The sequence below is a fragment of the Paeniglutamicibacter sp. ORCA_105 genome (genome assembly GCF_045798545.1).
Classification (GTDB): Bacteria; Actinomycetota; Actinomycetes; order Actinomycetales; family Micrococcaceae; genus Paeniglutamicibacter; species Paeniglutamicibacter sulfureus.
In genome coordinates, this window is the sequence record NZ_JBIXLM010000004.1 from 55,894 (window position 1) to 110,434 (window position 54,541).

Genomic DNA, 54,541 nt, shown 5'->3' on the forward strand with positions numbered 1-54,541 from the left:
CGGCCACGCAATGGAAGACCGTGGGCACCGCGGCCCTTGCCTCGGCCTTCTCGGTGGAGAACTGGGTGCTGGCCGCCGATGCCGTGGACTACCTTGCCGCCGATGCAGAGCCCACCGCGCTGCAACATTTCTGGTCCCTGGGGGTGGAGGAGCAGTTCTATCTCGTCTGGCCGTTGCTGGTGCTGCTGGCCGTATGGGTGGCCCGGTCCCTGCGTGGCATCGGGGCCCGGGAACGCGTCGGCCGCCGGGAAACCAGCGGCGGCCTTCCCCGCACCGCTCTCCTGCTGGTCTTCGGCATCGTCATCATCGCCTCGCTGGCCTACTCGATGGTGCTGGTGGGTTCGGGAAATCCTGCCGCCTACTTCATCACCCCCGCCCGCGTCTGGGAAATGGCCGCCGGCGGCCTGTTGGCGCTGCTGCTCGCCCCGCCCGAACCCGGGCTGGTGGCACGCGGCGCTCGATGGCTCGATGTCCCCGGCGTGCGGACGGCGCTGGCCTGGGGCGGCTTTGCAGCCATCGCGGCGGCAGCCTTCGGTTTCGATGCCGGCACACCCTTCCCTGGGCTGTCGGCAGCGCTGCCGGTCGCCGGAACCCTGGCGGTGATCCTGGCCGGCCAGACCAGTGGAGTCCTGGCCCCGCAAAAACTCCTGGAACTGCCCGCGGTGCAATGGGTGGGCAACGTGTCCTACTCGCTGTACCTCTGGCACTGGCCGGCGCTCACCTTCTTCCTGTTCTTCGCAGAGGACGAGCCGGGACCCGCCCAGAGCATCGGGTTGCTGGTCCTTTCGCTGCTGCTTGCAGGTGCCAGCCACCGCTGGATCGAAACCCCGGTGCGGACCCTGGCCCCGCTCGCCGCCTCGAACTGGCGTGCCCTGGGTGCCGGTGCGGCCGCACTGGTCCTGGTCGCCGCACTCGCGGTGGCCCCCGGGACGCTGGCCGAGCGCGAGATCGCCGCACAGGAACGCGCGGTCGCCACCCTGTTGGCTGCCCCTCCGGCAGGGTTTGGCGCGGCGTCGGTCCCGGCCGGTGCCCCCGCCTACCTGGAGGGCCAAAAACAGATCGTCCCGGTCCCCGCCGACGCAGAGCACGACCTGCCCGACCTGGGAGAGTGCGTGCAAAAACCGAAGTCACCCGTCACCGTCGAATGCGCCAAGGGCGCCAAGGACGGATCCCTGACCGTGGCCCTGGTGGGCGACTCGCATGCCACGCATTGGTACCGGGCGATGGAAGAGACCGCCAAGGAGCAGGGCTGGACACTGCTGACCTACCTGAAGAACTCCTGCCCGTTCAACGCCACCAAGCGCACCGCCGAGGCCGACGGCAGCATTTCCTGCCACCAGGCAAACGAGGACACGCTGGAGCGCATCCTGGAACGCGGGGACGTGGACGCGGTGGTGACCAGTCATTGGGCCGGGGCCACCTTCGAAAAGGGGGCCGCAGGGGGTTTCGCCGAGTATTGGGGCAAGCTCGAGGACGCCGGCATCCGGGTCTACCCGATCATCGACACCCCGCGACCCGGAACGAAGTCCTATGCACGGGACTGCGTGGCGCAGAACCCGGACGAACTTGCCACCTGCGGCGCCCCGGTGTCCGAGGCCTTTGAGGCCAATGACTACACGCTCGCCGCGGCCGAGCTGGAGCCACGCGCGGGGGTGCTGGATTTCTCCGACCAGTTCTGCGCTGACGGATTCTGCCCCGCCGTCATCGGGAACGTGTTGGTATACCGGGACAAGCACCATGTTTCTGACACCTATGTGCGGACGCTGGCCCCGGTCTTCGGCGAACGGCTTGAGGCGTTGCTTCGCGCCGACGGGCTTATCGACCCCGCGCGGTGACCCGGGTGATGCACCGCACCCGGCGTAGTCGGGTGCGGCAGTGATTTTCCGCTAGAATGGTTGAGGCTGTTTCTGCCGCGCCCGGCAATCGGGTTGTGGCGACAGCAAATGCAAAGAACCTCCTGTTGCGGAAATGCCGTGACCGTTTAGCCCAAAGGAGGTGGGTTCACATGCGTGCTTATGAATTGATGGTGCTGATCGACCCCGAGGTCGACGAGCGAACCGTTGAACCAACCCTCGGTAAGTTCCTCGATGTTGTCCGTAACGATGGTGGAACCATCGAGAACGTTGACATCTGGGGCCGTCGCCGCCTGGCCTACGACATTCAGAAGAAGAATGAGGCCATTTACGCGGTAGTTAACTTCACCGCCACCCCCGCTACTTCCGCAGAGCTTGATCGCCAGCTGGGCCTCAATGAGACCATCATGCGCACCAAGATCACCCGCCCGGAAGAGGCAAAGGTCGTTGCAGAGTAATTCTGCTCTTCGATCTTCGTAGAACAACACTTTAGGAGGCTCCAATGGCAGGCGAGACAGTCATTACGGTTATTGGTAATTTGACCGCTGACCCGGAACTGCGTTTCACCCCGTCAGGATCGGCAGTGGCGAACTTCACCATTGCTTCGACCCCGCGAACCTTCGACCGCCAGACCAATGAATGGAAGGACGGCGACACGCTGTTCCTCCGTGCGTCGGTGTGGCGTGAGGCTGCCGAAAACGTCGCCGAGACGTTGACCAAGGGCATGCGCGTCATCGCCCAGGGCCGCCTCAAGTCGCGTTCCTACGAAACCAAGGAAGGCGAAAAGCGTAACGTCACCGAGCTTGAGGTCGATGAAATCGGCCCGTCGCTGCGTTACGCTTCCGCAAAGGTCACCCGCACCCAGCGCTCCGGCGCCGGCGGTGGTGGTGGCTTTGGTGGCCAGCAGAACGCAGGCGCAAATGCCGGCGGCTTCAGCGGTGGCAATCAAGGCGGCGGCGGTGGATTCGGTGGCGGCAACGCTGGCGGAAACTCCGGCGGCGGCTGGAATGCACCGGCGAACGATCCATGGGGTGCTCCTGCCGGAGGAAACAACGGCGGATGGGGCAACCCGGGTTCCGACGAACCACCCTTCTAAACAAAATTATTCACCATCCCGCAGAAAATTCTGCGGGCTCCACCTGATAAAGGAGCTCCACGATGGCTAAGGCTGAACTCCGTAAGCCCAAACCAAAGTCCAACCCCTTGAAGGCCGCTGACATCACTGTCATCGACTACAAGGACGTAGCATTGCTGCGCAAGTTCATTTCCGATCGCGGAAAGATCCGTGCCCGTCGCGTTACCGGTGTTTCCGTACAGGAACAGCGCAAGATCGCACAGGCCATCAAGAACGCGCGTGAAGTGGCCTTGCTGCCTTACTCCGGCGCTGGCCGCGGCTAAGGAAGGTATACCAACATGGCAAAGCTCATTCTGACCCACGAAGTTACCGGCCTCGGTGCCGCAGGCGACATCGTTGAGGTGAAGGACGGTTACGCACGTAACTACCTTCTCCCGCGCGCCTTTGGCATCACCTGGACCAAGGGCGGTGAGAAGCAGGTTGAGTCGATCAAGGCCGCCCGTGCTGCTCGCGCCGTTGCTTCCCTGGAAGACGCCAAGGCACTTGCCGCTTCGCTTTCCGCCAAGCCGGTCAAGCTGACTGTCAAGGCCGGCGCTACCGGTCGCCTCTTCGGCACCGTGAAGACCGACGACATCGCCAAGGCTGTTGCAGCCGCCGGCGTTGGCGCGATCGACAAGCGCAACATCGAGATCAACGACCACATCAAGTCGACGGGTAACTACACCGCGACTGTGCGTCTGCACACCGATGTCTCCGCAACCGTTTCACTGCAGGTTGTTGCCGCAAAGAAGTAATTCCTTGTGCACCCGCCGTCTTGTGTGACGGCAAACCACTATGGACCCCGCCCTCGGCGGGGTCCACAGTGGTTTAAGGCCTTCGGTGGTGCAGCGGGGTCTGGCGTCGCGCGTTGCCGTCGAGTAGCTTGGCCAAATGGGGCAGTGCCCTCCGGGATCGACTGCCACTTCGAATCCCGGGAACGGGCAGCCAAACGAGTGAGAAGGCGCGGTCATGAAGCTGACATTAACGGAGTTTGTGAGTCTCGACGGGGTGTCGCAAGGCCCCGGGTCTCCTGAGGAAGACACCACCGATGGATTCACCCAGGGCGGATGGTTCGTCCCGCACATGGACGAGGCCTTCATCGAACAGGCCGCGCAATGGCTCGGCGAAGCGGACGGGCTGCTGCTTGGCCGCCGCACCTATGAGGCATTCGCCAGGGACTGGCCGCAAATCACCGACCCGGACGACCCCTTCACGGAGCTCATGAACTCCCTGCCCAAGTACGTGGCCTCGCAAACGCTTCGCGAGGGAACCTGGGATCCAACAACCATCCTCTCCGGTGACGTGGCGGCCCGGGTTGCCGACCTCAAGGCGCGCCCCGGCAGGGAGCTGCAGATCCATGGGAGCGCCAGGCTTGCCGCTTCATTGCTCGGCGAGGGGTTGATTGACGAGCTGCGACTGGTGGTGGCGCCCGTGGTCCTCGGCCATGGAAGGCGACTCTTCCCGGAGGGAGGCGCACCCGCCGGACTTCGGCTCTCCAACGCCACGAGCACCCCGGGCGGGCTTGCCATCCTGGTCTACGAACGCACCGGCGATGCCTTCTATGCGACTTATACGGGAGTTTCGGACGTCTCGTAGGCGGAAGAGGTGCCGGCCACGGCGTTTGTGACGCGGACGCCAACCACAATTCCGGGCCATGTCATCGTCTTCTTCGGCCAAACAGCTGTCGTCCACGCGTTCGGGAACGAATGCGGGCGTGTCGGGCAACTTTGGCACCTACGAGGCAAATGATCGCACAATCTTCGATTCTTACGCTTCGTGACTTCGTATGTCGAAACAAACTTTGACGAGACGTAATTATCTCTTCTAACGTTAGTGAAGAATCAAGAGTGTCAACGTAAGGCCCTGGCCCGTTGGCCGGCAACCCTCTCACGGTAGTGGGGTGCTCCAGGTGATGATTCGGCCTACCGGAACCCCGGAGGCAAGTACCGCACACCTCGTTGGTTGGCGCGTGTGTTGCACGCACCGCGATGGTGGGCCGAAGCCGAAGGATTGAGCACCATGACACTCACCTCTGACCTCACCCCCGATACCCTGCGCAACGTCTTTGCCCAGCATCCATCCGGCATTGCCGCACTCTGCGCCATCGTTGACGGGCAACCGCAGGGAATCATTGCCTCGTCCTTTACGGTTGGCGTCTCCATGGATCCGCCTCTGGTGATGTTCGCTGTCCAGAACACCTCGAAGACCTGGCCGCTGGTGCGCACCAGCGGGCGAATCGGGGTTTCAGTGCTCAGCGAAAAGAACGAGGGCGTGTGCCGGCAGATCGCCTCAAAGTCGGGGGACAGGTTCGCCGGGCTACGTCTTGATTCGACCGATGAGGGTGCACTGTTCCTGCATGACGCCACCCTGTGGCTCGATTGCTCCGTCGAGCAAGAGGTTCCTGCAGGCGACCACCATGTGGTGCTGCTACGCGTGCACGGCCACCAGACGCACGACAACGCCCACTCGCCGCTGGTGTTCCACGGTTCGGCATTCCGTCGCCTGGATGCCGAACAGCTGGTCTCCTAGGGAACCTGAAATGCGAGGGCTCAGCCTCCGTGGTACCGAATCCATGATTCGACGCCACGGGGACTGAGCCCTTTGCCTTTGCCAACACGTTTTCCTAAGACGGGTGGTGCACCACGCCAGTCATGTACCGGTAGCCGTCACGGGCAAGCCGGGTGAGTACGTCCAAGTCGACGTCGGCAAGCTTGTTCACATAGAGGCACGATGCCCCGCGTCTGCACTTGCCCAATTTCTCCAATAGAGGGCCGGCGGTCGGTGCAATGGTCAGCCCGTAGAGGGCAAGGTTCGCCGACCTCGGGGAGAAACCGATGGCGCTGGCATCCCCTTCGCGCCCCGATTCGTACTTGTAGTGGTAGCTTCCGAACCCAACGATTGTTGGGCCCCACATAACCGCGGGCTCTCCGCTGACCTCTTCCATCATCCGGAGCAAGACCTCGGCATCCGCGCGCCTGGTCGGATGTGACACTGCCGATATGAATTGAGCCGGGTCAACGGCTGTCGGGGCGGTCTTGTTGGCGCTCATGCGGCCCAGTATGTCAGTCGTTGGTGATCTCCATCAATCCCCGCTATCCCCAGATCCGCGGGAAGTTCCGGCGTGTCTGTGGATAGCTTGTGGGTAACTATGAAATGGTGGCCAATCCAAGCCCGGAATCCCGGGGTTTTTGTGTGTATAACCGACTTTTCCGCGTGTGGAGGATGTGGATAAATACTTTGTATCCACAGGGGTTAATCTGCATAATGCCTAGTCAAAGTATTGTTGTGGATAGAAAATTGATGTAATCCACAATGTTCTCCCCAGACTGTGCACACAACACGCCGCAAGGTTCACAGGTTATCCACACGGCCTGTGGATAACCGTGTTGGGTTTGTGGGAAAACAGGTCTATGGTGACAGTGTTCCCCACCTATTTCCACAGGTTCGCGGTGCCCTACGGCACGTGTGAGTTTGAACCTAACGAATCGTCCGTGCTCCTTGAGACACTGAATAGGTAATGATGCGGAAAACTTGGGAACCCGCGCAGCTTGAAGGGAAAAACCCGTGTCGCTAGCCAGCACCGAAACCAGCTCCGATTCACATGGATCGGACTATGGACGCACCCCGCCGCAGGACCTCGTAGCCGAGCAAAGCGTACTGGGCGGCATGATGCTGTCCAAGGATGCCATCGCGGACTGCGTGGAGGTGCTGCGGGGACTGGACTTCTATCGCCCGGCGCACGAGGCCATCTACGAGGCCATCATCGACCTCTACGGCCGCGGTGAGCCGGCCGACGCCGTTACGGTCTCGGACCTTTTGACCAAGCGCGGCGAGATCACCCGGATTGGCGGTCCGGCCTACCTGCACACGCTCATCCAGTCAGTGCCCACCGCTGCCAACGCCGGCTTCTATGCCGAGATCGTTCGCGAACGTGCGGTCCTGCGCCGCCTGGTTGATGCCGGTACCAAGATCGTGCAGCTCGGATACTCGCAGGACGGCGAAGTCGACGCCATCGTGAACGAGGCCCAGGCCGAGGTCTACAAGGTCGCCGAACGCCGGACTGCCGAAGACTATGTCCCGCTACGCGACATCATCGAGGGCACCGTCGATGAAATCGAATCCGCCGGCAGCCGAGGCGAGGGCGTAATCGGTGTACCCACCGGAATCTTCGAACTCGACGAGTTGACCCAGGGACTGCACGGCGGCCAGATGATCGTTATTGCTGCACGTCCCGCGGTGGGCAAGTCGACCTTCGCACTGGATTTTGCCAGGTCAGCGTCCATTAAGAACAACATGACCTCCGTTTTCTTCTCCCTGGAAATGGGACGCAACGAAATCGCCATGCGCCTGCTGTCGGCCGAGGCGAGCATCGCGCTGCAGAACCTGCGTAAGGGTACGATCCAGGACGAAGAATGGTCGAAGATCGCCACCACGATGGGCAGGCTCAACGACGCTCCGCTGTTCATCGACGATTCGCCGAACATGTCGCTGATGGAGATCCGCGCCAAATGCCGCCGGCTCAAGCAGAAGCACGACCTCAAGCTCGTGGTGCTGGACTACCTGCAGTTGATGAGCTCGGGCAAAAAGGTCGAGTCGCGACAGCAGGAAGTCTCCGAATTCTCGCGTGCGCTGAAGCTGTTGGCCAAGGAGCTCGACGTTCCAGTCATCGCGCTGTCGCAGCTGAACCGTGGTTCGGAGCAGCGTACCGACAAGAAGCCGATGATCTCCGACCTCCGCGAGTCCGGTTCCATCGAGCAGGATGCCGATATGGTCATCCTCTTGCACCGTGAGGACATTTACGACAAGGAGTCGGCGCGTGCCGGCGAGGCGGACGTGATCGTGGCCAAGCACCGTAACGGACCGACCAAGACCATCGTTGTCGCGTTCCAGGGCCACTACTCGCGCTTCAACAACATGGCACAGGACGGAATGGGCTAGTTCCCACCGCATGGCGCCCGGCGGGCGGTTGCCCTCCCCTGTTTCGGGGCGGAGCAACCGCCCGCTTTCGTTTGGCGTTCCCGAGGCGATCCGCCTAGGGCATGTGCTTGGGTTCAGCGCTTGTCAGTCGATCATGGGTTGCGCGGAATCGCTGCGTGAATAGTCATTATGCGGTAGCGTGGCGCCATGTTGATGTCCTTGCAAGCGTTGATGTGGGGCACCGTCGCCGGGTCTGCGCTGCTGCTTGGTTCGGCCGCGGCCTGGTGGTTGGACATTCCGCGGAAGATCGTCTCGAGCGTCATGGCGTTCGGCGCGGGAGTCCTGATTTCCGCCCTCGCCTTCGAACTGGTGGTCGAGGCCGAGGAAGTCGGCGGACTGTGGGCCACGGTGATGGGTTTCCTGGCCGGAGCCACCATCTATGTGGGCGCAAACTCCCTGCTGGTGCGGTTCGGAGCCGAACACCGACGCCGGGGCAAGGTCGCCACGAGGGCCGGAAGCCGCGGTGGCGGAGCGCCCAACGGGGGAGCTGCGATAGCCCTCGGAGCGTTGCTTGACGGCATCCCCGAGTCCATCGTGCTGGGCGTGGGATTGCTTTCCGGCGCCGCCGTCAACCCGACCATGCTGGCGGCGATCTTCATTTCCAACGTGCCCGAAGGGCTGGCGAGCACGGCCGACATGAAGCGTGCGGGCAAGGGGCCGAAAGAGATCTTTGCGATCTGGGGGAGTATTGCGCTGCTTTCAGGACTGGCCGCGATGATCGGCTACCTAGCCCTCGACAATGCCCCGGGCGAGGCCATCGCGGTGGTCACCGCCATCGCAGCGGGCGGCATTCTGGCGATGCTAGCCGACACCATGATCCCCGAGGCCTTCGAGGAACAGCACATGCTCACGGGATTCATTGCAGCGCTTGGCTTCCTCACGGCGCTGATCCTGCATTACGGCGCCTAGGCGCGGGCTTCGGCAAACTCCTTGAAGGCGGTCATCGTCCTCAGGTTTTGCTTCCTGAACATGGGGGCAAAGAGCAATGCCACGATCCGCATGAAACCGGTGAACTCAAAGACATTGTGGGCAATCCAGCGTGTGGCGGTTCCATCGAGATCATGGAATTCGTTCCGGCAGACGTTGTGCACGCCCTTAGCGTCGTAGACGCCGTCGAATGCCTCGGGCAGGTCGCGCCGCGTCACGGTCTCGACCATCTCCATGGTTCCCCTGCCCTGCTTGTAGACCAGCCGGGACGTGGACCCGGGCTGGCCCGGCGTGCCGGTGAGGGCCTCGAAGGAAACAAGCCCCTCCTGCCAGACCTTGAGGTTCTCGAGGTCGTCAAAGAGCTCGATGAAGCGTGGTCGGGGGACATTGACGGTGAGCTCCTGGGTGAATTCCATTCCTGAAGCATATCCATGCATATCAACTGTTAGACCGCCTGAGTGGCGAGGTTCCTGGTTCCTGGCCTGCCCGCCAGTCCCGCGACCTGCGGGAGGGCATTGCTACGCTGGAGAGATGACCAGCCATCCCTTGCCCAGGATCTCCGCTCCCGCGGCCCGCGCCCTGGAAGGGGCGGGAATCACGACTCTCGAGCAGGCCGCGGCCTACGGCGCCGGTGCGCTCTTGGACCTGCACGGCTTCGGGCCCAAGGGCATCGTGATCCTGCGCGCTGCGCTCACCGAGCTTGGACTCGAACTGGCGGACTGATCCGCCGGCCGTCGCTCATGCCTTCGGCAAGATCGCCAGGTGCTCGGGTGTGGGCTTCACCAGTTCGGCGTCGAACTCGTGGTGCTTGGTCAGGTAGACCTTGATGTACGGGCAAACCGGGACGATCTTGTGGCCCTGGTCCACGGTGCCGGAAAGCGCGGCTGAAGCGAGCTTTCCGGCAAGTCCTTGTCCTGCGTAGGACTCGTCGACCACCGTGTGGAAGAAGACCCGCTCAACACCGCCGGCGGTTTCCAGCTCGCGGTAGTGCGCCGCCCCAATCGCCGTTTCCCCGTCCAGCAGGGCGTAGCGACTGCGTTCGGGCCTGTGCTCGACACGGAATTCGCTCATTTCTTGTTCCTGTCCCTTGGGTGTCATTGGTTTCCAAAAAGTCGGCCGAAGAAGCCCCTGGGCTCGCTGTCGGGGGCATCGATGAACATGGCGCCGAAACCGTCGTAGGTCCCTCCGTGCTTGGCGGTGATGGCGTGCACGTTGCGCAAGGCATGCTCCGCGCTTTCCACGTCGATGGCCTGGTCGCGGTAGACACGCAGCAGGTAACGGGAATTGGCATCCTGGCCCTCGGTCCGATCGACTTGCCATCCGGCGCGTTCAAAGTGGGCGGCGGCCTCGTTCATCTCGCGCAACGCGCGGAAGGAAACGAAGTGCTCCAACTCGCGCTTGGCATCAAGCTGGTCGCCCAGCGCCGCGCGTTCGGCCAGGGCCCGGCGCAGCTTGGCCAGTTCCTCTTGCAGTGACACGATCCCCACCGGTTCCTTCATCTTGTTGGCGTCTTGCTCAGTCGCGGGGCCGCAACCGCACCGATGGCAGCACCGGTGCAGGCAGGGCGGCAGGTTCGCCGGCGGGGAATTCGCCGAAGCGCTTGGTGGAAGCGTCGCCGGATTCTGCACCGATCTCCGCCTGCCACTGCCGGCGGTATTCGACGACTTCATCGTGGGTGCGGCCCACGAAGTTCCACCACATGAGGATCTGCTCGTTCAGCGGTTCCCCGCCAATGAGCAGGGCGCGCACCGGCTTCTCTCCCGCGGTGAGGGTGAGCTCTTGGCTCCCTGGCGGCAGGTAGGCCAGGTGGTCCACGGGCAGCTCGTCGGCCCCGACGGAGAGGGCGCCCGAGTCCAGCAGCACCCCGTGCTCGTGGTGTGCCTTCAATGCCAGCCGGATGCTGGTGCCGGGCTCCAGGCGGATCTCTGCCCCCAGCAATTCGGTATGGGTGGCAACGGGGGATTCGGAGTGTTGGTCGGCTCCGCTGTCGTTGGCCACGGACAGCTCGCCCAGGAAGACGCTGACATACCATCCGTCGCCGACCAGCGGTTCGGGGCGGTAGTGGGCGAAGGTCGGCGGCATGTGCCGCGCGGAATCGGGCAATGCGACCCACAGCTGGGCACCGTGCAGCGTCGTGGTTTCGGGGGTGGAGAACTCGGAGTGGCTGATCCCGCGGCCAGCGGTCATCAGGTTCACCTCGCCGGGGCGCACCATGGCATGGAAGCCCGCCGAATCGCGATGCTCGATTTCCCCGGTAAACAACCAGGAGACGGTTTGCAGCCCGGTGTGCGGGTGGCGAGGGACCTTCATCCCGCCGGATTCACCGACCGGATCCGGCCCGTAGTGGTCAAGGAAGCACCAGGCGCCGATGAGGCTGCGCTGCTTTTGCGGCAGCGTGCGGCGCACATCCATGGCGCGCGGCCCGCCGAGCGGGACATTGCGCGGGAGAAGCAACTCGATTCCGGCGTGCGCCTCATCCGATCCGCAAACCAGCTCGTCAGGGGCAGCCTCGAGGTTACTCATGTCTTCAGCGTAGTGCCGGGGGCGCTTTTCGGCATCCCCGCGACGCGCCCTGCTCCGTGGCATGCGGCGCCCTGTCGCGGCGGGGCAGGGGGAAAGGCCATGCGTGCCGTTCCCCGGCCGGGCCCCGGTGAAGCGCAATCAGCCGCCGGCCACCGATTGCATGATCAGCACGCTCTGCCCCTCCCGCACCGGCGAGCCCAGGCCCTCAAGGGTGCGGATATTGTCCGGACCGACGAAGACATTCACGAAGCGGCGCACTTCGCCGCGTTCGTCGCGCACCCGCCGGCCGAAGAGCGGGTATTTCTCGCCGAGCGCATCCAGGATCCCACCCACCGTGCCGTCCTCGGGCAGCGGGACCTGCAGGCTGCGTTGGCCCTCAAGCGTGGAAGCCAGCACCGAAGGTACCTCGACGGTAATGTCCGTCATTTCCCCGCACCGTTGACCTGGGCGGCCCGGACGCTGAGCACATCGGGCAGGCGTTGGGCCACCGTGACAAAGTGCGCGCCCTCGTCGTTGCTGGCGAACACCTCCCCGCCGCGGGTTCCGAAATACACGCCAACGGACCCGGGGTGCTCGTCCACCGCAGCCGCGTCGCGCAGCACCGCATTCCAGTCGGCATCCGGCAGGCCGTCGTGCTGCTCGCCCCAGTGTGCCCCGGCGTCGGTGGAGCGGTAAACGGAGAGCCGCCCGCCCACGGGGTTGCGTTCCTCGGCCCCCTTCAGGGGGATGGTCCAGACGGTGCCGCCGGTGCGCGGATGGGACAGGAAGACAAAGCCGAATTCCGCCGGTAGGCCATCGGCGATGCTGTTCCATTCATCGCCGGAATCGTCACTCCGGTAAACACCGCCGTGGTTTTGGGCGTAGAGCCGGTTCGGGTCTTCGGCATCTGCGGTGATGTGGTGGACGCATTGGCCGAACTCCGGGAAGGGTTCCGGGAAGAAGTCGGCCTTGATGCCGTGGTTCCGGGGTTCCCAGGAGTCGCCGCCATCGGTGCTGCGATACACCCCGCCGGTGCTCATGGCAGCGTGGACGACGTTTTCGTCCACGGCGTTGGGAACGATGCTGTGCACTGCCGCCCCGCCGAAGCCGGCACCCCATTCGCTGCGGTGCGGGTGGTCCCAGAGCCCCCTGTTCAGTTCAAAGTTTTCCCCAGAGTCCGTGGACTTGAAGACCGAGATCGGTTCGCAACCCGCCCACACAACCCCGGGGCGTTCTGCGGTGTCGGGGCGAAGGTGCCAGATCCGCGCCAGCGCCGTGTCGGTGTCCGCGGGGAACTTGATGGCACCCTGCTCCGGTTCGGACCAGGTTGACCCCGTGTCGTCGCTGTAGACGACGGTGGGCCCCCAGTGCCAGTCGTTGACCCCGGCCAAGATACGGGTCTTGCCTTCCCGGGTGTCGATGGCCACGGAGGGAACCTCGAGGTTGGCGAAGTGGGGTCCGGTGAGCGTCCAGGTTTCTCTGTCAGTGCTTTCAGCGAGCCAGAGGCCCTTCTTGGTCCCGATGGCAAGGATGGTTCGTGCGTCGTTGTCCATGACATTTAGTGCAACACCGCGGCGGCCCGGTTTCAAGGGTTGTAGTGACCCATAAAAGACCTAGTTGTGGATCGCTGTGTTGCCTCACAAGGAAACCTCCGTTTCCGGGGACCATTTTCGCGTTTTCCTTGTTCGTTCCACGGTATCGGAGCCGTGCGGCAGAAGATGACATGCCAATGTGGAAAGCTTGGGCAATGATCCCGCAGAGCCCGGACACTGCCCGACGGAGGTTTGCCGCCGCAGCCATGGTCGGCGTTGCCGTCTACGTCCTTGTCGACGTGGTGCTCCAGTTTCTGCCCCCTCACTACAGCGTGGTCAGTGACGCCGAAAGCAACCTGGCGGTTGGTCCGTTCGGGTGGATCATGAATCTGAATTTCCTCGGCCGGGCCGTCACCACCATGTGCGCCATTGCAGCCATGAACCGGGTCGGCCGGGTTTCGGGGCTTCGGCGCACCGGGACTCTTTTCTTGGGTATCGGGGGCTTGTGTTCGGCGGTCCTGGCCTTTTTCCCGACCGATGTTGGCCACGGGTCCGGCCTGGGTGCGGCGACGATTACCGGCACCGTGCATCTCTACGTTGCCGGCACGGGTTTCCTGGCGGCACTGGTCGGAATTCTGGTGCTGACGAGGTGGATGCGTTCGGGCCCTGGGTTTAAAGGTGCTTACCCGACCATCGTCTTCTTTGCGGCACTGGCTACGGCCGGATTCGCGTCGCTGGGTTTGATGGCCGTCAGTGGGCAAAATCTGCTTGGGCTTGCTGAGCGGGTCTGCCTGGCCGGAGTCCTCGGATGGGTGCTGGTGGCATGCAGGGCCATCGGGAGGTTGCCGCGCCGGATCTGCCCGGAAGTCCTGGTTCAGCGGTAATCCCCTCCGGGCAGTCCATAATTCCGGGACCATCGAGGGAGGAAAAGCGTTCGTCGCTTCCTATGCCCCGCGCGGGCCGTACATGATCAGCCCGACCCCGGCCAGGGCAACGATGGCGCCGGCGATGTCCCAGCGGTCCGGACGAAACCCGTCGAGGAAGACCGCCCACAACAGCGAACCGGCAATGAAGACGCCGCCGTATGCGGCCAGGATGCGGCCGAAGTTGGCATCTGGCTGGAGTGTGGCCACGATGCCGTATAGCCCCAGGGCCACGGCTCCGGCTCCGACCCACAGCCATCCGCGGTGTTCGCGGATGCCCTGCCAGACCAACCAGGCACCACCGATTTCAAGCAGGGCGGCCACCCCGAAGAGCAGGATTGATTTCATGACGGTCATGCCGACAATCCTTTCATCAACCGGCGCTGCGTGTTTGCCCCCACAGAAGTCGGGAATTATTCGGTTCGTGGCTCGAAGCGGGGTAATCTCGTGCGCATGGATATGGGCGAACTGATTCTTGAACGCGAATTTTCGGCACCCCGCACCGCGGTGTGGGCGGCATTTACCGAACCGGAAATCCTCGCCGAATGGTTCGGCCCGGAGGGCTGGGGCGTGCACGTGGATACCGTGACAATCGAACCGCGGGTCGGAGGCGTGCAGAAATTCGTGATGCACCTGCTCGAGGATCACACCAAGACCTCTCCGGTGAATGCGACGTTCACCGAGGTCCGGGAGCATGAACTGCTCGTCGGGGAGGACGGACCGCATGAAATGACCCTGAACCTGGTCATCGAAATGCGTGTGGAGTTTGCGGATTGCCCGGCGGGCACCGCGCTGCGGATCGTTCAGGGTCCACTTCCGGCCGAGGTCCTGGAACCGGCACGTGCCGGATGGGAGTCCTCGTTCACCAAGCTCGACCGCTTGTTCTCCGCGCACCTTTAGGCTGCGGCGGCTCGCCTATCCGCGGCCGATGAACGGCATCCCGGCGGCGGTGATGGTGACTTGGTTGATGGACACCTCGGCCGGGGCGGCGGCAATGAACTCGATGGTGGCCGCGGCCTGTTCTATGTCGAAGGTCGGTTCGACCTTCCGGCTCCCGTCGGCCTGCAGCGCACCCGATGTTGCGCCCACATCCTTCATCATTTCAGAGGCGGCGTTGCCGATGTCGACTTGTGAACAAGCAATGCCGTAGGACCGGCCGTCCAGCTCGATGGACTTGGTTAGTCCCGTGATTGCGTGCTTGGTTACGGCGTAGGCGACGGAGGCGGGGCGCGGTACCTGAGCACTAATCGAACCGTTGTTGATGATGCGCCCGCCGCCGGATTCCTGCATGTGCCTGAATGCGGCGCCGGCGCAGTAGATGGCTCCGCCGAGGTTGACCGCGCAGACGTCCTGCCATTGCTGAGCAGTGAGCTCGCCGATGGTTGCGGCGGGACCGAAGACCCCTGCGTTGTTGAAGAGCACGTCGATTTTCCCGAAGCGAGCCATGCCGACGGCGAAGAGGCGATCCACGGCCGATGGGGCGGTGACGTCAGTGGGGACCACGAGTGCATTGGGGTGCCCGGCTGCGCTCTGCTCCAGCTGCGCCTCGCGTCGTCCAGCCAGGACCACGTTCCATCCCGCGTCGAGCATCCGTCGGGTGACAGCCCTCCCTATTCCGGAACCGGCCCCTGTGACCAGCATGGTTCGCGACGCTGCTGCGGCCTGATTTTGGCGTGGATTCAAGCGGAATCATCCTTTTGAAGTCAGACTGGAATTCGTGCCGGCGTGCCGGTTCAAGGAGGCCTCGTTTGCGACATCCAGGTTCCAGCCTACCGAGGCCTTTGCCCGCGAGGAGGGTTCCTGGCAAGCACTGGTTCCCTGCGCGACATCCTGCGGCTAGGCGCGAGCGGTGCGGATTCGCGACCAGAGCCCTGTGAGTGGCTTGGGGTTCCGCGGGCCGCGGCTCATATCGGGATCGAGCCCGCCAATGGGGTGGAACATTCCGGTGCTGAGTGCCGAGGAGGTTTCCAGAACTACGCGCGGATTTTTCTCGCTGGATGCTCCGGCGATGGGCTGGGTGGTGTTCATGCGGTCCTCCTCGAAACAGTAAAGATTCCAAGATATGAAATCTAAATATTGGTTAGTGAAATTAAGTATGTACGCGGATCGGGGGAATGGCAAGGGTTTGATGTAATTTACTTCCCACCCAAGCCCGCCGCGTCCCGTAGGCGGAAAAGATTCGCTAGAACCCTTGACGGGAGGGGTGTGATCCGAGTTACATGGTGTGAAAGCAGAGTTCCACCATCCAGAAACATCGAGTCGAAGCCGGTTCCAAGCCGGTGGTAAGGGTGTTCAGCCCTGGATGGTGCAGGCAACCAAGCAGGATTGAAAGAGCTGATCACCCGATGGATATTTCCCGTTTCAACGCACTCGACCCGAATGACGCCGCCGCCTTGCTGCGGCCATGTGTCGATATCGACCGCTGGGTTGAGACGATTCTCGGCACCCGCCCTTTCGCTTCCGTTGACGAGCTCCTGGCCTGTGCCCAAGCGGCCGCCGCGCCCTTCACCGAAGCGGAAATCGACGCCGCACTCGCCCACCATCCCCGTATCGGGGAGCGTGCGGCCGGTTCCTCGGCCGAGGCCGCGCTCAGCCGCAGCGAACAATCGGGCCTTAACCTCGACGAACAGTTGACCGCCGCGCTCGTGTCCGGGAACCGCGCGTACGAAGAGCGGTTCTCCCGCGTCTTTCTCATCCGTGCCTCCGGCCGAAGCAGCGCAGAAATCCTCGCTGAACTGCGCCGCAGACTGGACAACGACCCCGAGGTCGAACTGGCGGAAGTCGGAGAACAGCTGCGGGCCATCGCTCTCCTGCGCCTGGCCGCGGCCTTCGATCGTGCCCCTGCGCGCTAAGCGGGCGCCCACATGCGCCAGGTTTTCCTTTCCCCTCAACGAATCCATAGGAGTCCTCGATGAGCGCCACCCAGGCTGCGCGAAGCCACATCACCACCCACGTGCTCGACACCGGGACCGGGAGGCCTGCCTCCGGTGTCAAGGCCACGCTGGAAGCCAAGACGGCATCCGGATGGCAAGAAATCGGATCAGGAGTCACCGATGCCGACGGACGCATCGAGTCGCTCGGTCCGACAAAGGTTGAAGCCGGTCACCACCGAATCGCTTTCGGCACCGGTGACTACTTCGGAAAGACGGGTACGGAAACCTTCTTTCCCGCGGTAAACATTGATTTCGTCGTCGACGACACCTCAGCTCACTACCACGTACCTCTTCTTCTCAGCCCGTTTGCATATTCCACGTACCGAGGGAGCTAGAAAACATGAACACCTTTGCATCCGCAAGCCGGACCGGCACCAAGATCGTGCTTGGCGCCAACCAATACGGCAAGGCAGAAGTCCGGCTGGTGAAGATCACCCGGGACACCGACCGTCACGAGATCGAGGACCTGAACGTGACCTCGCAGCTTCACGGCGACTTCCTCGCAGCGCACATCGACGGCGACAACCGGCACGTTGTCCCCACCGATACACAGAAAAACACGGTCTACGGTTTTGCCCGGGACGGCGTTGGCTCGCCGGAGGCGTTCCTGCTGCGGCTCGGTGCGCACTTCACCACGGAATTCGACTGGGTCACCGGCGGTCGCTGGGCCGCCGAGCAATACTTCTGGGACCGCATCCAGGACCACGACCACGCATTCTCCCGGAACAAGTCCGAAGTGCGCACCGCGGTTCTGGAAATCAAGGACGGCGAGGCCTCGGTGCTCGCCGGGATCAAGGACCTGACCGTTCTCAAGTCCACCGCCAGCGAATTCCGCAACTTCCCCGTTGACCGCTACACCACGCTGCAGGAAACCGGCGACCGGATCCTGGCCACCGACGTCAGCAGCCGCTGGCGCTACAACTCGACCGCGGTTGCCAACGGGGGACTGGACTTCAACGCCGTCTACGCCTCGGTGCGGGAACTGCTGCTGTCGGGCTTCGCCGCCAAGCATTCCTTCGCGTTGCAGCAGACCATGTTCGACATGGGCGAGGCAGTCCTGGAGGCGCATCCGGAAATCGAGGAAATCAGGTTCTCGCTGCCCAACAAGCACCACTTCCTGGTTGACCTGTCTCCGTTTGGCCAAGACAACCCCAATGAGGTCTTCTTCGCCGCGGATCGCCCGTACGGCCTGATCGAGGCAGCCATCACCCGCGAGGGTGCCTCCGCAGCCCATCCGATCTGGGAAAACACACCCGGATTCTGCTAGCCGATGAGGTCTCGGGGGTGCGCGCGGTGCAACGCGTGCACCCCCGATGCGTCGCAACCCATCAAGGAGTCAGATATGAAGGCCGCGCAAGCCAAACGTACTACACACCGTCCAGAGGACGAGCGGTTGCCGCTGGGCAAAACCATTGCCTACGGGCTCCAGCACGTACTGACCATGTACGGCGGCATCATCGCCCCGCCGTTGATCATTGGCGGTGCCGCCGGGCTCACCCCGGAACAAATCGGCGTGCTGGTTGCCAGCTGCCTCTTTGTCGGCGGCCTGGCCACGATCCTGCAAACAGTCGGCGTTCCGTTCTTCGGCGCCCAGCTTCCCCTGGTCCAGGGCACCTCCTTCGCCTCGGTGTCCACCATGGTGGCCATCGTCAACGGCGACGGCGGCATCCAGTCGGTCTTCGGCGCGGTCCTCGCGGCCTCCGTGATCGGCTTCCTGGTGGCCCCGTTCTTCGCGAAGATCGTGCGGTTCTTCCCGCCGGTCGTCACCGGCGTGGTCATCACGATGATCGGGCTCTCGCTCATCCCGGTGGCGGCCAACTGGGCCATGGGCGGAAACGCCAAGGCCGACGACTATGGTTCGCTGGCCAATATCGGCCTGGCCGGCATGACGATGGCCATCGTGCTGCTGCTCTCCAAGGTCGGCAAGGCGGCGATCTCGCGCCTGTCGATCCTGCTGGCGATGGTCATCGGCACCGTCATTGCGGTGTTCCTCGGTGTGGCGGACTTCTCGGCCGTGGGTCGCGGCACCATCTTCGCCTTCCCGCAGCCCTTCGCCTTCGGGTGGCCGGTGTTCGAGGTCGGTGCCATCGTCTCGATGACGATCGTCGTCATCGTGATCCTCACAGAAACCACCGCCGACATCCTCGCGGTGGGGGAGATCGCCAAGACCCGCGTCGATTCGCGGCGCATCGCCGACGGCCTGCGCGCCGACATGGCCTCCAGCATCCTGGCCCCGGTCTTCAACACCTTCACCCAGAGCGCGTTCGCGCAAAACGTCGGCCTGGTGGCCATCACCGGGGTGAAATCCCGCTTCGTGGTCACGGCCGGCGGAGGCATCCTGGTTGTCCTGGGCCTGCTTCCGGTGCTCGGCCGCGTGGTCGCCGCGATCCCCACCCCGGTCCTGGGCGGGGCAGGCATCGTGCTCTTCGGCACCGTTGCGGCCTCGGGGATCCGCACCCTGGCGAGCGTGAAATACGACAACAACCTGAACATGATCATCGTGGCCACCTCCATCGCCTTCGGTGCGCTGCCGATCGTCAAGACCGACTTCTACGATGCGTTTCCGACCTGGTTCGCCACCATCTTCCACTCCGGCATCAGCTCGGCCGCGGTCATGGCCGTGGCACTGAACCTGCTGTTCAATGAGCTGAAGATCGGCACCCCGAAGCGACACGGTTCGGCCTATGCCGCGGCCCCGCCACGCATGCTCATTGCCGACCAGATCCCGCGCATCGTCAAGGCGGAGGAAGTCCGCGGGCTACTGGACGGGGACCGGTTCAAGTCCGGCAAGCTCATCGCCGCGGACGGCGAGGAGATCCCCGTCGTCGACGACGACGAATTCAAGGGCATCGTTGAGGAGTACCGCAAGAGATGCGAGGCGGCCGGCGTCCCGTGCCCGGACGAGTCCGAGTTCGTGCGATCCGGGAAGCCCCCGCAGCTTCACTGAGCGACTCTGGCCCGTGCGGCCATTGGCACGGATCCAGGAACCACAGTCGACCCGGTTCCCTGGGTCCGTGCGGATGCGCATTTTCGGGTTGTACACATCGCTTCCATTGCCGGTTCTGCCAACCCGCGAGGCAATGGAGCTAGTCGGATAACACGTCTAGTGAAAGCGACGTCGGATGGGCATCCGACATGTGCACGGTGTTTTCGGCCACGATCTTGATCCTGTCGGTGGCAATCGTCCCGCCGGTATTTGAGTTCACGTCAAAGCGCGGAAAGTTGCTCGACGAAACATCAAGCCGGATCCGGTGCCCGACGGCAAAGAGATTTGCCGTCGCCGGAGCCTCGACCGTAATGCGGTAAATCTGGTGGGGCTCCAGCAGTTCAGGTTCGGTGTAGGACTCGCGGTAACGCACGCGCATGATTCCTTCGGTGAGATTCATGGCAAAACCCTGGGGGAAGTCGTGGCTCGGCGGGTACTCGTCGATCAGCTTGATGGTCAGGTCGGTATCCTTGGCCGAGGATGAGAGGAAGATCTCCGCGGTCACTTCACCTGCGATGCCCACTTGCTCCTGCAGGGGCTGGGTGCGGAATACCAGAACGTCGGGCCTGGCGCTCAGTGGCAAGTGCGGTCGGCTTGCTCCGAAGATTTCGTCGCTGGGCACCTGGTCGTAAGCCCCGCCGCGCATGACTGGTTCGCCGCTGGTGACCTGCCCTCCGATGGTCGGAACCGGGTGGCTCGGGTCAAAGGCGTAGGTGATAGAGGCATCTTGTGAAACCGGTTCGGGAATCAGTCCCCCGTCTGGCGAGCAGTATAGGGTGACCCTTTGCGCGTTTTCCGGGGGCCACGTGGCCGCGCGTTTCCATCGGCCGCCATGATCAAGCCGGCCCAGTTGGGTGGCTTTTCCGCTACCGCCACCCATCAGGAAATAGGTGACAGCGGTCCGTTGCACGGTAGTGGTGCTGCGTCCCAGCACCTCATCCATCCAATCAGCTCTAAAATCCAGGTAAGACGGCGCGAGATTGCCGTCAAAATATGAGGCAGGGCCAAAGTCGACATCGCCCGCGTAGCTCAGGCAGCGTTTCCCGTGGGTCCAGGGTCCCAAGAGCAGGTAGGCCGGACTGGACTTGCAGTCTCCAAGCTGCTGAAAATTCTCAATGGCTGAAGAAATGTAAGGGTCGTACCAGCTGGAGATGTGGAAACTAGGCACATCGGGGAACTTGTCGTAGGAACCGCGGGCATAGATTGCAGGCTGTGCCCAGTAGTCGTCAAAGTTCTCATGGGCCCACTGATCCAGCAAGTAGCCTTCGTAAGCGGGGGCCAGGCTCAGGGGTGAACTGCCCCGCCGCCATGGTGTCTGGTGGAACCAGTCCGCCACGTTCAGCGCGGTCAGTCCCGAAGCGATCACGGGATCGACCGTCGCTTCCGGACTTCGCGCCGCATGGCGGAAGGCCCACGTGGCCTGCTTGAGTTCGAAGGCTCCGCCCATGCGCATGCCCACTTCATAGGCCGAGGAGAATCCGCCCGAGTCCATGAACATGGCAGCCAGTCCGGAGGGTGCCAAAGCCGCTGCGGCCGTTTGCACATGGGCCGAGTAGGAAACCCCATTCATCAGAACACGCCCGTCGCACCAAGGCTGCGCCGTGATCCAGGAGATCGTATCCGCCCCGTCCTGTCCCTCGTTGAGGTATTTGACGAACTCACCTTCGGAGCTGCCTCGGCCGCGGCAGTCCTGACGAATCACGATGTAGCCGCGGTCGACGAAAAAAGCAGCTATTTCCTGCGGCAGCGGTATTGGTTGGTCATGCCTGGACTGATCCGAATCCCGGGTTGAACGCTTCCCATAGGGTGTGCGCTCCAACAGTACGGGCCGGGGTTTTTCGCCGGCGTCACCTAGATATACATCGGTGGCAAGCCGGCATCCATCACCCATCTCAACCATGAATTCCTGCGGATGGCCGGCGTCCTCAGACAGCAAGGATCTGTCGTCGATATATCTGGTCAACTGTGATCTCATTCCTTGATTTTCACTTCCCGGTGTTACTTTTAGGTTGCGCCGGCGGAGCCCTACATCATGAAGTTAGCCAGTGAACCGGCGATCCGCGCGACAGTTGGCGAAATTGAGCCAACCGTTCGTAACAAGGCCGGCATGGCAGAGGAGGTCTCATGGCCATTGCACTTCAATTTGCAGGATTCGACATCAACAACCTGCGCGTATCGGTCTCCCCCCTGTCCGAACTGATGGCGGTTCTCCACGTCTTGGCGGAACCTGACCATCACTTCGAATCGTCCGCCAAAGTTCAGGCCATCGCACGAAATCTGGACGATCGGCTGATCGCCGAGTTCAACGCTCTCTCGCCCCTGTGGGCTCGGTTCCGCGCACGATTCTTCTTTCCGGTGTCCACCGAACCAAAGCAGAATCTTGACCTGGAACTCGCTGGCATGGCCGCCCTGCCGCTTGAGGCTTTCGTCTCCATGGCGGCCGAAGCCATTCGCGGTTTCAGCAAGGACCTCCCCGCAGCCCAGCAGTTGCTGCGGGATGAAAAAGTCCGTCGCGAGTTCCTGGATACGTGCCGATCTCGATCTTTGGGACGATTCGAGCTGGCCGAACAACTTCTGAATGACCCGGAGCAGTTCAGGCAAAGGATCATCGAATTCTGCCTGGATTGCTGGAATTCGTTCTTCAAGATGGAGTGGGAAGATCTCGCCCTCACCGTCGGCCGCGCAGCGGCCCAACTCGCGGGCAAGCTGAATCAAACCGACCCCATTGCGACGATCGCGTCACTCAGTGTCACCGCCAAGGCCTTTCGCGGAGCGTCCGAGGTTCGCTTCGACAAGCTCCAACAGCGCAGGGTCAAGATGGCCGAACGCGAGCTGCTGCTCGTCCCTTCACATTGGATCGGAAACCATCTCACGGTTAAGGACAATGCCGGATACCCGGTCATTGTCCATTTTCCAGCGCAGACACGGCAGGAGGACCTCCTGCAGATCCATCAGATGCGAGGCAGGCTCAGCGCGCTCAGCGCCGATTCCCGGATGGAACTGTTCCGGCACATTTCGGCCGAACCCATGACGACCTCCGAACTTGCCGTCCGGCTTGGTCAGCCTGCGGCACAGATATCCCGATCCCTGCGGGTGCTGCGCGAAGCCGGACTCGTGGTCTCGGACCGCCACGGGAAGCTGGTTTACCACCGCATCGACACGGCAACGGTGCTCAGGATGGGTCCGGACCTGCTGGCCACACTGACCAGATGACTTCCGCCTACCGGGCGGCACCTTCCCGACGTCGGCGAATAGTGGGCATCATTGGTGTGCCTTCATTGAACCGTCCATAGGCATCTCGAGGGACAGTTTCCAAATCCTCGTCGCAACTTCCGGAACGATTGTCGAAAATTGGATAATCATCTCCCAGCACCGCGGTGCTTGTAATACAAATCACGGGTGGGGTTTTCGATTCCCACGCTACTGGGCAATCCGCGGCTCAGGGTTACCGCACTACTGGAGGATCCATGACCATCACCAAAATCGGAGGCCGGAGCGAATCGCTCGGGCTCCGTTTGCTCGCCAGCGTGGAAAGGGCAGGCAATGCACTGCCGCATCCGTTCTGGCTGTTCTGGATTCTCTTCGGCGTGCTTGCCGTCGCCAGCTGGATATTGTCGAGCGCAGGGGTGCGCGTCACGGATCCCGCGACCGGAGAGACTGTCGGGGTCAACAACGCGTTGAGCGTCGAGGCCATTCGCTCCCTGCTGACCGGCGCGGAGGAATCCTTCGTCACGTTTGGGCCGCTGGGGACGGTGCTGATCGTCATGCTGGGCGTTGCAGTGGCGGACAGGTCCGGACTCTTTGAAGTAATTGCCCGACGTGCGCTAAGCAATGTGTCGCCGCGTTCCGTCGTATTTGCCGTGGCTCTGGGCGGCGCGCTTTCCAAGTTCCTCTCCGACTCCGCCTACGTGGTGTTGATTCCGCTGGGCGCGGTGGCTTTTAAGGCCGTAGGCCGCTCTCCGATGCTGGGCATGATCGTAGCCTTCGTCTCGATCAATGCAGCCGGAGATGCCAATCCACTGATCGCCCCCGGCGATGTGGTCTTTGCAAAGGTAGCCACCGAGGCCGCCCACCTCATCGATCCGAGTGTCACCGTTCGAGCCACGGACAACATGTACTTCACGACGGTCTCAGCCATAGTGTTGGCGATTACGGTCACCCTGGTCACCGAGCTGATCCTGAAGAAGCGTGAGCACACCCTGGTGGTCGACACCGAGCAGGCCGACACGGCGGCAATGTCCGCCATGGCTCCCAGCGCGCTGCTCTCCGACGAGCAGGAACGCCGTGGACTGCGCGTCACGGGACTCTCCGCGGTGGCCTTCCTCGCGCTGCTGGCCGCGGCCATCATTCCTGCGGGATCACCGCTGCGTGGAGCGGGCGGGGAGTTCCTGGAATCGCCGTTTCTGGACGGCATAGCATTCTTCCTGTCGATGTTCTTTCTGGTTCTGGGCACGGCTTTCGCCTCTGGTTCCCGGCAACTGGACTCCGCCTCAGACATCCCTCGCTTCATGGCCGACGGCGTTCGTTCGATTGCGCCGCTGATCGTCCTGTTCTTTGCCGTCTCCCAGTTTTTGGCGTTGTTCAAGTTCACGAAAATCAGCACCGTGGTGGCCGTGGTCGGTTCCGATGCCATTCAAGGCCTGGGGATCAACAGCGTTGGCCTCTTCTTAATTGTTGTCGTCTGCATCGCGGTCCTCAACCTGATGATCACTTCCGGTCAGGCCCTGTGGGCGCTCGTTGCACCGGTCATCATCCCGATGATGATGCTGCTCGGGACAAATCCTGCCACCACGATGGCGCTCTACCGCATCGCCGATTCGTGCACCAACTCCATCACCCCGATGAGCACCAGCTTCGTTCTCTGTGTGGGCTACCTCCAGACGCTGAACAAGAAGGCGGGCATTGGCACGCTGATCTCCTTCACGTTGCCGTGTGCGTTGATCATGTTCGTGGTGTGGCTCGGTTTGTTCCTCGCCTGGTGGGCGCTGGGCATTCCGCTCGGTCCCGGTGCCCCCGTGCGGTAGCGCAGGCGACAACTGACCGCCTGCGGCTCGGTGCCGGGGGCAGGTTCAAGGGATGAATCCAAAGGAATCGTCAGTTGGTGGGCCCAGTTTCCGGGTCGTAGCTGGCGGGGCAGCAAGGACCATGTCCAACCGATCACCGACTCCCCATGCCCGTATGATCCGGAGGCTTCGCTCAGGGATCCCGGCCCGACGAGCGTTGTCGCTGCCTTGTCGTCGTGCCTTGGGACCCGAGCGGCCGTCCTCCCTGACAGGAAATTGGCTGACTCGGTCCTTGGGCACGTTCGCCCGCCTTGCGAGGATATGCAAATGCACCATTTCGTGGTGCCCCGCGGCCGACAGCAGAAGGACGATCTTGGCTCCTGAAGCATTCGCGGGTGATGCCGAAGAACGCACCAATATGGGCAGCCAGACGGCGTTGGTAGGAGGGGCAACATGGCCACTGCTCTCTGGCGGTCCTCCACGGAGGAGTGTTTCCGGTCCACACGTCGTCACAGTTTGGAGGTGGAAGCTCCAGGTGTTGGGCTCCGGCTATCAGGCTTAGGAAACCCGCGAGATGCCTGTTCACATTTCGTAGGCATGGGACCTGTATCGAGAGCATGCTGGTGAGGATCCCAGGGGCGGCAAGAGGGTGACCTCCTCGTTTTCCGCACCGTACCGGGCCGGCGGACAGCCCCGAGTCCAGTGCAACGGTCTGCTGGACGCCTGGACGCCTGGGCACTGCACGGGCCGGTCGCAGAACGCGCCGATCATGTGCATCGTGGCCATGGAAAGCCGCGCGGCTTCCCGCCCTACGCGGCGGCTCGCCTACGCAGCGCGCGCCAAGGCGCCGACGCGATGAAGGATCGTGCGTACAAAGTGGATTCAGGAATTCCCGGTTTCCATGACGTCCCGTGCGGTCGGTCGCCCTAGCCCGTCGTGACGGCGAGGGCCGCGGAAAGCTGGGCCGTCGCTGCGCGCAAGCGCGGCACGGCCCTGGCTGCGAACTCGTCGTTGAGCCGGGTGACGGGCCCGGAGACGGAGATCGCCATCGGGGTCGGCGCGCCGGGGACCGCCATCGCCAGGCAGCGCACGCCGAGCTCCTGCTCTTCCTCGTCGATGGCATAGCCGCGGGTGCGCACCTGATCGAGTTCCTCGAAGAGCTGGTGCATGGTGCCGATGGTTTTCGGCGTGTGGGGCGCCATGCCCGCCTGGTTGACCAGGCGCTGGACCCGGTCGTTTTCCAGCACCGACAGGATTGCCTTGCCCACTCCGGTTCCGTGGAGCGACGAGCGGCGCCCGACCTCGGTGATCATGCGCATCGCGTGCGGCGACTGGGCTTGGGAAATGTAGGTGACCATGTCGCCGTCGAGCACCGCGATGCTGGCCGACTCGCCCAGTTCGTTCACCAGGTTCTGCAGGATGGGCGTGGACAGGGCGCCCAGCTGGCGGTTGGCGACTTCGCCCAGGCGGATCAGCCGCGGGCCGAGGGCGTAGCGGCGGTTGTTCAGTTGGCGGACGTAACCGATGCCGACCAGGGTGCGCAGCAGCCTGTGGATGGTGGGAAGCGGGAGCGGGGTGTCCATGGCAAGTTCGCTCAGGGCCGCCTCCCCGCCGGCCCGGCCAATGAGTTCAAGGAGCTCGAAGGCGCGCTCGACGGATTGGACGCCCGATGTCGTCTTTACTTCGGCCATGGCGATGCTCCTGGGTCTGCTGGTGCGCGGGCGGGAACCGTCAAAAGGTCCCGCAAACGGTCAAGTCTTGTGGTGCAACACTACCGGAACCCTAGCTATTTCTTCCACGATCCGAAACTTTGATGCACAATTCCCGTGACCCACTCCACATAAGTGCTTGTAATTTCACTGAGTAGATAATAGTATCCACTATACGGAAACTTTTTCAGGAGGACGATATGGCTGTACCTAGCCCGGGATATTCACTGACGCTGCGTGTCCAAACGCCCGTCTCGATCACTGCAACCAGCGAACTGGCCGCGGCCGTGGGCCGCGCCGGAGGGTCAATCACGGCACTTGACGTGGCCGAATCCGGCCATGACCACATGGTCGTCGACGTCAGCTGCAACACCACCGACGCGGACCACGGCCAGCTCGTGCGCGACGCATTGGATGAACTGGACGGCGTGAGCGTCCGCAACGTCTCGGACCGCACCTTCCTGATGCACCTGGGCGGCAAGCTGGAGGTCGTCCCGAAGGTCGCCCTGCGCAACCGGGACGATCTCTCCCGTGCGTACACCCCCGGGGTGGCCCGTGTGTGCATGGCCATTGCCGAGAATCCCGAGGATGCCCGCAACCTCACCATCAAGCGCAACACCATTGCCGTGGTCACCGACGGCTCGGCGGTGCTCGGCCTGGGCAACATCGGCCCGGCCGCCGCACTTCCGGTCATGGAAGGCAAGGCGGCGCTGTTCAAGCAGTTCGCCAATGTCGATGCCTGGCCGGTCTGCCTGGACACCCAGGACACCGAAGAGATCATCATGATCGTCAAGGCCCTCGCCCCGGTCTACGGAGGGGTGAACCTCGAGGACATCGCCGCACCGCGCTGCTTCGAGATCGAGGCCCGCCTGCGCGAGGAACTCGACATCCCGGTCTTCCACGATGACCAGCACGGCACCGCCATCGTCACCCTCGCCGCGTTGACCAATGCGCTGTTGGTGGTCGGCAAGCAGATCGACAAGGTCCGCATCGTCGTCTCCGGCGTCGGCGCCGCCGGCAACGCCATCATCCAGCTCCTGGCCGCCCGTGGCGCCAAGAACATCATTGCCGCGGGCCGCAACGGAGCGATCAGCCGCACCGACGTGTCGTCCGACCCGCACCGCCAGTGGCTCGCCGACAACACCAACCCGGAACTGTTCACCGGCACGCTCAAGGAAGCCATGGTCGGCGCCGACGTCTTCATCGGCGTCTCCGCCCCCAACGTCCTGGACGAAGCGGACATTTCAGCCATGAACAAGGACGCCATTGTCTTTGCCATGGCCAACCCGGATCCCGAGGTCGACCCGATCGCCGCCGGCCGCCACGCGGCCGTGGTCGCCACCGGGCGTTCCGACTTCCCGAACCAGATCAACAACGTGTTGGCCTTCCCGGGCTTCTTCCGCGGACTGCTCGACGCACGCGTTGCCGACATCACCGACGAAATGTTGTTGGCTGCAGCCGATGCCATTTCCGCCCGCGTAAGCCAAGATGAACTCAATCCCGGTTTCATCATTCCCTCCGTTTTCGACCCGCATGTGGCCGCAGACGTTGCCGAGGCCGTTGCCACCGCGGCCGCGAAGAACAAATAGCAAGAAAGACCTGGTCCACCATGAGCATCACCCTGACGCACATCCCGGCCGTTGCCAAGGCCGATGAGATTCTTTCCGCCGAGGCCCTTGCCTTCGTGAAGAAACTGCACGACGAGTTCGCCGGAACCCGCAGCGAGCTGCTTGAAGAGCGCACCAAGGCGCGCGCCGAGGTAGCCAAGACCGGCACCCTCGACTTCGACCCGGCAACCGCCGAAATCCGCAACGGCGACTGGAAGGTCGCACCGGCCCCGGCCGCCCTGCAGGACCGTCGCGTGGAAATCACCGGACCGGCTTCCCCGGCCAAGATGGCCATCAACGCGCTGAACTCCGGCGCCAAGGTCTGGCTGGCCGACCTCGAGGATGCCTCCACCCCGACCTGGCACAACGTGATCGACGCGCTGGTGAACCTCACGGAAGCCGCCGCGGGCACCCTGTCCTTCGAGGACGCGGGCAATGGGAAGTCCTACACGCTGCGCACCGACGCACCGCTGGCCACCATCGTGGTCCGCCCGCGCGGCTGGCACCTGCCGGAGGCCAACGTGCTCATCAACGGGGCACCGGCAATTGGCGCACTGGTCGACTTCGGACTGCACTTCTTCCACAACGCCAAGTTGTTGGCAGAGTCGGGCCAGGGCCCCTTCTACTACCTGCCCAAGATGGAGTCCCATCTCGAATCCCGCCTGTGGAACGAGGTGTTCTCCTTCGCCGAGGCCGAGCTGGGCATCGAACACGGCACGGTGCGCGCCACCATGCTCATCGAGACCATTCCCGCGGCCTTCCAGATGGACGAGATGCTCTACGAACTGCGCGACTACGCCTCGGGCCTGAACGCCGGGCGCTGGGACTACCTCTTCTCCATCATCAAGTACTTCCGCGAGGCCGGGGAAAAGTTCATCATGCCCGACCGCGCCGACGTGGCCATGACGGCCCCGATGATGCGCGCCTACACCGAACTGCTCGTGCAGACCTGCCACAAGCGCGGCGCCTTCGCGATGGGCGGGATGGCCGCCGTCATCCCGAACCGCCGCGAACCCGAAGTCACCGCCACTGCCTTCGAGAAGGTCCGCGCCGACAAGACCCGCGAGGCCAACGACGGATTCGACGGCTCCTGGGTCGCACACCCGGACCTGGTCCCGGTCTGCGTCGAGGTGTTCGACGCTGTGCTGGGCGAGAAGCCAAACCAGATCGACCGACAGCGTCCCGAGGTCTCGGTCACCGCCGAACAGCTGCTCGACGTCGCCTCGGCACCGGGCTCCGTCACCGAGGCCGGGGTCAACGCCAACCTCTACGTCGCGGTGGCCTACACCGCCGTCTGGCTCTCGGGCAATGGCGCGGTGGCCATCCACAACCTCATGGAGGATGCAGCAACCGCGGAAATCTCGCGGTCGCAGATCTGGCAGCAGATCAACAACAAGGTGGTCGCCGCGGACACCGGCAACACCATCACGGCCGAGCTCGTCGCCAAGGCCCTCGAGGTCCAGGTCCAGAAGCTGCGCGGCGAGATCAACAACGAGGAGACCTTCGCCGCCTACTACGCCCCGGCCGCCGAGCTCATCGGCCGTCTGGTCTCCGGGCGCGACGAGGACTTCGAGGACTTCCTCACCCTGCCGGCCTACCGCCTGCTGAGCACCGAACTGGTGTCCAAGTGAGTACCCCGGGCGTGCTGGGCGCCGACGCACTGGCAGCGGTGGAGCGCGACCTGGCGGCCACCGATGCACTCCTGGAACAGCAGTACCCGGGGGACGACGGGCGTCGCCAACCGATTCACGCCGCTTATGTCCCCGCCGACCGCTTCACCCCCGGGCTGCCGGCAGCCTGGGGCGCCGCGGCCCTCGAGACTGCAGGCGGCGCGGCGGGCCTTGCCGCCCTGGCCGGGAAGCTGGGCCTGGCAGAGCCGGAGGAGCTCGCCGCGCTGGTCGCCGCGAAGCTGAAGCATGAACCCATCGAGGACCTGCGCCTGGACTTCGAGGATGGATACGGCAACCGCGGCGACGAAGCCGAGGACGCCGCGGCCGTGGCGGCGGCCGGACAGGTCGCCAAGGCCGTGGCCGCGGGAGTTGCACCGCCCTTCATCGGCATTCGCTTCAAGTGCCTCGAGGCGCCCACCCGGGCCCGCGGGCTGCGGACGCTGGATTTGTTCGTCTCCGCGCTGGCCCGCGCCGGTGAATTGCCGCAGGGTCTGGTGCTGACCCTTCCGAAGGTCACCACCGTCGCCCAGGTCCAGGCCATGGTCTTCGTCTGCGAGCAGCTGGAGGAGGCGCATTCCCTGCCCGCCGGCCGCCTGCGCTTCGAGGTCCAGATGGAAACCCCGCAGCTGATCCTCTCCCACGAGGGCACCGTGCCCTCGGCCGCTCTGCTCCACGCCGGCAAGGGCAGGGTATCGTCGCTGCACTACGGCACCTACGACTATTCGGCCTCCCTGGGCATCGCGGCGGCCTACCAGTCGATGGAGCACCCGGCCGCGGACTACGCCAAGAACGTCATGCAGGTGGCCATCGCCGGCACCGGCGTGCACATGTCAGATGGCTCGACCAACATCCTGCCACTGGGCGACCCGGAGCAGATGCAGGCTGCCTGGGCACTGCATGCCCGCCTGGTGCGCCGGCACCTGGAACGCGGGATCTACCAGGGCTGGGACCTGCACGAGAACCAGCTGGTTACCCGCTACCTGGCGACCTACGCGTTTTACCGCGAGGGTTTCGGGGCCGCGGCGGCACGCCTGCGCAACTACGTGCACCGTATCGAATCGGCCATCATGGATGAGCCGGCCACCGCCAGGGCGCTGGCCAACTTCATCCGCCGCGGCCTGGTCTGCGGCGCATTGAGCGCCGAAGAGATCACCTCGACGGCCGAGATTTCCCTTTCCACCCTTGAATCAATCGCCCTGGCGCGAGCAACACAGACGGAGGACTCGAATGTCTAAGATCCAGACTCGTGGGGATGCAAGCTACTACACGAACTACGGCGGACACCCGCCGCAGACCGACCTGTTGACCGACCGCGCCATCGTCACCGAGGCGTACACGGTCATCCCGCGCGGCGTGCTGCGCGACATCGTCACCTCGGTCTTCCCTGAGTGGACGGGCACCCGCGCCTGGGTGCTGAACCGCCCGGTCGCCGGCGGCTCGACCACCTTCGCCCAGTCCATCGTGGAGGTCGCCCCGGGCGGCGGCTCGCAGAAGCCCGAACCGCAGGCCGAGGTCCAGTCCTTCCTCTTCGTGGTCTCCGGGCATCTGAGCGTGACCATCAACGGCACCGTGCACACCCTGGAAGAAGGCGGCTTCGCATACGTCCCGGCAGGCGCCGACTGGTCGGCACTGAACAACGGCGTCGAGGTGGCCACCTTCCACTGGATCCGCAAGCGCTACGAGCCATTGGCAGGCGTCGCGGCACCGGGTCCGGTAGTGGGCAACGAGCGCGACATCGAGCCCGGTGCCATGCCGGAGACCGAAGGCAAGTGGCGCACCACGCGCATGCTGGACCCGCAGGACGTCGCGTTCGACTTCGGCGTGAACATCGTGACCTTCGAGCCGGGAGCTTCGATCCCGTTCGCCGAGACCCACGTGATGGAGCACGGCCTGTACGTCCTGGAGGGCAAGGCCGTCTACCGGTTGAACGCCGACTGGGTCGAGGTCGAGGCCGGCGACTACATGTCCTTGCGCGCCTTCTGCCCGCAGGCTTGCTACGCCGGCGGACCGTCGAACTTCCGCTACCTGCTCTACAAGGACCAGAACCGCCAGATAGCCTTGTAACGCGGCACAGCGCTAAACACCGTCGGGCCCTTCCAACGCATCGCGTTCGAAGGGCCCGACGGTGTTTGGGGGAGGGGAAACCCCCTGCCCCCATCTCTCCGGCGCCCGTTGGGAAAGGGGTGGTGCCGGAGAGATGCGTTTCCTACCAGGCCGGTAGCACCGGCAGGGGTCCGCTGGCTTCAATGTAGCGTGCCTGGCCGCGGGCGAGCCACTCGATCAGGCCCTCGCGGTCCGACTTGACCTGCAGGGCGCCGTCGCCGATGACCCACTCGTCGCCTTCCTCGGTCACCAGGGTCATGCCCGGGGCGTCCTTGGCGCGCATGGTGCGCACCGCCGCCTCCACGGCGTTGAGCTGCGAGTCCGGGTCGGCCTCCTCGATGGTCCAGGCGGTGTCCAGGTCGTGGTGGTGCACGACGACCTCGGCGATGCGCAGCGCCACGATGGACGTGGCGGGGATGACCTTGCCGTGCAGGTTGACTTCCTGAACCGCGAGATCCCCGGCCAGGCGCTCGGTCTGCTCGGCGAAGTACTCCGCAGCGCTGCGGAATTTCCCGACCAGTTCCTCGCGCGGCAGCGCCGCGAGCGCGGCGATCTCCTCGGTGCGGGCCTCGGGCGAGGCATAGAGCTGCTGCTCTTCACCTGTGGTGGCCCAGTCGATGAGCTTGACCAGCGAGCGGCCGTTGGAGGCCAGGTGGGCGATGACATCGGCACGGCTCCACCCCTCGCACAGGGACGGGGCGGACATTTCTTCGGCGGACAGCGTCTCGATCGTGGCCAGCATCATGTTGGTTTCGCGGCCGAGGCGGGAAAGGTCCGAGTGCAGGCGGGCAGTGTTGATCATGCAGACACCCTACCAATGTGCGGGCCGGGGATGGGAGCGGAATCCAATCCATATCGAACCGGTATTGACTCATATCCACGCGCGCGGCCCGGTGCCGGCCCCGCCGGGGCCCGAAGCCGCCATTCCCGGCTTTTTTATTGCCTGACAGGTAGTTTGGTGGAATGATCCCGGTCCGGCAGATGACGCAACGACTACGGCTCGATCCACCCGTCCCCGAAGACCTGGGAGAGGTCTTCGCGATCTCCGGCGATCCGCGCACCTGGGCGCACATCCCCGGCGAACGGGTCACAGATGCGCGGCAGACCGAGGCCTCGCTGGAAATGTTTGGCGCCGGCTGGCGGGAGCAAGGCCTCTCGCATTGGGTCGTGCGGCTGGGCGAAGCCTGCGCGTACCCGCTCCTGGATCCCGGCCAGGTACTGGGCACCGGGGGAGTGCACCTGTTTGCGGCGGTTGCCGGCAAGCACGTCTGGAACCTCGGCTACCGGCTGGACCCTGCATGCTGGGGCCACGGATTCGCCACCGAACTTGCCCGGTACGCGGTGGAACGCGCCCACGCCGCCAAGGAATCGGTGCCGGTGATCGCCCGGGTGCTTTCCACCAACCCCGCATCGGTCAAGGTGGCGCAGAAGGCCGGGCTCCAACTCCGCTGGGAGGGAGCGCCGTCGCCGCAGACAGTTGCAGCGGTCGGGGACGGGTCGGTTTCCCGGCTCATCCTTGCCGACCGTGAGCTGGATGGCGACGTGCTTGCCTGGCTGGTGTCGCGGGGCTAATTGCGTAGTTCCGCAAGAGGCCAGCTGCCGGCATCAGGCGTCGTCGCGCACGCGCCCGGCGAAGTTCAGCACATGTTCCCGCAGCACAGTGATGCGCCGATTGACCTCTGCCTCGCGATCGAAACCGAGGTAGGGCAGCGATTTCATCATGCGGACATTGGCGGGGCACTGAAACTCGGCGCACACCATGATGCCGATGGTGTCGCCGTCGCGGCCGGCCTGGCCGCCCTTCCTGGCGTTGAAAAACACCACGTGGTTGGGCAGGTCGACGTCCTCGCACCACGAGCACTGCGGTCGATTGCGGATCTTGCCCTCGGTCTTGCGGAACATGATGCCCACGGGAGCAGCGTCAAGGACCGTGACGACATAGCCGACCAATGGCAGCTTCGGATCCCGCCACCCCAGGAACTCGAGGTTGTCCCAATCCAGGGAGTCGAAGTTCTCCGGGAGCGTGATGGCCTTGCGCTCGCGCAGCGAGGCATTGATGAGGGATGAACGGATCTGTTTTTCGGAAAGCGAATGCATGGAAATTCTGGGCCTGACTGTCGTGCCACCTCGTCGCCGCGGCGAAGGGGAGGGGGCATGCTTCGGGTGGGGTGGAGGATCCGCGCGCGGTCGGGCGACGAGTCGCCGGGAACCCCGCAGCGGATGTGGGCGCGCCAAATGGACGCGCAGTATCACCGAAAGTGGACAGCCCTATCTCGAGCCGGCGGAAAATACGCCGGCTACCTCCGAACGCCCTCGGGGCGGTTGAGACGAGATCACTATGGACATGCGAAAAAGTATACGCCCACGCTGCTCGCCCTCTGCCGGACGCGACGGGGCGCACCGCAGCCTCCGCAGCGGGGAAGTGGAACATCAGTTCGTGATGCTGTAGACCGGTCATATGTTTATCCGGCAACTCGAGTACATGGTCGCACTGGCCCGGGAGCGGCACTTCGTGCGCGCCGCGCAATCCTGCTCGGTGTCCCAACCGGCGCTGTCTGAGGGAATCCGGAAGCTGGAAAAGGAGCTTGATGTTCCGCTGATCCGCCGCGGCAACAAGTTCGAGGGCCTGACCGCCGAGGGGCAGGAACTTGTTCTCTGGGCCCGGAAGATCCTCGCAGACCGGGACGCGATGAACGACGAGATCGGTGCGATGCGCATCGGCATCCGCGGCCAGCTTCGCTTCGGATCGATTCCCACCGCCTCGATCGCGGTGTCGCTGCTCAACGCGCCGTTTTGCGAATCGCACCCCTTGGCGCGCGTCCAGGTGGTCTCCGACCTGACATCCGACGACGTCCTGGCGCGGTTGAGTTCCTACGAAATCGATGCCGGAATCACTTACATCCAGGACCCTGTGCCCGACGAATTCCGGGTGTTCCCGCTCTACCGGGAACGATACGTCCTGCTGACCACCGGAAATGCAGGCGCGCCGTCGGCGGCGTCTGCAACGTGGGCGCAAGCTGCGGCACTCCCGCTTTGCCTGCTGGCCCCCAGCATGCAGGGACGGCGGCGCCTCGACGACATATTTGCCGAGGCGGGAATCGGCCCGGAGCCACGGCTGGAAACGGACTCGGTGGCCTCGCTCTTTGCCCATGTGACGACGGGTTCATGGGCAACCGTCGTGCCCGCGGCTTGGCTTCATGTCTTCGGGGTTCCGGCCAACTTGCGCGCTGTTCCGTTGGTGGGACCGGAGCGTTCCGTGCCGGTCGGCTTGCTCACGCTCGCCCGGGTACCGACGCCTATCCTCGTGCGTGCCTTGGCATCCGTGGTCGAATCGACGGATCTCACATTCCTGGAACACCTGCCTGGCGGGCCCATGCGATAGGCACTGCCTATCGGTATATCGCGAATGATTCTTTGACGCCTATTGCCTAGGCGGAGCAAAGTGGTTCCCCGGGGGCACGGTGCCCCTGCGCGGGAGGCGAAATGACAAGGATTGCGCGGGTCCGGGTGAACGGGCCACGTGGCGGGGCTGCTCCGCGACGTGCACCCGTTCCACGTTCCTTGCTGGCGCTGGGCCCGGCCCAGGGCGACCGGATGTCCGCATGGCGCGTCGGGTTGAGCGTCGCCGTCCCCGCGCTGGCCCTGTTGGCCATCGGCAGGCCAGGCCTGATCATCTATGCGGTGTTCGGCGCCTTCATCGGCATGTATGGCAGGAACGAACCTCACCAAATGAGGGTCCTCCACCAAGCCCAGGCGGCAGTGCTGCTCGTGGGAGGAACTCTGATCGGCATTGGATTGTCCGCCCTGGGCGTGAGGCCTTGGACGCTCGTCCTGGCCGAGGCCTTCATCGCGGGCGTGGGTTCGCTCTTCGCTGACAGGTACAGGCTCAAGCCCGCAGGCCCATTTTTTTGCCTATTTGCCCTCGGCGCATGTGCCTCGGTTCCGCTGGCGGTGCCGTGGTGGTGCGCCGCGTTCGTCTGCGTTGGCTCGGCCGGCTTCGCCGCAATGGTCGGGTTTGCCGGCTGGTTCGGCACCAGGTCCTGGGCACCGGGGGTCGCCAGGCCGGTGGCCCCCACCGTGTCGGCGGCAGTCCTCGTCCACGCACTGCGCTATGTCCTGGCCGTCGGTACCGCCGGTGCCGCAGGAATCCTCCTGGGCATCGGGCACCCCTACTGGGCCATGGCCGCGGGAGCCGTTCCGTTGGCCGCCGAGACCCTTGGGGCGCGCATCCAACGCGGCATCCACCGGGTGTTCGGAACGCTTGTCGGCGTGGGGCTGACAGCCCTGATCCTGCTGCCCGAGCCCTCCGCCATGGTGCTGGGGCTGCTGGTGGTTGCGCTGCAGTTCCCGAGCGAGTTGTTCATGGCTCGCCACTACGGGCTCGCCCTGGTCTTCTTCACGCCACTGGTCCTGGTCATGACCTATCTGGCGGCTCCAACGGATCCCGGCATCCTCATGGTTGACAGGGCTGTGGAGACGGCCATCGGGGCCGCCGCCGGCGTGCTGGTCGCGGTGTGCATCCGGGAACCGCGGGCTCGACGGACCGCCTTGCGCTGAGCCCGGGTGTGGGAGCGTGAATCGGCCGTGGCCACCACTTTTTCTCGAACCCGGAGGATGGGCAGGGATTCATCCGAGTGGGGCTGGGGGGTGATCCCCGCCGAGGCCCAGTCCCGAGGTCATGCGGAAGTTTGCAGCCCTGCTGTCCGGGCAAAAGAGTGCCTCCCTCGACTTGAGGAGGGAGGCAACCCGGGGGTTTCGGTGCGGTGCCGGGACGGGACTTGGCGTCAGCCGGCGTTGACGGAGGCTTTGGTGATCGGCCAGCCGGTGACGACCTTGGGTCGCGGGGTCGCGTAGGTGCGCACCTTGGAGGTGCTCAGTCCCAGGCGGACCAGGGACTCGGCGATGGTGACGGCGGCTCGCACCCCGTCCACGATCGGCACGCCCGTGGCCTCGGCGACCTTGGACTCGAGTTCTGCCATCCCGCCGCAGCCCAGCACGATGACCTCGGCCTTGTCGTTTTCCACGGCCTGGCGCGACTGCTCCACGATGGCCGCCACCGCGCGTTCCGGCTCGGATTCAAGCTCGAGCACGCCCAGCCCGCTGGCCCGCACCGAGGCGCAGCGGTCGGTGAGCCCGGCCAGCTTCAGCCGGTCCTCGATCAGCGGCACCGTCCTATCCAGCGTGGTGACCACGGAGTACTTGTGGCCCAGGAACTGGGCCGTGGAGGCCGCCGCCTCGGTGATGTCCACGACCGGTACATCAAGCAGTTCCTGCAGCCCCTCGCGGCCGTGTTCGCCGTAGCCGGCCTGGATGACTGCATCGAACGGCTCGGTGTAGTTGACCACCTTGTCCATGACGGCAATGGCGGCGAGGTAGCTCTCGAAGTTTCCCTCGCAGGAATCGGCGCCGAAGTCCGGCGTCAGTTCGATGATCTCGGTGCCCGGTGAGGCCGCCGAGCGGGCCGAGTCGCCGACGGACCGGGTCATGGAAGCGGTGGTGTTGACGTTGAGGACCAGAATTCGCATGGTGGAAACTCCTGTGTTGCCGGTGGGATCGGGGAACTGTTGGCGTCTAGTGGGTGGGTGCCACGGCGATGGCCTCGCCATCGATGTCCTGGTGGACCTGGCCGCGCTTGGCGATTGCCAGGTACACGACGGCGCCCAGCCCGGAGCCGATGAACCAGGCGAAGGCCGAGACGTGGCCCAGCGCCGGGGAGAAGGCGAGGATCAGGGCGGCAACGGCCGAGATTCCCAACGCGAGGATGGCGCGGAAGTTCACGCCGCGGGTGAAGTAGTACGTGCCCTCCGGGTTCGTGCGGTAGAGGTCCGGGACGTTGATCTTGGCGCGGCGAAGGATCCAGTAGTCGGCCATGATGATGCCGAACAGGGGGCCCAACAGGGCGCCCAGGCCGCCGAGGAAGTAGGTGATGACCGCGGGGGAGTTGTACAGGTTCCACGGCAGGATCAGCAGTCCGATGACACCGGAGATGATGCCGGCACGGCGGAAGTTCAGCACCTTCGGGAAGAGATTGGTCAGCGCGTAGATCGGGGCGACGAAGTTGGCCATCAGGTTCACCGCGATGGTCAGGATCAGCAGGGCCGCCGAGGCGGCGAGCAGCAGGAAGGTGTTGGGAATGGCCTCGACGACGTCCGAGGGGCTGTCGATGATGGTGCCGTCGATCTTGAATTGCGCACCGGTCATGACCACGACGATCACGCCGAAGAGCAGCATGTTCAGTGGGATGCCCCAGAAGTTGCCGCGCACGATCGAGCCCTTGGAACGTGCGCTGCGGGTGAAATCGCAGAAGTTCAGCACGAAGGTTGCATAGATGGAGACCCAGAGGGCCCCGCCGCCGAGGATTCCGAGCCACATGTCGACCCCGGTCTTGGCGTCCCCGGTGGACCAGGCGATGGAGCCGCCGGCCTGGGCGAACATCCATATGGCCAGCGCACCCATGGTGATGAGGATGACGGGACCGGCGAAGGCCTCGTACTTGCGGATCATTTCCATTCCGTAGCTGACGATGACCAGTTGCAGTGCCCAGAGGGAGACGAAGCAGATCCAGCCCAGGGTGGAAAGGCCCAGGAAGCTGTTGGAGTTAAGGCTCGCGGCGGACGGGGCCACTGCCAGGATCATGACCACCAGCACCACGGATGCCAGGTAGGTCTGGATGCCGAACCAGGCGATGGCCACGGCTCCACGCAGGAGTGCAGGTATCTGGGCACCGCGGATACCGAAGGCGATGCGGCTCATGACCGGGAACGGGACTCCGGTCTTTTCACCCATGAAGCCGGAGAAGTTCAGCAGCCCAAAGAGCAGGACTGCGCCGAAGCCCAGGGCCAGCAGGATCTGCCAACCGCCCAGGCCGAGTGCAAAGAGCCCGATCGCAAATGCGTAGTTCCCCAGGGAATGGACGTCGTTGGCCCACAGCGTGAAGATGCTGTAGCTGGACCAGGTCCTTCCCGCCTTGGTGGTCGGTGCCAGGTCGCTGTTGTACAGCGACGCGCTGAGCCCATGGGGATTCAGTTCGTGCTGGACCACGGGCGGGACGCTGGATTCTGACGTCGCAGTGCGCACATCTGGATGGGTCATGAGAACTCGTACCTTTCACCACAGGGGGTGTGACGGAGATTACTTCGTGTGGATCGATGATGGCACGATTCCATGTAAAAGAAAAGGATTTTCATCAGGTGGAATTGTCGGGAAAATCTTGGGGCCCGAATTTGACTGGTCACGCCGGGTTCGTGTCGATTTCCGTAGCCCGGGGCATGGTGGCAGGTCGGCGGGCGGAGCTGTTGCGCACCCTTGACAGTGACTCAGCCCACTCGCTAGAGTTCTCATCAAGCAATAAACATATTTCACAATATGGAAGTTGGAACCATGAAGGAGTCGAAGATGGCCTACACCGTCAACTGTTCAATCCTGCTCACCGAGATCCCCCTGCTGGAGCGCGCCGCCGCGGCCAAGGCCGCGGGCTTTGACAGCGTTGAATTCTGGTGGCCGTTTGCCACGGCCGTACCCGCCGACTCCGAGGTCGACGCCTTCGTGGCCTCGATCAAGGATGCGGGCATCACCCTCGAGGGCCTGAACTTCTTCGCCGGCGACATGCCGGCCGGCGACCGCGGACTGGTTTCCTGGGTCGGACGCGAATCCGAGTTCCTCGACAACATCGACGTCGTGGCAGGCATTGGCGAGGCCACCGGCTGCAAGGGCTTCAACGCCCTGTACGGAAACCGGCAGCCCGGGGTCGACGGCCAGGCGCACGACAAGCTGGCCGTTTCCAATCTGGTCGCCGCGGCCAAGGGCGTCGAGCGGATCGGGGGCACGGTGTTGCTCGAGCCGATCTCGGGATCCGAGGCCTACCCGCTGAAGACCTCCGCCGACGCATTCTTTGTCCTGGAAAAGGTCCACGCCGCAGGCGCAGCCAACGTCAAGCTGCTGGCCGACTTCTACCACCTGGCCGTGAATGGCGACGACGTGGCCACGCTGATCGAGGAGCACGCCCACGAATTCGGGCACATCCAAATCGCCGACGATCCGGGACGCGGTGCACCGGGCACCGGAACCCTGCCGCTGGGTGAATGGGTCACCCGTTCCCGCGACCTCGGCTACGCCGGCGGCGTGGCCCTTGAATACAAGGCCGCCCACGCGGAGGCCTTCAACTGGCTCATCCGCCAGCCCGTCTAAGCAGCCCCAACCTTTTCGGGCAGGCAATGCCCAGGCCACCAGCACGCACAAATTTTCAGGAGCACGTCATGTCGAACACGCACAAGATCGCATTCATCGGCCTGGGCATCATGGGCCTTCCCATGGCCATCAACCTGGCCAAGGCCGGCTTCGAGGTCACCGGCTACAACCGCAGCCCGGAAAAGACCGCGGAACTCGTGGCCGCCGGCGGCAAGGGCTCCGGCTCCATCCCCGAGGCGGTTGCCGATGCAGACGTCATCATCACCATGGTTCCGGACTCCGCTGACGTCGAAGCCGTCGTCACCGGCGAGGCGGGGGTCTTCGCGCACGCCAAGTCCGGTGCCCTGTGGATCGACAACTCCTCCATCCGCCCCGACGTCGCAGCCCGGCTTGCCGACGAGGCCCGCGCAGCAGGCCTCCGCCCGCTCGACGCACCGGTCTCCGGCGGCGAGGCCGGTGCCATCGGCGGAGTGCTCTCCATCATGGTCGGCGGCGAGGAAGCAGACTTCGCCGACGCCGAGGCTGTCTTCAACGCAGTCGGCAAGACCATCGTGCTGGTGGGCCCCTCGGGTTCCGGCCAGACCGTCAAGGCAGCCAACCAGCTGATCGTCGCGGCGAACATCCAGGCTCTTTCCGAGGCAGTGGTGTTCCTTGAAGCCTACGGCGTCGACACCGACGCCGCGCTCACGGTCCTGGGAGGCGGGCTCGCCGGCTCCAAGGTCCTGGACCAGAAGGGCCAGAAGATCCTCGACCGGTCCTTCGAGCCCGGTTTCCGACTAGCCCTGCACCACAAGGACATGGGCATCGTGACCTCCGCGGCCCGCGAGGCAGCCGTCGTGCTTCCGCTTGGCGCACTTGTCGCCCAGCTCGTGGCCTCCACCGTGGCCAGCGGCGACGGCGCCCTGGACCACTCCGGACTCTTCCGCGGCGTACAACGCCTCAGCGGATCCGCCGACGTGCCGGCCGAACCCGTGGCCGCCAACTAGCAAGAAGGGGAGATGGTGCGGTGCCGGCCCGGAAGCCGGCATCGCACCATCCGTTCCCAGGGATCCTTCGCAGCAAGCACCCGCTATGCGTCATCGGTCCATCTCAACCCACACCCTCCCCCCGCCATGCAAGCCGGCGCAGGGGATTGACACAAGGAGCTCTACACCATGGCAAAGTTGCGCGTCGTTGATGCAATTGTCCTGATTCTGGAAAAGGAAGGCGCCACCGAGGCCTTCGGGCTGCCCGGTGCAGCCATCAACCCCCTGTACTCGGCCATGCAGCGCCGCGGCACCGTCCGCCACACGCTGGCCCGCCACGTCGAGGGCGCCAGCCACATGGCAGACGGCTACTCCCGTGCCACCGGCAAGATCGGGTTGTGCCTGGGCACCTCGGGCCCCGCCGGCACCGACATGATCACCGGCCTCTACGCCGCGATCGCCGATTCCATCCCGATGCTCTGCATCACCGGACAGGCGCCCACCGACAAGCTGCACAAGGAAGACTTCCAGGCCGTGGACATCGAGTCCATCGCCAAGCCGGTCACCAAGTTCGCCGCCACCATCCTGGAGCCGGGCCTGGTCCCGGGCTACTTCGCCAAGGCCTTCCAGATCATGCGCTCGGCACGCCCGGGCCCGGTCCTGCTGGACCTGCCGATCAACGTGCAGATGGCCGAGATCGAATTCGACATCGACGCCTACGAGCCGCTGGTCCCGGACAAGCCGGCAGCCACCCGCGGCCAGGCCGAGAAGGTCCTGGACCTGCTGGTGGCCTCCAAGCACCCGATGATCATTGCCGGCGGCGGGGTCATCAACGCCAACGCCTCGGACAAGCTCGTCGAGCTGGCCGAGCTGCTGAACATCCCGGTCTCCCCGACCCTGATGGGCTGGGGCACCATTCCCGATGACCACCGCCTGCAGTCGGGCATGGTCGGCATCCAGACCCACACCCGCTACGGCAACGTCTCCTTCCTGGCCTCCGACTTCGTGCTGGGCCTGGGCAACCGCTGGGCCAACCGCCACACCGGCGGCCTGGACACCTACCGCAAGGGCCGCAAGTTCGTGCACATCGACATCGAGGGCACCCAGATCGGCCGGGTCTTCTCCCCGGATCTGGGCATCATCTCCGACGCCGGTGCCGCGATCGACCAGCTGCTGGCCGCGGCCCGCGACCGCAAGGCGGCCGGCACCCTGCCGGACTACTCGGCGTGGGCCGATGAATGCACCGCGCGCAAGGGCACGCTGCACCGCAAGACCAACTTCGAGAACGTGCCGATCAAGCCTCAGCGCGTCTACCAGGAAATGAACGAGGCCTTCGGCCGCGACACCACCTACGTCTCCACCATCGGCCTGTCCCAGATCGCCGGCGCGCAGATGCTGCACGTCTACGGCCCGCGCCAGTGGATCAACGCCGGGCAGGCCGGACCGCTGGGCTGGACCGGTCCCGCGGCCCTGGGCGTGGTGCGCGGCAAGCCGAACTCCACCGTCGTCGCGCTCTCCGGGGACTACGACTTCCAGTTCATGATCGAGGAGCTGGCCGTCGGCGCGCAGTTCAAGCTGCCGTACATCCACGTGGTGGTCAACAACTCCTACCTGGGCCTGATCCGGCAGTCCCAGCGCCCCTTCGAGATGGATTACCACGTCTCGCTGGGCTTCGAGAACATCAACTCCCCGGAGACCAACGGCTACGGCGTCGACCACGTCAAGGTCGCCGAGGGCCTGGGCTGCAAGGCGGTGCGCGTGGAAGACCCGTCCAAGCTGGCCGAGGGCTTCGCCGAGGCCGGACGCCTGGCCGCGGAGTTCCAGGTTCCCGTCGTCGTCGAGGTCATCCTGGAGCGTGTGACAAACATCGCCATGGGTGCTGAACTGGATGCAGTGAACGAGTTCGAGGACCTGGCCACCGCGGCGGCCGACGCCCCCACGGCGCTGGCCCCGCTGGAGGCATCGCACGGCGTCCACGCGGGCGCATCGGTCTAGGCAAGATCAACTCGAGAGGAGGCGGCACACCATGTTGGTAGTAGTGGCACCGGACAAGTTCAAGGGATCGCTCACCGGCGCGCAGGTTGCCGCCGCCATCGAAGCGGGGGTGCGCGCGGCAATGCCCCAGGCGCGCACACTCGCGGTGCCCGTCGCCGACGGCGGGGAGGGAACCCTCGCCGCCGCCGCCCAATGCGGCTTCGAGCTGCACCACGTGACCGTCGCCGGACCCACCGGGGAGCCGGTGCGCGCCGCTTTCGGGATCAAGGGCGAGGTGGCCGTCGTGGAGATGGCCGAGGCCTCGGGACTGGACCGGCTGCCCGGCGGCACCCCCGACGCCTTGGGGGCGACCAGCTTCGGCACCGGGGAACTGATCGCCGCCGCCCTGGACGCCGGGGCAACCCAGGTCATCCTCGGCGTGGGCGGAAGCGCCTGCACCGACGGCGGGGCCGGCATGCTCCAGGCCCTCGGCGTCCGGCTGCTTGATGCCCAGAGGGCGGAAAACCCACGCGGTGGCGGCCCGCTGGCCTCCCTTGAGACAGTGGACCTCTCCGGGCTCGATACCCGCATCGCCTCGACCTCCTTCACGCTCGCGGCCGATGTGGAGAACCCGCTCACGGGCTCCAACGGCGCCGCCGCGGTCTTCGCCCCGCAAAAGGGTGCGAACCCCGGGCAGGTGGAGCTCCTCGATGCGGCACTTGACCGTTGGGCTCGACTCCTGGGTAACGAGCTGGGCACCGAGAGCACCAACAGGCTCGCCTCCTCGCCGGGTGCCGGGGCCGCCGGCGGCGTGGGCTTCGCCGCAATGGCCGTGTTGGGAGCCGCCCGGCGCCGCGGAATCGACGTGGTGCTGGAGCTGACCGGCCTGGAAGATGCACTGTCCGGGGCCGTCGCGGTGTTCACCGGCGAGGGCAGCCTGGACACCCAGTCGCTGGAGGGCAAGACGCCGGTGGGCGTGGCCCAGCTGGCCGCCGCCCACGGCATTCCCGTCTACGCAATTTGTGGACGCAACCAACTTTCCGCCGAGCAGGCAACCGAGGCGGGCTTCACCGCGGTCAGGTCGCTGCTCGAGCTGGAACCAGATGTTGCCCGTTGCATGAGTGAGGGTGGACCACTTGTGCAACGGGCGGCAACCCTCTTGGCCTTCGAATTCCTGGCCACCCACGCGGCCACCGCGTAACCCCGCAAACCACCGCATTTTCCAACGCACGAGATCTAAGGACGAGACCATGGGCAACACCGAGCTCACCGAGGCAACGACGCCACGGTCGGAAGACAACACAGGCGCGGACTTCGACCTGGTGATCCGCGGCGAGCGGATCGTCACGGGCGCCGGAACCGTCGCCCGCGAAATCGGCATCCGCGACGGCAAGATCGTCGCCATCGAACCCCTGGGCAACAACCTCTCCGGCGCGAAGCTGATCGAACTCAACGCCGAGGAGGTGCTGATCCCGGGCCTCGTGGACACCCACGTCCACGTCAACGAACCCGGCCGCACCGAGTGGGAGGGCTTCGAGTCCGCCACCAAGGCAGCCGCCGCGGGCGGGGTGACCACCATCGTGGACATGCCACTGAACTCCATCCCGCCGACCGTCAACGTCGAGGCCCTGGAACTCAAGCAGGACGCTGCCCGCCGCAAGGCCTACGTTGACGTCGGATTCTGGGGCGGGGCCATCCCGGGCAACAAGTCCGACCTGCGCGAGCTCCACGATGCGGGCGTCTTCGGATTCAAGTGCTTCCTGCTCCACTCCGGTGTGGAGGAATTCCCGTACCTCGAACCGGACGAGATGGAAGAGGACATGACCGAGATCGTGTCCTTCGACTCGATGATGCTGGTCCACGCCGAGGACTCGCGCGCCATCGACCGCGCCCCCAACGCCGAGGGCGACCACTACGACAGGTTCCTGGCCTCCCGCCCGCGCGGCGCCGAGAACGTGGCGGTGGCCGAGGTCATCGAGCGCGCCCGCTGGACCGGCGCCCGCGCCCACATCCTGCACCTGTCCTCCTCCGACGCCCTGCCGATGATCGAATCGGCCAAGCGCGACGGCGTGAAGCTGACAGTGGAGACCTGCCCGCACTACCTCACGCTGCTGGCCGAGGAAATCCCGAACGGCGCCACCGCGTTCAAGTGCTGCCCGCCGATCCGCGAAGCCTCCAACCGGGAACTGCTCTGGAAGGGACTGGAGGACGGGATCATCGACTGCATCGTCTCGGACCACTCGCCCTCGACCATCGACCTCAAGGACGTCGAAAACGGCGATTTCGGCGTGGCCTGGGGCGGGGTGGCCTCGCTGCAGCTGGGTCTCGCGCTGATCTGGACCGAGGCCAAGCGCCGCGGCATCAAGCTCGAAACCGTGCTGAACTGGATGTCCAAGCGCCCGGCGGAAATCGCCGGTCTGCACCACAAGGGCGCCATCGCGCTGGGCAACGACGCCGACTTCGCGTTCTTCGCACCCGAGGACAGCTTCCTGGTTGACGTGGAGAAGCTGCACCACAAGAACCCGATCTCCCCATACCAGGGCAAGGTCCTGGCCGGCAAGGTCCGCCGGACCTTCGTGCGCGGCGCCGAGGTCGACTTCAAGACCCCGCAGGGCCAGCTGATCCGCCGCGGCGAGGTCTAGGCCGCCCAATCGCCGCCAACTTCCGGGCCGCCTCGGCTTCCCCCGCCACCTTCAATGCGTCTCCTTGGTCAGTGATCGCGTTGGCAGGGCCCGGGGTAGCTGGGGCGGCCCGGCATTTTTAATATGTGCCAGTGATTCTCGCTTTATCCAAGTGTTTGACTATATGCTGGTGCGATGCGGGTTTGTGCCATGCATCGCACCACGTCGACGTGGTGCCGACAAACTTCGAGCCGGGGGAGCAGCCATGGCGAGGACCAGCGAGACATCGGTCCCCTCCGCGACCTCGGGGGAGAACGGCCCAGGCCGGACGGCCGGAGCTCTGAGCTGGAAGCGGGTCAACTGCCTGGGGATGGGGCTGACTGCCACGCTCATCGGGGCGATCCTTTTCTTCCTTGCCGGCAACGGTGCCGGCGGCTTGGAGGAATTCCGGTTGATCAACACCCTGTTGCTGGTGGCCTTCAGCTTCGTGCTCCTGGCCGCGGTATTCAGTGCATTGGGGGCGAGGTTCCTCGGGTTCTCCTCCTGCCGCAATTGCATGCTTGCCGTGGCACTGGCCTGGGCGCTCTCGGTCCCATTGTCAGCCTGGATCAACATGGGCGGGGCCACTGCAGAGGCCTTCGAGGTGGACCTGGGCGACTGGGGCTGGGCGCTGCTGCCCGCGCTGGTCTACGCCATTTCCGTCGCGGGTCTGCAACTGGCCAATCGCCGCCGCGAGGCCGGTCTAACCTCGGTATAGCCCTGGTAGCGCCGCGTGCCTAGCCTCTGGTGAAGCGGTGGCGGTACGACGTCGGCGTCGTGGCATAGGCGGCGACAAAGTTCTGGCGGAAGGTCACCGCGCTGCCGAAGCCGCAGGACTCGGCAATGCGGGCAATGCTCCAGTTGGTGGTTTCAAGCAACTGGCGGGCGTCGTCGAGCCGCCGGCCCAGCACCCAGCGCGCCGGGGAAAGTCCGGTGACCTCCTTGAACCTGCGGGTGAAGTTGCGCTTGCTCATCGTGGCGTGGGCCGCCATGGCGTCCACCTCCAGGTCCTGGTCCAGGTTCGCCAGCGCCCATTGAATGGTCCGGCCCAGCGGCTCGTCCAACTCGGGATCCGGCAGCGGGCGGGCGATGTATTGCGCCTGGCCTCCGTCGCGGTGCGGGGCGACGACGATCTGGCGCGCCACGGTGGCCGCGGCCGCCGAACCGAGGCGGGTGCGCACGATGTGCAGGCAGGCATCCAGGGCGGAAGCGGTGCCGGCCGAGGTGAGCACGTCGCCGTGGTCGATGTAGAGGGCAGAATCGTTGAAGTCCACGGCATGTGGCTTGGCCGCCACTTCCCGGGCGCCTCCCCAGTGCGTCACGGCCGTGCGCCCGTCGAGCACACCGCTGCACGCGACCGGGTAGGCGCCGAGGCACAGGCCCGCAATGGCGGCACCGCGCCCATGTGCCTCGCGGATCAGTTCAAGCAGGTCTTCGGAGGGGTCGGGAAGCTGCGAGAGCCAGGAGGGGAAAACCACGAGGTCGGCATCTGCGGCAACCTCCGGCCCGGAGACATCGCCGATCAGGTAGCCCTCGGCGCTGCGCACCGGACGTCCGCCATCGTTGAAGACCGTCGAGTTCCAGTCGGTGGCGAGACCCAGCCGGGAAACCTCGCCGAAGACGAGTAGCGGGGTGGCCAGGTGGAACATGGTCATCCCGTCGAAGGCGTGGATGGCGATTTTCATCTTGGCCCATTTCCATCGAAGACGTGCATATACGCCACTCACTGTACCCGAGGGCGCGATGCCATGCTGGAATCACCAACCAACCACAACGAATGGGAGCCCACCATGGCTGAATTGCGCCGCGCACTGGTAATTATCGACGTGCAGAACGATTACTTTGCCGAAGAAGGGCCCCTGGCCATTCAGTACCCGGACCGCAACGAGTCCCTGGCCAACATCACCCGCGCCATCGACGTTGCCAATGCGCAGGGGATGCCCGTCGTCGCCGTGCAGCACCAGTACCCGGCAGGGGCGCCGGTGTTCGCCGAGGGCTCCGAGGGCTGGAAGCTGCACCCGGAGATCGAGGCCCGTCGCAAGGATTCCTGGAAGTCCCTGGTCAAGAGCTACGCCAGCGTCTTCGCCGGCACCGACTTCGAGGCCTGGCTGCGGGAGAACCAGATCGACACCATCGCCCTGGTCGGCTACATGACCAACAACTGCGACCTGGCCACCGCCGCGGCCGCAGAACCGCTGGGCTTCGGTGTGGAGATCCTCTCCGACGCCAGCGGAGCGGTTCACCTGGCCAACGAGGCTGGCCAGGTCGATGCGCAGCAGTTGCATGAAGCACTGATGGTGCTGTTGCACTCGAACTTTGCCACCGTCGCCACCGCCGACGCCTGGGCGACGTCCGTCGAGGGCGGCGCCGAGCTGCCCAAGGGCGACCTCGGCTCCTCCGCTATCCAGGGACGCGCCGCGTTCGCACCGGTCGCCGGCTAGATCCGCTGACTTTGTCCCGGGGCCAGCGCCCCGGGACAAAGTCATTTAAACGCGCCGGTGTGGCGGCCAAAGCAATGACCTAGTGGAGGTTTTGGATGTTTGACGTGGACGTAGTTGTCGTGGGTGCGGGCCTGGCCGGTCTCAGCGCTGCCCGGAAGTTGGTGGCGGAAGGCCGGTCTGTGGCAGTGCTGGAGGCCCGCGACCGGGTGGCGGGGCGCAATATGGGCGGCTTTTTGAGCAATGGGGAGCCGGTGGAGCTGGGCGGCCAGTGGGTCGGCCCGACGCAGGATGCGGTGCTGGGGCTGATCGAGGAGCTGGGGCTGGAGACCTTCGCCAGTTTTGACGAAGGCGAGTCGCTGACCGCGTATGACGGGAAGTTGGTGCGCTACGCGGACAAGTCCTATGGCCTTCCACCGGAAACGGCCGCGGAGGTGAACCGGCTCTGGGAGGAGCTGGAGGCGATGGCCTCCACGGTGGCCCTGGGCGAGCCGTGGGAAACGGCCGGAGCCGGGGACCTGGACCGGCAGACCCTGGACTCGTGGGTGGTTGAGAACACCTCCGACGCGCTGGCCCATTGTTTCTTCCGGCTGCTGGTGCCTTCGCTGTTCTCGGCCGAGTCGCCGGAGCTTTCGCTTCTGCATTTCCTGTTCTACGTCAAGTCGGGAACCAGCCTGGAATCGCTGATGACCACCACGGGCGGTGCGCAGGAATCGAGGGTCGTGGGCGGCACGCACCTGATCTCCGAGACGATGGCCGAGGCGCTGGGGGAGTCGGTGCGGCTCAACGCCGTGGTGCGGACCATCCGCCAGGACGAGTCCGGGGTCATGGTCGAGTACGAGGGAGGCAGCCTCACGGCCGGGCACGTCATCGTCGCCATCCCGCAGACGCTTGCCGGGCGCCTGCGCTACGACCCGCCGCTGCCTGCGTTGCGCGACGGACTTACCCAGCAGATGCCGGCCGGGGCCGTGATCAAGTTCCAGGTTGGCTACGACACGCCGTTTTGGCGCGAGGAGGGGCTTAGTGGCACGGTGTGGAGTTTCGACGACCCCTTCAACGTCGTGCTGGACAACAGTCCGCGAGACGGGTCCTGCGGAGTGCTGGTCGGCTTCCTGGAGGGCCACCATGCCCGCACCGCCAGCCCATTGGGCGAGGCGGAGCGCCGTGCGCTGGTCGTCGCGGACCTGGTGAAGTACTTCGGTCCGAAGGCGGCCGAGTCCTTCGACATCGTGGAGCAGGACTGGACGGCGGAGGAATTCACCCGCGGCTGCTACGGGGGTCGGCTGGGTGCCGGCGCCTGGACGCAGTACGGCAAGGCCCTGGCGGCTCCCGTCGGACGCATCCACTGGGCGGGCGCGGAGACCTCGTCCGTCTGGAACGGCTACATGGACGGGGCCGTGCGTTCCGGCCGCCGGGCAGCAGACGAAATCCTTCTTGCCATGCTGAACTGAGACCACCAGTGGCGGCTAAACGTCGGCATCGGCAGGACCTTCAGCCGAATCCGAGAGGCCAGTCGTCTCGGAAACAGTCACCGAGGGTTCCCGGGTTTAACGAACTACGATACGGATCGCGTGAATTATTTTGCCTATGCATTTTGAAGGCATTGCAGTAATTCTGAGGCGTTGGCTGGTTGGGAACTATGCCAGTGAGAGGAAGAGCTTTTCCATGTCAGCGCGGTCGGCCGCAGGGTCCTCGCTTTTCAGGCACTGCTCGAGCCCGGTGGCGATAATGGAGAACCCGGCACGGTCGATGGCCTTGGAGGCGGCGGAAAGCTGGGTAACCACCGCGCGGCAGTCACCGCCTTCCTCCAGCATGCGTATCACCGCGTTCAGCTGCCCCTGGGCTCGTTTGAGCCTGTTGATGGCCGGTTTCATGGTGTCCGCTTCAAGTTCCATGGTGGGTCCCTCCCGGGTGTTGGTTTCATCAATTCTATACCCCCGGGGGTTTTTCGGTGATTCGGGGACAGCGACTTTAAATACCCCCGGGGGTATGTGTCATACTCGAATGCAGAGGGGGCGAATGGGCCCTCGATAACCCCAGACGCGAGGAGCCGCCACATGTGCCGTGCGACCAAATGCCGCAAGTGCCAGAAAACCACCTGGGCCGGATGCGGCCAGCATGTCAAGCAGGTCATGGCCCACGTGCCACGCAGCGAGCGCTGCACCTGCGATCCAAGTGCCCCGAGGGAATCCCGCAAAGGCGGTGGGTTTTTCGCGCGCCTCTTTGGCCGCTAAGCCCAACCGTCCAGGGCTCGGCGGCGGTCGGCATTATTCACCATGGTGCCGACCGCCGCTTTTCTGCGCAGAGAGCATCCCAGGGTCTGGCCGATGGACCGTTTGACGGATACCCCCAGGGGTATTACTGTTTGTGATGGCGATATACCCCCGGGGGTATTGTTTTTGATTCACGCAACCAAAGGAGAGACCATGCTTCTCGAACGCATCTATGACGAGGACCTCGCGCAAGCCAGCTATCTCATCGGCTGCCAGGCAATGGGCGAAGCTGTCGTGATCGACGCACGCCGCGACATTCAGGTGTACCAGGACCTTGCCGCGAAGAACGGCATGAAGATCACGGCCGTCACGGAAACCCACATCCATGCCGACTACCTGTCGGGTACCCGTGAGCTGGCGGCCGCCACCGGCGCGGCGATCTACGTTTCCGGTGAGGGGGGCGATGACTGGCAGTACGGATTCGACGCCAACCGTCTCTTCGACCAGTCCACCATCACCCTGGGAAATATCACCCTCCGAGCGCTGCACACCCCGGGCCACACCCCGGAGCACCTCTCCTTCCTGATCACCGATGGCGCCTTCAGCGACGAACCGGGCTTCCTGCTCACGGGAGATTTCGTGTTCTCGGGTGACCTGGGCCGTCCCGATCTGTTCGACGAGGCAGTCGGCGGCACCGACACCCGCTTCGCCGGGGCGCACGACCTGTTTGTCTCGCTCAAGGAGAAGTTCCTGACCCTGCCCGACTATGTGCAGATTTACCCGGGCCACGGTGCAGGCAGTGCCTGCGGCAAGGCGCTGGGCGCCATTCCGTCCTCCACCGTCGGATATGAACGAAACTTCTCTTGGTGGGGCCCTTACCTCGCGGCAAACGATGAGGCCGGATTCATTGAGACCCTGCTCGACGGGCAGCCCGACGCCCACGCCTACTTTGGCCGGATGAAGCGCCAAAACCGACAGGGACCGGCCATCATGGGCGAACGCGCACCGCTGGTCGAGCTGTCCGGCTCCGATGTCGTTGAGGCATTGGCGGCCGACGAAATCGGCATAGTCGACACTCGTCACCACAGCGAGGTCCACAAGGGCACCGTGGTCGGGGCGCTGAACATCCCGGCCGGGAACAAGGCAGCCAGCTACGGCGGTTGGGCCATGGACCCGGAAACCGACCAGCGCCCGCTGGTGTTGTTGGCACCCGGCAGCGAAACGGCCACCGAAATGTGGGACCAACTCGTCCGCGTGGGCATCGACAACGTCGCCGGCTATGTGACCTCGTTCGAGGGGCTTCCGAGCTACACCCCCGAAACGTTGGCCCCCGCCCAATTGGCGCGGTTCGACGCGGCGATGGTGCTCGACGTGCGCAACAGGTCCGAGCACTCCGCCGGGCACATCCCCGGCTCCGAACAGCTCAACGCCGGCCGCGTGCTGTGGCACACCGACCTGCTGCCGTCCGACGGCGTGATCGTGAGCTACTGCCAGTCCGGCGTCCGCAATTCCGTGGCAGCCTCCGCCCTGCGCCGCGCCGGACACCGGGTAGTCGAACTCGAGGGCAGTTACGCCGGATGGAACGCCTGGAAGCAGGCGCAGGACGCCTAGGCGTCCCGCCCCCGACCACCCAATCCACATACCTTCGGTCCCGCGTCACCCCGTGCGGATGACGGACCGGCCGGGCACGCCGCCCGGCAGAAAGGCCCCCAAGCCATGAACACGATTCCCCAGACCGCCAGTCCCTCAGAGCTCAAGGAATGGATCGCCTCCGGCACCGACGTCGTCGTGCTCGACGTGCGTTCCGCAGCCGAATTCGAGACCCTGCACATCAAAGGCTCCTACAACATTCCCCTCCCGCTGCTGGCCGAACACGCCGAGGAACTCGCCGGCAAGCTCGACACCCAGGTGGTGCTGGTCTGCCAGTCCGGCGTGCGCGCCGCAGAGGCCCGCGCAAACCTCGCGGCGGTCGGCTTCGGCAACGCACATGTCCTGGCCGGCGGCGTCCCCTCCTACCAGCAGGCCGGCGGCGAGATAGTCGAAGGCTCCAAGCGCTGGGCCCTGGAACGCCAGGTGCGCATGGCCGCCGGCTCCCTCGTGGTCGCCGGGCTGGCCGGGGGCAAGTTCCTCTCCCCGCAGCTGCGCACCGTCGCCGGCGTCATCGGCGCCGGACTGACCTTCTCCGCGGCCACCAACACCTGCGCCATGGGCAAGGCCCTGGCCATGATGCCCTGGAACAAGACCGGGAACGAACCGACCCGCGAATCGGTCATGGCCCAATTGGCGACCAAGACGTCCTAGACACTGCCGGTCGGTCCGCCGCCGACCGGTTCCCTCCCGGTTTCCGGGCCCGGATGCCATTCGTCCGGGCCGGCAAATCGTCCACACCGCTCGAACTCGCCCCCGAAGGAACACGCCATGTCCGAAATCACCATCACCGACACCGACCAACGACGTGCTGCGGACCAGCTCCTGGATGTCCGCGAAGACTTCGAACTCACCGAGGGCATGATCCCCGGTGCCATCCACATCCCCATGGGCGAGCTGAACGCGCGACTGGGTGCACTCGACCGGGCACTACCCGTCATCGTCGTTTGCCGCAGCGGCAACCGCAGCGCCCGCGTCGCCGATGCCCTCACCGGTGCAGGCTACGCCGCGGACACCATGGCCGGAGGCATGATCGCCTGGCAGCGCGCTGGCCTGCCGGTCGCGTAGCACCACACCCCCTTCGAGAACCCCCGCCTGCCCCCGCTCCGCTTCCAGAGAAGGCCACCCCCATGACCCTTACCCTCGCACTCACCCTCCTGCTCTCGGTGCTGGTCGGACTCTCGCTCGGCCTGCTCGGCGGGGGCGGGTCCATCCTCACCGTCCCGATCCTCACCTACGTCGCGGGCATGAGCGCCAAGGAGGCCATCGCCGCCTCGCTGTTCGTCGTCGGCGCGACCTCGGCAGTCAGCGCCATAACCCACGCCCGCAGGAAACGCGTGCAGTGGCGCACCGGCCTGGTCTTCGGGGCCGCCGGCATGGCCGGGGCCTTCGGCGGCGGCCTGCTCGGCGGCCACATCCCCGGAACCATCCTCATGATCGCGTTCGCGCTGATGATGGTGGCCACCTCCCTGGCCATGATCCGCGGGCGCAAGAAGCAGTCGGCCGCCGGCCAAGACGGCGAGCTCCCCGTGCCCAAGGTCATCCTCGAGGGCCTGGTCGTGGGGCTGGTCACCGGCCTGGTCGGTGCCGGCGGCGGCTTCCTCGTCGTGCCCGCGCTCGCCCTGCTCGGCGGACTGTCCATGCCGGTGGCCGTCGGCACCTCGCTGATCGTCATCGCCATGAAGTCCTTCGCAGGACTCGGCGGATACCTCACCACGGTTTCCTTGGATTGGGCGCTGGTCGGCGGGGTCACCACGGCCGCGATCCTCGGGTCATTCATTGGTGCCCGGCTCGCCGGACGCATCCCCGAATCATCGTTGCGCAAGGGCTTCGGCTTCTTCGTGCTTGGCATGGGCGTCTTCGTGCTCTTTCAGGAACTGCCGGCACCGGCGAACCTCATCCTCGTCGTCACCGCCGCCGCCCTCGCCGCGGCCGCGACCCTCTGCTGGTTCGCCGTCCCCGCGTGCCCGCTGCGTCGACGGATTGCATCCCCTGCAAAGCCCGAAGGCGCCGAAACACGATGAGTCCAAGGCAGCGCGACCGCCGTCGATCTCGGCAAGGGCCGGCGGAGCAATGCGCGTAGGTTCGAACAACGTTTGCCCGGGGATATCATGGCGCCATGCGACCGCCGACATCCCCGTGGTGGGCAGCAAGCACGATGTGCACCACTGATGAACGAGCTGGCTGATGACTGGAACAACAGGACCGCTTGACGCGACGGCGTGGGACCGCAGGTATGCCGACCCGGCCGGAGTGTGGGGCGCCGCACCGAATGTCTGGGTGGTGCAGGAACTTGGCGCGCTGGCGCCGGGCAGGGCCATGGACCTGGCCGCGGGAGAGGGACGCCACGCGTTGTGGCTGGCCGACCGGGGCTGGAAGGTGAAGGCCGTTGATTTCTCTTCCACGGGCCTGGAGGTGGGACGCAACGTGGCGACTGCACAGGCTCTGGGCGAGAACATCGAGTGGATCGTGCAGGACGCAACCGCCATCACACCCGAGCCCGGAAGCGCGGACTTGGTGCTCGTTGCCTATCTGCAGCTGCCGGCAACGCAGCTCCAGGCAGCGGTGACCGCCGCGGTCGGGGCTCTGGCCCCGGGTGGCCGTTTCCTGTTTGTCAG

56 protein-coding genes and 1 riboswitch (2 of these 57 running past the window's edge) are annotated in these 54,541 nt (G+C 64.8%); of the genes, 38 read left to right on the forward strand and 18 right to left on the reverse strand.

Annotated elements, in window-relative coordinates; genetic code table 11:
- The 7 genes from ACIPUB_RS03025 to ACIPUB_RS03055 form a co-directional block, all read left to right on the forward strand.
- On the forward strand, positions 1-1,835 hold the 3' portion of the coding sequence (locus tag ACIPUB_RS03025) for an acyltransferase family protein (RefSeq protein WP_407606004.1). The gene continues 301 nt to the left of window position 1, outside the view; 1,835 of the gene's 2,136 nt are visible here — the last part of the coding sequence; the start codon falls outside the window, past its left edge; it ends in the stop codon at positions 1,833-1,835.
- 170 nt (positions 1,836-2,005) lie between these two features.
- Positions 2,006-2,311: a 30S ribosomal protein S6 gene (gene rpsF / locus ACIPUB_RS03030; protein WP_071213679.1), complete on the forward strand. Its 306-nt coding sequence runs from the start codon at positions 2,006-2,008 to the stop codon at positions 2,309-2,311.
- A gap of 44 nt (positions 2,312-2,355) precedes the next feature.
- Positions 2,356-2,949: a single-stranded DNA-binding protein gene (locus tag ACIPUB_RS03035; RefSeq protein WP_264271125.1), complete on the forward strand. Its 594-nt coding sequence runs from the start codon at positions 2,356-2,358 to the stop codon at positions 2,947-2,949.
- A gap of 62 nt (positions 2,950-3,011) precedes the next feature.
- Complete coding sequence (gene rpsR / locus ACIPUB_RS03040; RefSeq protein WP_007269381.1) at positions 3,012-3,251, forward strand: 30S ribosomal protein S18; 240 nt, start codon at positions 3,012-3,014, stop codon at positions 3,249-3,251.
- A 15-nt stretch (positions 3,252-3,266) separates the two neighbouring features.
- On the forward strand, positions 3,267-3,722 hold the full coding sequence (rplI, locus tag ACIPUB_RS03045; RefSeq protein WP_264271126.1) for a 50S ribosomal protein L9: 456 nt from the start codon (positions 3,267-3,269) through the stop codon (positions 3,720-3,722).
- A 214-nt stretch (positions 3,723-3,936) separates the two neighbouring features.
- Positions 3,937-4,563, forward strand: coding sequence for a dihydrofolate reductase family protein (locus ACIPUB_RS03050; RefSeq protein ID WP_407606005.1), 627 nt, complete (start codon positions 3,937-3,939; stop codon positions 4,561-4,563).
- A 243-nt stretch (positions 4,564-4,806) separates the two neighbouring features.
- A riboswitch (SAM riboswitch) is annotated at positions 4,807-4,919 on the forward strand.
- Between the two features lie 67 nt (positions 4,920-4,986).
- Entirely contained in the window at positions 4,987-5,496 is a 510-nt protein-coding gene (locus ACIPUB_RS03055) for a flavin reductase family protein (RefSeq protein ID WP_217390894.1), read from the forward strand.
- A 94-nt stretch (positions 5,497-5,590) separates the two neighbouring features.
- On the opposite strand, the gene ACIPUB_RS03060 is transcribed toward ACIPUB_RS03055, so the two are convergent.
- Positions 5,591-6,016 (reverse strand): DUF1801 domain-containing protein, encoded by a 426-nt coding sequence (locus ACIPUB_RS03060; protein ID WP_407606006.1) that lies wholly within the window; start codon positions 6,014-6,016, stop codon positions 5,591-5,593.
- A gap of 515 nt (positions 6,017-6,531) precedes the next feature.
- On the opposite strand from ACIPUB_RS03060, the gene dnaB reads away from it, so the two are divergent.
- On the forward strand, positions 6,532-7,905 hold the full coding sequence (gene dnaB / locus ACIPUB_RS03065) for a replicative DNA helicase (protein ID WP_217390892.1): 1,374 nt from the start codon (positions 6,532-6,534) through the stop codon (positions 7,903-7,905).
- A 186-nt stretch (positions 7,906-8,091) separates the two neighbouring features.
- The gene (locus ACIPUB_RS03070) at positions 8,092-8,853 is read left to right on the forward strand and encodes a ZIP family metal transporter (RefSeq protein WP_407606007.1); all 762 of its coding nucleotides are present in this window, start codon (positions 8,092-8,094) and stop codon (positions 8,851-8,853) included.
- Here the strand turns inward: ACIPUB_RS03070 and ACIPUB_RS03075 are convergent.
- Positions 8,850-9,287 (reverse strand): SRPBCC family protein, encoded by a 438-nt coding sequence (locus ACIPUB_RS03075; protein WP_407606008.1) that lies wholly within the window; start codon positions 9,285-9,287, stop codon positions 8,850-8,852. The genes ACIPUB_RS03070 and ACIPUB_RS03075 overlap by 4 nt on opposite strands.
- A 115-nt stretch (positions 9,288-9,402) precedes the next feature.
- Here ACIPUB_RS03075 and ACIPUB_RS03080 point away from each other — a divergent pair, with 115 nt between their 5' ends.
- Complete coding sequence (locus ACIPUB_RS03080) at positions 9,403-9,594, forward strand: hypothetical protein (protein ID WP_217390717.1); 192 nt, start codon at positions 9,403-9,405, stop codon at positions 9,592-9,594.
- A gap of 15 nt (positions 9,595-9,609) precedes the next feature.
- Here ACIPUB_RS03080 and ACIPUB_RS03085 read toward each other — a convergent pair whose 3' ends face one another.
- The 5 genes from ACIPUB_RS03085 to ACIPUB_RS03105 all read right to left on the reverse strand — a co-directional run bounded on the left by ACIPUB_RS03085 (position 9,610) and on the right by ACIPUB_RS03105 (position 12,926).
- The gene (locus ACIPUB_RS03085) at positions 9,610-9,942 is read right to left on the reverse strand and encodes a GNAT family N-acetyltransferase (protein ID WP_407606009.1); all 333 of its coding nucleotides are present in this window, start codon (positions 9,940-9,942) and stop codon (positions 9,610-9,612) included.
- Positions 9,943-9,965: 23 nt separating this feature from the next.
- Positions 9,966-10,349: a ribonuclease E inhibitor RraB gene (locus ACIPUB_RS03090; RefSeq protein WP_407606010.1), complete on the reverse strand. Its 384-nt coding sequence runs from the start codon at positions 10,347-10,349 to the stop codon at positions 9,966-9,968.
- A 37-nt stretch (positions 10,350-10,386) separates the two neighbouring features.
- Positions 10,387-11,394 (reverse strand): pirin family protein, encoded by a 1,008-nt coding sequence (locus ACIPUB_RS03095; RefSeq protein WP_407606011.1) that lies wholly within the window; start codon positions 11,392-11,394, stop codon positions 10,387-10,389.
- A gap of 138 nt (positions 11,395-11,532) precedes the next feature.
- Positions 11,533-11,820: a MoaD/ThiS family protein gene (locus ACIPUB_RS03100; protein WP_264271135.1), complete on the reverse strand. Its 288-nt coding sequence runs from the start codon at positions 11,818-11,820 to the stop codon at positions 11,533-11,535.
- Positions 11,817-12,926 (reverse strand): WD40/YVTN/BNR-like repeat-containing protein, encoded by a 1,110-nt coding sequence (locus ACIPUB_RS03105; protein WP_407606012.1) that lies wholly within the window; start codon positions 12,924-12,926, stop codon positions 11,817-11,819. The genes ACIPUB_RS03100 and ACIPUB_RS03105 overlap by 4 nt, the downstream gene beginning before the upstream one ends.
- Before the next feature lie 194 nt (positions 12,927-13,120).
- Between ACIPUB_RS03105 and ACIPUB_RS03110 the strand changes: the two genes are divergently transcribed.
- Positions 13,121-13,789 carry a DUF998 domain-containing protein gene (locus ACIPUB_RS03110; protein ID WP_407606013.1) on the forward strand — a complete coding sequence of 223 codons (669 nt, stop codon included), beginning with the start codon at positions 13,121-13,123 and terminating at the stop codon, positions 13,787-13,789.
- Positions 13,790-13,849: 60 nt separating this feature from the next.
- On the opposite strand, the gene ACIPUB_RS03115 is transcribed toward ACIPUB_RS03110, so the two are convergent.
- Positions 13,850-14,185, reverse strand: a complete 336-nt coding sequence (locus ACIPUB_RS03115) for a YnfA family protein (RefSeq protein WP_264271568.1) — start codon at positions 14,183-14,185, stop codon at positions 13,850-13,852.
- A 96-nt stretch (positions 14,186-14,281) separates the two neighbouring features.
- Here ACIPUB_RS03115 and ACIPUB_RS03120 point away from each other — a divergent pair, with 96 nt between their 5' ends.
- Positions 14,282-14,728 (forward strand): SRPBCC domain-containing protein, encoded by a 447-nt coding sequence (locus ACIPUB_RS03120; protein ID WP_407606014.1) that lies wholly within the window; start codon positions 14,282-14,284, stop codon positions 14,726-14,728.
- Positions 14,729-14,743: 15 nt separating this feature from the next.
- On the opposite strand, the gene ACIPUB_RS03125 is transcribed toward ACIPUB_RS03120, so the two are convergent.
- Positions 14,744-15,469, reverse strand: coding sequence for an SDR family oxidoreductase (locus ACIPUB_RS03125; protein WP_407606101.1), 726 nt, complete (start codon positions 15,467-15,469; stop codon positions 14,744-14,746).
- A 195-nt stretch (positions 15,470-15,664) separates the two neighbouring features.
- Positions 15,665-15,856, reverse strand: a complete 192-nt coding sequence (locus ACIPUB_RS03130) for a hypothetical protein (RefSeq protein WP_407606015.1) — start codon at positions 15,854-15,856, stop codon at positions 15,665-15,667.
- A gap of 317 nt (positions 15,857-16,173) precedes the next feature.
- On the opposite strand from ACIPUB_RS03130, the gene uraD reads away from it, so the two are divergent.
- The 4 genes from uraD to ACIPUB_RS03150 all read left to right on the forward strand — a co-directional run bounded on the left by uraD (position 16,174) and on the right by ACIPUB_RS03150 (position 19,708).
- On the forward strand, positions 16,174-16,680 hold the full coding sequence (gene uraD / locus ACIPUB_RS03135) for a 2-oxo-4-hydroxy-4-carboxy-5-ureidoimidazoline decarboxylase (protein WP_407606016.1): 507 nt from the start codon (positions 16,174-16,176) through the stop codon (positions 16,678-16,680).
- A 59-nt stretch (positions 16,681-16,739) separates the two neighbouring features.
- Positions 16,740-17,096: a hydroxyisourate hydrolase gene (uraH, locus tag ACIPUB_RS03140; RefSeq protein ID WP_407606017.1), complete on the forward strand. Its 357-nt coding sequence runs from the start codon at positions 16,740-16,742 to the stop codon at positions 17,094-17,096.
- A gap of 5 nt (positions 17,097-17,101) precedes the next feature.
- A complete protein-coding gene (gene pucL, locus ACIPUB_RS03145) occupies positions 17,102-18,028 on the forward strand; it encodes a factor-independent urate hydroxylase (protein WP_407606018.1) in 927 nt (308 codons plus the stop codon).
- A gap of 75 nt (positions 18,029-18,103) precedes the next feature.
- Complete coding sequence (locus tag ACIPUB_RS03150; RefSeq protein ID WP_407606019.1) at positions 18,104-19,708, forward strand: solute carrier family 23 protein; 1,605 nt, start codon at positions 18,104-18,106, stop codon at positions 19,706-19,708.
- Positions 19,709-19,847: 139 nt separating this feature from the next.
- Here the strand turns inward: ACIPUB_RS03150 and ACIPUB_RS03155 are convergent, their stop codons facing one another.
- Entirely contained in the window at positions 19,848-21,710 is a 1,863-nt protein-coding gene (locus ACIPUB_RS03155) for a CocE/NonD family hydrolase (RefSeq protein ID WP_407606020.1), read from the reverse strand.
- Between the two features lie 161 nt (positions 21,711-21,871).
- Here ACIPUB_RS03155 and ACIPUB_RS03160 point away from each other — a divergent pair, with 161 nt between their 5' ends.
- Entirely contained in the window at positions 21,872-22,960 is a 1,089-nt protein-coding gene (locus ACIPUB_RS03160; RefSeq protein ID WP_407606021.1) for a DUF5937 family protein, read from the forward strand.
- Positions 22,961-23,214: 254 nt separating this feature from the next.
- Positions 23,215-24,771 (forward strand): AbgT family transporter, encoded by a 1,557-nt coding sequence (locus tag ACIPUB_RS03165; RefSeq protein ID WP_302263698.1) that lies wholly within the window; start codon positions 23,215-23,217, stop codon positions 24,769-24,771.
- A gap of 905 nt (positions 24,772-25,676) precedes the next feature.
- On the opposite strand, the gene ACIPUB_RS03170 is transcribed toward ACIPUB_RS03165, so the two are convergent.
- Entirely contained in the window at positions 25,677-26,441 is a 765-nt protein-coding gene (locus ACIPUB_RS03170; RefSeq protein WP_264271577.1) for an IclR family transcriptional regulator, read from the reverse strand.
- A gap of 218 nt (positions 26,442-26,659) precedes the next feature.
- Between ACIPUB_RS03170 and ACIPUB_RS03175 the strand changes: the two genes are divergently transcribed.
- Genes ACIPUB_RS03175 through ACIPUB_RS03190 form a run of 4 tightly spaced genes read left to right on the forward strand, consistent with a single transcriptional unit; the run spans position 26,660 to position 31,800 of the window.
- Entirely contained in the window at positions 26,660-28,048 is a 1,389-nt protein-coding gene (locus tag ACIPUB_RS03175; RefSeq protein ID WP_407606022.1) for an NAD-dependent malic enzyme, read from the forward strand.
- Between the two features lie 20 nt (positions 28,049-28,068).
- Positions 28,069-29,697, forward strand: a complete 1,629-nt coding sequence (gene aceB / locus ACIPUB_RS03180; RefSeq protein ID WP_407606023.1) for a malate synthase A — start codon at positions 28,069-28,071, stop codon at positions 29,695-29,697.
- The gene (locus ACIPUB_RS03185) at positions 29,694-30,971 is read left to right on the forward strand and encodes a DUF6986 family protein (protein WP_407606024.1); all 1,278 of its coding nucleotides are present in this window, start codon (positions 29,694-29,696) and stop codon (positions 30,969-30,971) included. Before aceB ends, ACIPUB_RS03185 begins: the two co-directional genes overlap by 4 nt.
- The gene (locus ACIPUB_RS03190; RefSeq protein ID WP_407606025.1) at positions 30,964-31,800 is read left to right on the forward strand and encodes a bifunctional allantoicase/(S)-ureidoglycine aminohydrolase; all 837 of its coding nucleotides are present in this window, start codon (positions 30,964-30,966) and stop codon (positions 31,798-31,800) included. The genes ACIPUB_RS03185 and ACIPUB_RS03190 overlap by 8 nt, the downstream gene beginning before the upstream one ends.
- A 142-nt stretch (positions 31,801-31,942) precedes the next feature.
- On the opposite strand, the gene ACIPUB_RS03195 is transcribed toward ACIPUB_RS03190, so the two are convergent.
- Positions 31,943-32,641 (reverse strand): maleylpyruvate isomerase family mycothiol-dependent enzyme, encoded by a 699-nt coding sequence (locus ACIPUB_RS03195; RefSeq protein ID WP_407606026.1) that lies wholly within the window; start codon positions 32,639-32,641, stop codon positions 31,943-31,945.
- Between the two features lie 179 nt (positions 32,642-32,820).
- Here ACIPUB_RS03195 and ACIPUB_RS03200 point away from each other — a divergent pair, with 179 nt between their 5' ends.
- A complete protein-coding gene (locus tag ACIPUB_RS03200; RefSeq protein WP_407606027.1) occupies positions 32,821-33,411 on the forward strand; it encodes a GNAT family N-acetyltransferase in 591 nt (196 codons plus the stop codon).
- Between the two features lie 33 nt (positions 33,412-33,444).
- Here ACIPUB_RS03200 and ACIPUB_RS03205 read toward each other — a convergent pair whose 3' ends face one another.
- Positions 33,445-33,936, reverse strand: a complete 492-nt coding sequence (locus ACIPUB_RS03205; RefSeq protein ID WP_407606028.1) for an FBP domain-containing protein — start codon at positions 33,934-33,936, stop codon at positions 33,445-33,447.
- A 361-nt stretch (positions 33,937-34,297) separates the two neighbouring features.
- Here ACIPUB_RS03205 and ACIPUB_RS03210 point away from each other — a divergent pair, with 361 nt between their 5' ends.
- Together ACIPUB_RS03210 and ACIPUB_RS03215 are read left to right on the forward strand one after the other, a co-directional pair.
- Positions 34,298-35,221 (forward strand): LysR family transcriptional regulator, encoded by a 924-nt coding sequence (locus ACIPUB_RS03210; protein ID WP_407606029.1) that lies wholly within the window; start codon positions 34,298-34,300, stop codon positions 35,219-35,221.
- Positions 35,222-35,433: 212 nt separating this feature from the next.
- Positions 35,434-36,396, forward strand: coding sequence for an FUSC family protein (locus ACIPUB_RS03215; protein ID WP_407606030.1), 963 nt, complete (start codon positions 35,434-35,436; stop codon positions 36,394-36,396).
- 227 nt (positions 36,397-36,623) lie between these two features.
- Here ACIPUB_RS03215 and ACIPUB_RS03220 read toward each other — a convergent pair whose 3' ends face one another.
- Together ACIPUB_RS03220 and ACIPUB_RS03225 are read right to left on the reverse strand one after the other, a co-directional pair.
- On the reverse strand, positions 36,624-37,364 hold the full coding sequence (locus ACIPUB_RS03220) for an aspartate/glutamate racemase family protein (RefSeq protein ID WP_407606031.1): 741 nt from the start codon (positions 37,362-37,364) through the stop codon (positions 36,624-36,626).
- A gap of 46 nt (positions 37,365-37,410) precedes the next feature.
- A complete protein-coding gene (locus ACIPUB_RS03225) occupies positions 37,411-38,931 on the reverse strand; it encodes an NCS1 family nucleobase:cation symporter-1 (protein WP_407606032.1) in 1,521 nt (506 codons plus the stop codon).
- A 303-nt stretch (positions 38,932-39,234) separates the two neighbouring features.
- Between ACIPUB_RS03225 and ACIPUB_RS03230 the strand changes: the two genes are divergently transcribed.
- From ACIPUB_RS03230 to ACIPUB_RS03255, 6 genes are all read left to right on the forward strand, one after another.
- The gene (locus ACIPUB_RS03230; RefSeq protein ID WP_407606102.1) at positions 39,235-40,026 is read left to right on the forward strand and encodes a hydroxypyruvate isomerase family protein; all 792 of its coding nucleotides are present in this window, start codon (positions 39,235-39,237) and stop codon (positions 40,024-40,026) included.
- 68 nt (positions 40,027-40,094) lie between these two features.
- The gene (locus tag ACIPUB_RS03235) at positions 40,095-41,012 is read left to right on the forward strand and encodes a 2-hydroxy-3-oxopropionate reductase (RefSeq protein WP_407606033.1); all 918 of its coding nucleotides are present in this window, start codon (positions 40,095-40,097) and stop codon (positions 41,010-41,012) included.
- A gap of 168 nt (positions 41,013-41,180) precedes the next feature.
- Entirely contained in the window at positions 41,181-42,986 is a 1,806-nt protein-coding gene (gene gcl, locus ACIPUB_RS03240; protein WP_407606034.1) for a glyoxylate carboligase, read from the forward strand.
- A 31-nt stretch (positions 42,987-43,017) separates the two neighbouring features.
- A complete protein-coding gene (locus ACIPUB_RS03245) occupies positions 43,018-44,166 on the forward strand; it encodes a glycerate kinase (protein ID WP_407606035.1) in 1,149 nt (382 codons plus the stop codon).
- A 49-nt stretch (positions 44,167-44,215) separates the two neighbouring features.
- A complete protein-coding gene (gene allB / locus ACIPUB_RS03250; RefSeq protein ID WP_407606036.1) occupies positions 44,216-45,607 on the forward strand; it encodes an allantoinase AllB in 1,392 nt (463 codons plus the stop codon).
- A 244-nt stretch (positions 45,608-45,851) separates the two neighbouring features.
- The gene (locus ACIPUB_RS03255; RefSeq protein ID WP_407606037.1) at positions 45,852-46,343 is read left to right on the forward strand and encodes a hypothetical protein; all 492 of its coding nucleotides are present in this window, start codon (positions 45,852-45,854) and stop codon (positions 46,341-46,343) included.
- A 19-nt stretch (positions 46,344-46,362) separates the two neighbouring features.
- Here ACIPUB_RS03255 and ACIPUB_RS03260 read toward each other — a convergent pair whose 3' ends face one another.
- On the reverse strand, positions 46,363-47,310 hold the full coding sequence (locus ACIPUB_RS03260; protein WP_407606038.1) for a GlxA family transcriptional regulator: 948 nt from the start codon (positions 47,308-47,310) through the stop codon (positions 46,363-46,365).
- Between the two features lie 63 nt (positions 47,311-47,373).
- On the opposite strand from ACIPUB_RS03260, the gene ACIPUB_RS03265 reads away from it, so the two are divergent.
- Together ACIPUB_RS03265 and ACIPUB_RS03270 are read left to right on the forward strand one after the other, a co-directional pair.
- Positions 47,374-48,066, forward strand: a complete 693-nt coding sequence (locus ACIPUB_RS03265; RefSeq protein ID WP_407606039.1) for a cysteine hydrolase family protein — start codon at positions 47,374-47,376, stop codon at positions 48,064-48,066.
- Between the two features lie 95 nt (positions 48,067-48,161).
- Entirely contained in the window at positions 48,162-49,514 is a 1,353-nt protein-coding gene (locus ACIPUB_RS03270) for a flavin monoamine oxidase family protein (RefSeq protein ID WP_407606040.1), read from the forward strand.
- 186 nt (positions 49,515-49,700) lie between these two features.
- Here ACIPUB_RS03270 and ACIPUB_RS03275 read toward each other — a convergent pair whose 3' ends face one another.
- A complete protein-coding gene (locus ACIPUB_RS03275; RefSeq protein WP_149619517.1) occupies positions 49,701-49,958 on the reverse strand; it encodes a metal-sensitive transcriptional regulator in 258 nt (85 codons plus the stop codon).
- A gap of 531 nt (positions 49,959-50,489) precedes the next feature.
- On the opposite strand from ACIPUB_RS03275, the gene ACIPUB_RS03280 reads away from it, so the two are divergent.
- The 5 genes from ACIPUB_RS03280 to ACIPUB_RS03300 form a co-directional block, all read left to right on the forward strand.
- Positions 50,490-51,887 (forward strand): rhodanese-like domain-containing protein, encoded by a 1,398-nt coding sequence (locus ACIPUB_RS03280; RefSeq protein WP_407606041.1) that lies wholly within the window; start codon positions 50,490-50,492, stop codon positions 51,885-51,887.
- A gap of 105 nt (positions 51,888-51,992) precedes the next feature.
- A complete protein-coding gene (locus ACIPUB_RS03285; RefSeq protein ID WP_407606042.1) occupies positions 51,993-52,577 on the forward strand; it encodes a rhodanese-like domain-containing protein in 585 nt (194 codons plus the stop codon).
- A gap of 117 nt (positions 52,578-52,694) precedes the next feature.
- Positions 52,695-52,991 (forward strand): rhodanese-like domain-containing protein, encoded by a 297-nt coding sequence (locus tag ACIPUB_RS03290; protein WP_407606043.1) that lies wholly within the window; start codon positions 52,695-52,697, stop codon positions 52,989-52,991.
- Between the two features lie 62 nt (positions 52,992-53,053).
- The gene (locus ACIPUB_RS03295) at positions 53,054-53,947 is read left to right on the forward strand and encodes a sulfite exporter TauE/SafE family protein (RefSeq protein ID WP_407606044.1); all 894 of its coding nucleotides are present in this window, start codon (positions 53,054-53,056) and stop codon (positions 53,945-53,947) included.
- Between the two features lie 163 nt (positions 53,948-54,110).
- Positions 54,111-54,541 carry the 5' portion of a class I SAM-dependent methyltransferase gene (locus ACIPUB_RS03300; RefSeq protein WP_407606045.1) on the forward strand. It continues 220 nt past the right edge of the window, so only the first 431 of its 651 coding nucleotides appear in the window; its start codon is at positions 54,111-54,113; its stop codon lies beyond the right edge, outside the window.

Excerpts from the sequence above, each read along its gene's own strand:
- ACIPUB_RS03200 (WP_407606027.1), top strand. The coding sequence starts at position 32,821 with ATGACGCAACGACTACGGCTCGATCCACCCGTCCCCGAAGACCTGGGA.
- aceB (WP_407606023.1), top strand. The coding sequence starts at position 28,069 with ATGAGCATCACCCTGACGCACATCCCGGCCGTTGCCAAGGCCGATGAG.
- ACIPUB_RS03120 (WP_407606014.1), top strand. The coding sequence starts at position 14,282 with ATGGATATGGGCGAACTGATTCTTGAACGCGAATTTTCGGCACCCCGC.
- ACIPUB_RS03115 (WP_264271568.1), bottom strand. The coding sequence starts at position 14,185 with ATGACCGTCATGAAATCAATCCTGCTCTTCGGGGTGGCCGCCCTGCTT.
- ACIPUB_RS03070 (WP_407606007.1), top strand. The coding sequence starts at position 8,092 with ATGTTGATGTCCTTGCAAGCGTTGATGTGGGGCACCGTCGCCGGGTCT.
- ACIPUB_RS03110 (WP_407606013.1), top strand. The coding sequence starts at position 13,121 with ATGATCCCGCAGAGCCCGGACACTGCCCGACGGAGGTTTGCCGCCGCA.
- pucL (WP_407606018.1), top strand. The coding sequence starts at position 17,102 with ATGAACACCTTTGCATCCGCAAGCCGGACCGGCACCAAGATCGTGCTT.
- ACIPUB_RS03235 (WP_407606033.1), top strand. The coding sequence starts at position 40,095 with ATGTCGAACACGCACAAGATCGCATTCATCGGCCTGGGCATCATGGGC.
- ACIPUB_RS03285 (WP_407606042.1), top strand. The coding sequence starts at position 51,993 with ATGAACACGATTCCCCAGACCGCCAGTCCCTCAGAGCTCAAGGAATGG.
- ACIPUB_RS03095 (WP_407606011.1), bottom strand. The coding sequence starts at position 11,394 with ATGAGTAACCTCGAGGCTGCCCCTGACGAGCTGGTTTGCGGATCGGAT.
- rpsF (WP_071213679.1), top strand. The coding sequence starts at position 2,006 with ATGCGTGCTTATGAATTGATGGTGCTGATCGACCCCGAGGTCGACGAG.
- rplI (WP_264271126.1), top strand. The coding sequence starts at position 3,267 with ATGGCAAAGCTCATTCTGACCCACGAAGTTACCGGCCTCGGTGCCGCA.
- ACIPUB_RS03080 (WP_217390717.1), top strand. The coding sequence starts at position 9,403 with ATGACCAGCCATCCCTTGCCCAGGATCTCCGCTCCCGCGGCCCGCGCC.
- ACIPUB_RS03175 (WP_407606022.1), top strand. The coding sequence starts at position 26,660 with ATGGCTGTACCTAGCCCGGGATATTCACTGACGCTGCGTGTCCAAACG.
- ACIPUB_RS03150 (WP_407606019.1), top strand. The coding sequence starts at position 18,104 with ATGAAGGCCGCGCAAGCCAAACGTACTACACACCGTCCAGAGGACGAG.
- ACIPUB_RS03230 (WP_407606102.1), top strand. The coding sequence starts at position 39,235 with ATGGCCTACACCGTCAACTGTTCAATCCTGCTCACCGAGATCCCCCTG.
- allB (WP_407606036.1), top strand. The coding sequence starts at position 44,216 with ATGGGCAACACCGAGCTCACCGAGGCAACGACGCCACGGTCGGAAGAC.
- ACIPUB_RS03060 (WP_407606006.1), bottom strand. The coding sequence starts at position 6,016 with ATGAGCGCCAACAAGACCGCCCCGACAGCCGTTGACCCGGCTCAATTC.
- ACIPUB_RS03265 (WP_407606039.1), top strand. The coding sequence starts at position 47,374 with ATGCTGGAATCACCAACCAACCACAACGAATGGGAGCCCACCATGGCT.
- ACIPUB_RS03105 (WP_407606012.1), bottom strand. The coding sequence starts at position 12,926 with ATGGACAACGACGCACGAACCATCCTTGCCATCGGGACCAAGAAGGGC.
- ACIPUB_RS03190 (WP_407606025.1), top strand. The coding sequence starts at position 30,964 with ATGTCTAAGATCCAGACTCGTGGGGATGCAAGCTACTACACGAACTAC.
- ACIPUB_RS03275 (WP_149619517.1), bottom strand. The coding sequence starts at position 49,958 with ATGGAACTTGAAGCGGACACCATGAAACCGGCCATCAACAGGCTCAAA.
- rpsR (WP_007269381.1), top strand. The coding sequence starts at position 3,012 with ATGGCTAAGGCTGAACTCCGTAAGCCCAAACCAAAGTCCAACCCCTTG.
- ACIPUB_RS03035 (WP_264271125.1), top strand. The coding sequence starts at position 2,356 with ATGGCAGGCGAGACAGTCATTACGGTTATTGGTAATTTGACCGCTGAC.
- ACIPUB_RS03255 (WP_407606037.1), top strand. The coding sequence starts at position 45,852 with ATGGCGAGGACCAGCGAGACATCGGTCCCCTCCGCGACCTCGGGGGAG.
- ACIPUB_RS03160 (WP_407606021.1), top strand. The coding sequence starts at position 21,872 with ATGGCCATTGCACTTCAATTTGCAGGATTCGACATCAACAACCTGCGC.
- ACIPUB_RS03215 (WP_407606030.1), top strand. The coding sequence starts at position 35,434 with ATGTCCGCATGGCGCGTCGGGTTGAGCGTCGCCGTCCCCGCGCTGGCC.
- ACIPUB_RS03225 (WP_407606032.1), bottom strand. The coding sequence starts at position 38,931 with ATGACCCATCCAGATGTGCGCACTGCGACGTCAGAATCCAGCGTCCCG.
- ACIPUB_RS03260 (WP_407606038.1), bottom strand. The coding sequence starts at position 47,310 with ATGAAAATCGCCATCCACGCCTTCGACGGGATGACCATGTTCCACCTG.
- ACIPUB_RS03100 (WP_264271135.1), bottom strand. The coding sequence starts at position 11,820 with ATGACGGACATTACCGTCGAGGTACCTTCGGTGCTGGCTTCCACGCTT.
- uraD (WP_407606016.1), top strand. The coding sequence starts at position 16,174 with ATGGATATTTCCCGTTTCAACGCACTCGACCCGAATGACGCCGCCGCC.
- ACIPUB_RS03245 (WP_407606035.1), top strand. The coding sequence starts at position 43,018 with ATGTTGGTAGTAGTGGCACCGGACAAGTTCAAGGGATCGCTCACCGGC.
- ACIPUB_RS03125 (WP_407606101.1), bottom strand. The coding sequence starts at position 15,469 with ATGCTGGTCACAGGGGCCGGTTCCGGAATAGGGAGGGCTGTCACCCGA.
- ACIPUB_RS03130 (WP_407606015.1), bottom strand. The coding sequence starts at position 15,856 with ATGAACACCACCCAGCCCATCGCCGGAGCATCCAGCGAGAAAAATCCG.
- ACIPUB_RS03050 (WP_407606005.1), top strand. The coding sequence starts at position 3,937 with ATGAAGCTGACATTAACGGAGTTTGTGAGTCTCGACGGGGTGTCGCAA.
- ACIPUB_RS03210 (WP_407606029.1), top strand. The coding sequence starts at position 34,298 with ATGTTTATCCGGCAACTCGAGTACATGGTCGCACTGGCCCGGGAGCGG.
- ACIPUB_RS03280 (WP_407606041.1), top strand. The coding sequence starts at position 50,490 with ATGCTTCTCGAACGCATCTATGACGAGGACCTCGCGCAAGCCAGCTAT.
- ACIPUB_RS03085 (WP_407606009.1), bottom strand. The coding sequence starts at position 9,942 with ATGAGCGAATTCCGTGTCGAGCACAGGCCCGAACGCAGTCGCTACGCC.
- ACIPUB_RS03295 (WP_407606044.1), top strand. The coding sequence starts at position 53,054 with ATGACCCTTACCCTCGCACTCACCCTCCTGCTCTCGGTGCTGGTCGGA.
- ACIPUB_RS03205 (WP_407606028.1), bottom strand. The coding sequence starts at position 33,936 with ATGCATTCGCTTTCCGAAAAACAGATCCGTTCATCCCTCATCAATGCC.
- ACIPUB_RS03075 (WP_407606008.1), bottom strand. The coding sequence starts at position 9,287 with ATGGAATTCACCCAGGAGCTCACCGTCAATGTCCCCCGACCACGCTTC.
- ACIPUB_RS03220 (WP_407606031.1), bottom strand. The coding sequence starts at position 37,364 with ATGCGAATTCTGGTCCTCAACGTCAACACCACCGCTTCCATGACCCGG.
- ACIPUB_RS03165 (WP_302263698.1), top strand. The coding sequence starts at position 23,215 with ATGACCATCACCAAAATCGGAGGCCGGAGCGAATCGCTCGGGCTCCGT.
- ACIPUB_RS03170 (WP_264271577.1), bottom strand. The coding sequence starts at position 26,441 with ATGGCCGAAGTAAAGACGACATCGGGCGTCCAATCCGTCGAGCGCGCC.
- ACIPUB_RS03195 (WP_407606026.1), bottom strand. The coding sequence starts at position 32,641 with ATGATCAACACTGCCCGCCTGCACTCGGACCTTTCCCGCCTCGGCCGC.
- ACIPUB_RS03290 (WP_407606043.1), top strand. The coding sequence starts at position 52,695 with ATGTCCGAAATCACCATCACCGACACCGACCAACGACGTGCTGCGGAC.
- gcl (WP_407606034.1), top strand. The coding sequence starts at position 41,181 with ATGGCAAAGTTGCGCGTCGTTGATGCAATTGTCCTGATTCTGGAAAAG.
- ACIPUB_RS03055 (WP_217390894.1), top strand. The coding sequence starts at position 4,987 with ATGACACTCACCTCTGACCTCACCCCCGATACCCTGCGCAACGTCTTT.
- ACIPUB_RS03270 (WP_407606040.1), top strand. The coding sequence starts at position 48,162 with ATGTTTGACGTGGACGTAGTTGTCGTGGGTGCGGGCCTGGCCGGTCTC.
- uraH (WP_407606017.1), top strand. The coding sequence starts at position 16,740 with ATGAGCGCCACCCAGGCTGCGCGAAGCCACATCACCACCCACGTGCTC.